General features: G+C 61.0%; 48 protein-coding genes and 1 pseudogene. 20 read left to right on the forward strand and 29 right to left on the reverse strand.

Translation table 11 applies throughout. From position 1 onward, the window contains the following. Positions 1-142: 142 nt before the first annotated feature. The 6 genes from accC to gcbA all read right to left on the reverse strand — a co-directional run bounded on the left by accC (position 143) and on the right by gcbA (position 8171). Complete coding sequence (gene accC, locus C8K63_RS29095) at positions 143-1501, reverse strand: acetyl-CoA carboxylase biotin carboxylase subunit (protein WP_108219835.1); 1359 nt, start codon at positions 1499-1501, stop codon at positions 143-145. A gap of 17 nt (positions 1502-1518) precedes the next feature. Beyond that, entirely contained in the window at positions 1519-1980 is a 462-nt protein-coding gene (accB, locus tag C8K63_RS29100) for an acetyl-CoA carboxylase biotin carboxyl carrier protein (RefSeq protein WP_108219836.1), read from the reverse strand. Positions 1981-2004: 24 nt separating this feature from the next. Continuing rightward, positions 2005-2460: a type II 3-dehydroquinate dehydratase gene (gene aroQ, locus C8K63_RS29105; protein ID WP_007971361.1), complete on the reverse strand. Its 456-nt coding sequence runs from the start codon at positions 2458-2460 to the stop codon at positions 2005-2007. Positions 2461-2592: 132 nt separating this feature from the next. Beyond that, the gene (locus tag C8K63_RS29110; protein ID WP_108219837.1) at positions 2593-4338 is read right to left on the reverse strand and encodes a protein-disulfide reductase DsbD; all 1746 of its coding nucleotides are present in this window, start codon (positions 4336-4338) and stop codon (positions 2593-2595) included. A gap of 163 nt (positions 4339-4501) precedes the next feature. Further along, positions 4502-6448, reverse strand: a complete 1947-nt coding sequence (locus tag C8K63_RS29115; protein ID WP_108219838.1) for a methyl-accepting chemotaxis protein — start codon at positions 6446-6448, stop codon at positions 4502-4504. Between the two features lie 52 nt (positions 6449-6500). Next, on the reverse strand, positions 6501-8171 hold the full coding sequence (gene gcbA, locus C8K63_RS29120; protein ID WP_108219839.1) for a diguanylate cyclase GcbA: 1671 nt from the start codon (positions 8169-8171) through the stop codon (positions 6501-6503). A 487-nt stretch (positions 8172-8658) separates the two neighbouring features. Here gcbA and C8K63_RS29125 point away from each other — a divergent pair, with 487 nt between their 5' ends. The 6 genes from C8K63_RS29125 to C8K63_RS29150 all read left to right on the forward strand — a co-directional run bounded on the left by C8K63_RS29125 (position 8659) and on the right by C8K63_RS29150 (position 15440). Continuing rightward, positions 8659-9726, forward strand: coding sequence for a DUF2333 family protein (locus C8K63_RS29125; protein ID WP_108219840.1), 1068 nt, complete (start codon positions 8659-8661; stop codon positions 9724-9726). 3 nt (positions 9727-9729) lie between these two features. Then, positions 9730-10287 (forward strand): NUDIX hydrolase, encoded by a 558-nt coding sequence (locus C8K63_RS29130; RefSeq protein WP_108219841.1) that lies wholly within the window; start codon positions 9730-9732, stop codon positions 10285-10287. A 300-nt stretch (positions 10288-10587) separates the two neighbouring features. Continuing rightward, positions 10588-10959, forward strand: coding sequence for a translation initiation factor Sui1 (locus C8K63_RS29135; RefSeq protein ID WP_008053936.1), 372 nt, complete (start codon positions 10588-10590; stop codon positions 10957-10959). Between the two features lie 218 nt (positions 10960-11177). After that, positions 11178-13091: an arginine decarboxylase gene (speA, locus tag C8K63_RS29140; protein WP_108219842.1), complete on the forward strand. Its 1914-nt coding sequence runs from the start codon at positions 11178-11180 to the stop codon at positions 13089-13091. 232 nt (positions 13092-13323) lie between these two features. Continuing rightward, positions 13324-14643, forward strand: a complete 1320-nt coding sequence (locus C8K63_RS29145; protein WP_108219843.1) for a type VI secretion system Vgr family protein — start codon at positions 13324-13326, stop codon at positions 14641-14643. Further along, complete coding sequence (locus tag C8K63_RS29150; RefSeq protein WP_108219844.1) at positions 14640-15440, forward strand: DUF4123 domain-containing protein; 801 nt, start codon at positions 14640-14642, stop codon at positions 15438-15440. Before C8K63_RS29145 ends, C8K63_RS29150 begins: the two co-directional genes overlap by 4 nt. Positions 15441-15451: 11 nt before the next feature. On the opposite strand, the gene C8K63_RS29155 is transcribed toward C8K63_RS29150, so the two are convergent. Together C8K63_RS29155 and C8K63_RS29160 are read right to left on the reverse strand one after the other, a co-directional pair. Beyond that, positions 15452-16801 carry an MATE family efflux transporter gene (locus C8K63_RS29155; protein ID WP_108219845.1) on the reverse strand — a complete coding sequence of 450 codons (1350 nt, stop codon included), beginning with the start codon at positions 16799-16801 and terminating at the stop codon, positions 15452-15454. Positions 16802-16955: 154 nt separating this feature from the next. Next, positions 16956-17249 carry a hypothetical protein gene (locus C8K63_RS29160; RefSeq protein ID WP_108219846.1) on the reverse strand — a complete coding sequence of 98 codons (294 nt, stop codon included), beginning with the start codon at positions 17247-17249 and terminating at the stop codon, positions 16956-16958. 157 nt (positions 17250-17406) lie between these two features. On the opposite strand from C8K63_RS29160, the gene C8K63_RS29165 reads away from it, so the two are divergent. From C8K63_RS29165 to C8K63_RS29185, 5 genes are all read left to right on the forward strand, one after another. After that, positions 17407-17709 carry a MazG-like family protein gene (locus tag C8K63_RS29165; RefSeq protein ID WP_085727452.1) on the forward strand — a complete coding sequence of 101 codons (303 nt, stop codon included), beginning with the start codon at positions 17407-17409 and terminating at the stop codon, positions 17707-17709. Beyond that, positions 17709-18458 (forward strand): methyltransferase domain-containing protein, encoded by a 750-nt coding sequence (locus C8K63_RS29170; protein ID WP_108219847.1) that lies wholly within the window; start codon positions 17709-17711, stop codon positions 18456-18458. The genes C8K63_RS29165 and C8K63_RS29170 overlap by 1 nt, the downstream gene beginning before the upstream one ends. A gap of 12 nt (positions 18459-18470) precedes the next feature. Continuing rightward, positions 18471-19079 (forward strand): DUF4136 domain-containing protein, encoded by a 609-nt coding sequence (locus tag C8K63_RS29175; RefSeq protein WP_108219848.1) that lies wholly within the window; start codon positions 18471-18473, stop codon positions 19077-19079. A gap of 55 nt (positions 19080-19134) precedes the next feature. Beyond that, the gene (locus C8K63_RS29180) at positions 19135-19698 is read left to right on the forward strand and encodes a DUF4136 domain-containing protein (RefSeq protein ID WP_108219849.1); all 564 of its coding nucleotides are present in this window, start codon (positions 19135-19137) and stop codon (positions 19696-19698) included. Positions 19699-20135: 437 nt separating this feature from the next. Next, positions 20136-20486: a DUF6124 family protein gene (locus tag C8K63_RS29185; RefSeq protein ID WP_108219850.1), complete on the forward strand. Its 351-nt coding sequence runs from the start codon at positions 20136-20138 to the stop codon at positions 20484-20486. Positions 20487-20553: 67 nt separating this feature from the next. Here the strand turns inward: C8K63_RS29185 and C8K63_RS29190 are convergent, their stop codons facing one another. Together C8K63_RS29190 and C8K63_RS29195 are read right to left on the reverse strand one after the other, a co-directional pair. Next, on the reverse strand, positions 20554-21408 hold the full coding sequence (locus C8K63_RS29190) for a MaoC/PaaZ C-terminal domain-containing protein (RefSeq protein ID WP_108219851.1): 855 nt from the start codon (positions 21406-21408) through the stop codon (positions 20554-20556). Positions 21409-21410: 2 nt separating this feature from the next. Further along, positions 21411-22763, reverse strand: coding sequence for a 3-oxoacyl-ACP reductase (locus C8K63_RS29195; protein ID WP_108219852.1), 1353 nt, complete (start codon positions 22761-22763; stop codon positions 21411-21413). A 217-nt stretch (positions 22764-22980) separates the two neighbouring features. On the opposite strand from C8K63_RS29195, the gene C8K63_RS29205 reads away from it, so the two are divergent. Then, entirely contained in the window at positions 22981-24258 is a 1278-nt protein-coding gene (locus tag C8K63_RS29205; RefSeq protein WP_108219853.1) for an acetyl-CoA C-acetyltransferase, read from the forward strand. A 138-nt stretch (positions 24259-24396) separates the two neighbouring features. Here C8K63_RS29205 and C8K63_RS31325 read toward each other — a convergent pair whose 3' ends face one another. Together C8K63_RS31325 and C8K63_RS31330 are read right to left on the reverse strand one after the other, a co-directional pair. Beyond that, positions 24397-25164, reverse strand: a complete 768-nt coding sequence (locus tag C8K63_RS31325) for a methyl-accepting chemotaxis protein (protein WP_371920820.1) — start codon at positions 25162-25164, stop codon at positions 24397-24399. Positions 25165-25254: 90 nt separating this feature from the next. Beyond that, positions 25255-26445: pseudogene (locus C8K63_RS31330) on the reverse strand (cache domain-containing protein); the annotation flags it as partial. A 344-nt stretch (positions 26446-26789) separates the two neighbouring features. On the opposite strand from C8K63_RS31330, the gene C8K63_RS29215 reads away from it, so the two are divergent. Further along, entirely contained in the window at positions 26790-27683 is an 894-nt protein-coding gene (locus tag C8K63_RS29215; RefSeq protein ID WP_108219855.1) for a PA4780 family RIO1-like protein kinase, read from the forward strand. A 145-nt stretch (positions 27684-27828) separates the two neighbouring features. Here the strand turns inward: C8K63_RS29215 and cueR are convergent, their stop codons facing one another. From cueR to C8K63_RS29230, 3 genes are all read right to left on the reverse strand, one after another. Beyond that, entirely contained in the window at positions 27829-28242 is a 414-nt protein-coding gene (cueR, locus tag C8K63_RS29220) for a Cu(I)-responsive transcriptional regulator (RefSeq protein ID WP_108219856.1), read from the reverse strand. Continuing rightward, the gene (locus C8K63_RS29225) at positions 28239-30632 is read right to left on the reverse strand and encodes a heavy metal translocating P-type ATPase (protein WP_108219857.1); all 2394 of its coding nucleotides are present in this window, start codon (positions 30630-30632) and stop codon (positions 28239-28241) included. The genes cueR and C8K63_RS29225 overlap by 4 nt, the downstream gene beginning before the upstream one ends. Before the next feature lie 87 nt (positions 30633-30719). Then, on the reverse strand, positions 30720-31103 hold the full coding sequence (locus C8K63_RS29230) for a hypothetical protein (RefSeq protein WP_108219858.1): 384 nt from the start codon (positions 31101-31103) through the stop codon (positions 30720-30722). Positions 31104-31251: 148 nt separating this feature from the next. Between C8K63_RS29230 and C8K63_RS29235 the strand changes: the two genes are divergently transcribed. Next, on the forward strand, positions 31252-31449 hold the full coding sequence (locus tag C8K63_RS29235) for a heavy-metal-associated domain-containing protein (RefSeq protein ID WP_108219859.1): 198 nt from the start codon (positions 31252-31254) through the stop codon (positions 31447-31449). A gap of 90 nt (positions 31450-31539) precedes the next feature. Further along, positions 31540-32736 carry a multidrug effflux MFS transporter gene (locus C8K63_RS29240; protein ID WP_108219860.1) on the forward strand — a complete coding sequence of 399 codons (1197 nt, stop codon included), beginning with the start codon at positions 31540-31542 and terminating at the stop codon, positions 32734-32736. A gap of 8 nt (positions 32737-32744) precedes the next feature. On the opposite strand, the gene C8K63_RS30565 is transcribed toward C8K63_RS29240, so the two are convergent. Beyond that, positions 32745-32918, reverse strand: coding sequence for a hypothetical protein (locus C8K63_RS30565; RefSeq protein WP_177413263.1), 174 nt, complete (start codon positions 32916-32918; stop codon positions 32745-32747). A 252-nt stretch (positions 32919-33170) separates the two neighbouring features. Then, positions 33171-34184, reverse strand: a complete 1014-nt coding sequence (locus C8K63_RS29245) for a zinc-binding alcohol dehydrogenase family protein (protein WP_108219861.1) — start codon at positions 34182-34184, stop codon at positions 33171-33173. Positions 34185-34308: 124 nt separating this feature from the next. On the opposite strand from C8K63_RS29245, the gene C8K63_RS29250 reads away from it, so the two are divergent. After that, positions 34309-35238, forward strand: a complete 930-nt coding sequence (locus C8K63_RS29250) for a LysR family transcriptional regulator (RefSeq protein WP_108219862.1) — start codon at positions 34309-34311, stop codon at positions 35236-35238. A 315-nt stretch (positions 35239-35553) separates the two neighbouring features. Continuing rightward, entirely contained in the window at positions 35554-36288 is a 735-nt protein-coding gene (locus C8K63_RS29255) for a helix-turn-helix transcriptional regulator (RefSeq protein ID WP_108219863.1), read from the forward strand. A gap of 123 nt (positions 36289-36411) precedes the next feature. On the opposite strand, the gene C8K63_RS29260 is transcribed toward C8K63_RS29255, so the two are convergent. The 6 genes from C8K63_RS29260 to C8K63_RS30570 form a co-directional block, all read right to left on the reverse strand. Continuing rightward, complete coding sequence (locus tag C8K63_RS29260; RefSeq protein WP_108219864.1) at positions 36412-37365, reverse strand: adenosine deaminase; 954 nt, start codon at positions 37363-37365, stop codon at positions 36412-36414. An 82-nt stretch (positions 37366-37447) separates the two neighbouring features. Then, complete coding sequence (locus C8K63_RS29265) at positions 37448-38413, reverse strand: isopenicillin N synthase family oxygenase (protein ID WP_108219865.1); 966 nt, start codon at positions 38411-38413, stop codon at positions 37448-37450. Between the two features lie 144 nt (positions 38414-38557). After that, positions 38558-39640 (reverse strand): BMP family ABC transporter substrate-binding protein, encoded by a 1083-nt coding sequence (locus C8K63_RS29270; protein WP_108219866.1) that lies wholly within the window; start codon positions 39638-39640, stop codon positions 38558-38560. Positions 39641-39968: 328 nt separating this feature from the next. Continuing rightward, entirely contained in the window at positions 39969-41327 is a 1359-nt protein-coding gene (locus tag C8K63_RS29280) for an 8-oxoguanine deaminase (RefSeq protein WP_108219867.1), read from the reverse strand. A 249-nt stretch (positions 41328-41576) separates the two neighbouring features. Beyond that, positions 41577-42266 (reverse strand): SDR family oxidoreductase, encoded by a 690-nt coding sequence (locus C8K63_RS29285; RefSeq protein ID WP_108219868.1) that lies wholly within the window; start codon positions 42264-42266, stop codon positions 41577-41579. Between the two features lie 19 nt (positions 42267-42285). After that, positions 42286-42444 carry a hypothetical protein gene (locus C8K63_RS30570; protein WP_177413264.1) on the reverse strand — a complete coding sequence of 53 codons (159 nt, stop codon included), beginning with the start codon at positions 42442-42444 and terminating at the stop codon, positions 42286-42288. Between the two features lie 79 nt (positions 42445-42523). On the opposite strand from C8K63_RS30570, the gene C8K63_RS29290 reads away from it, so the two are divergent. Continuing rightward, positions 42524-42973 carry a hypothetical protein gene (locus C8K63_RS29290; protein WP_108219869.1) on the forward strand — a complete coding sequence of 150 codons (450 nt, stop codon included), beginning with the start codon at positions 42524-42526 and terminating at the stop codon, positions 42971-42973. 39 nt (positions 42974-43012) lie between these two features. Here the strand turns inward: C8K63_RS29290 and C8K63_RS29295 are convergent, their stop codons facing one another. The 6 genes from C8K63_RS29295 to C8K63_RS29320 all read right to left on the reverse strand — a co-directional run bounded on the left by C8K63_RS29295 (position 43013) and on the right by C8K63_RS29320 (position 49571). After that, positions 43013-43939 carry an ABC transporter permease gene (locus tag C8K63_RS29295; protein WP_108219870.1) on the reverse strand — a complete coding sequence of 309 codons (927 nt, stop codon included), beginning with the start codon at positions 43937-43939 and terminating at the stop codon, positions 43013-43015. Next, entirely contained in the window at positions 43939-45045 is a 1107-nt protein-coding gene (locus tag C8K63_RS29300) for an ABC transporter permease (RefSeq protein WP_108219871.1), read from the reverse strand. The genes C8K63_RS29295 and C8K63_RS29300 overlap by 1 nt, the downstream gene beginning before the upstream one ends. A gap of 11 nt (positions 45046-45056) precedes the next feature. Continuing rightward, a complete protein-coding gene (locus C8K63_RS29305) occupies positions 45057-46622 on the reverse strand; it encodes an ABC transporter ATP-binding protein (protein WP_108219872.1) in 1566 nt (521 codons plus the stop codon). A 547-nt stretch (positions 46623-47169) separates the two neighbouring features. After that, on the reverse strand, positions 47170-47754 hold the full coding sequence (locus tag C8K63_RS29310; RefSeq protein WP_108219873.1) for a YigZ family protein: 585 nt from the start codon (positions 47752-47754) through the stop codon (positions 47170-47172). Positions 47755-47772: 18 nt separating this feature from the next. Next, complete coding sequence (locus C8K63_RS29315) at positions 47773-48423, reverse strand: TetR/AcrR family transcriptional regulator (RefSeq protein ID WP_008050321.1); 651 nt, start codon at positions 48421-48423, stop codon at positions 47773-47775. A gap of 227 nt (positions 48424-48650) precedes the next feature. Further along, positions 48651-49571: a LysR family transcriptional regulator gene (locus C8K63_RS29320; protein ID WP_007971880.1), complete on the reverse strand. Its 921-nt coding sequence runs from the start codon at positions 49569-49571 to the stop codon at positions 48651-48653. A 153-nt stretch (positions 49572-49724) separates the two neighbouring features. Between C8K63_RS29320 and C8K63_RS29325 the strand changes: the two genes are divergently transcribed. Together C8K63_RS29325 and C8K63_RS29330 are read left to right on the forward strand one after the other, a co-directional pair. Continuing rightward, positions 49725-51074, forward strand: coding sequence for an aspartate aminotransferase family protein (locus C8K63_RS29325; RefSeq protein ID WP_108219874.1), 1350 nt, complete (start codon positions 49725-49727; stop codon positions 51072-51074). Between the two features lie 177 nt (positions 51075-51251). Continuing rightward, positions 51252-52745, forward strand: coding sequence for a CoA-acylating methylmalonate-semialdehyde dehydrogenase (locus tag C8K63_RS29330; protein ID WP_108219875.1), 1494 nt, complete (start codon positions 51252-51254; stop codon positions 52743-52745). The last annotated feature ends 297 nt before the right edge of the window (positions 52746-53042 follow it).

Raw genomic sequence — 53042 nt, forward strand, 5'->3', positions numbered from 1 at the left:
AATGACGGTCTCTGCCCCGCGCACGCTCTTCAACTCTAGCTCCCTCAGTTTGCTGCGCGACAGCGCGGCGTCGAAGACGAGGCGGCCCCTCCTACAAAACAACAAAGCCGCCCGAAGGCGGCTTTGTTGATCGGGTCGAAGCTTAGTGCTTCTCGCCAGCCAGCTTGTGCTCGAGGTAGTGAATGTTCACGCCCCCTTTGCAGAAGCCTTCATCGCGGGTCAGGTCGCGGTGCAGCGGGATGTTGGTCTTGATCCCGTCGACCACGATTTCGTCCAGCGCATTGCGCATGCGTGCCATGGCTTCATCACGGGTTGCGCCGTAGGTGATCAGCTTGCCGATCAACGAGTCGTAGTTCGGCGGAACGGCATAGCCACTGTACAGGTGCGAGTCGACACGAACGCCGTTGCCGCCTGGAGCGTGGAAATGCTTGACCGTGCCCGGGCTCGGCATGAAGGTTTTCGGGTCTTCGGCGTTGATCCGGCATTCCAGTGCGTGACCGCGGATGACCACGTCATTCTGGGTGAACGACAGCTTGTTGCCGGCGGCGATGCTGAGCATCTCCTTGACGATGTCGATGCCGGTGACCATTTCCGAAACCGGGTGCTCTACCTGGACACGAGTGTTCATCTCGATGAAGTAGAAGTGGCCGTTTTCGTACAGGAACTCGAAAGTGCCTGCGCCACGGTAGCCGATATCGATGCACGCCCTGACGCAGCGTGCGAGTACTTCCTCGCGTGCGTTCTCGTCGATGCCCGGTGCCGGTGCTTCTTCGAGAACCTTCTGGTGACGACGTTGCAGCGAGCAGTCGCGGTCGCCCAGATGGATAGCGTGGCCCTGGCCATCGGAAAGTACCTGGACTTCCACGTGACGTGGGTTGGTCAGGAATTTTTCCAGATAGACCATCGGGTTGCCGAACGCCGCGCCTGCTTCGGAGCGGGTCAGTTTCGCCGAGGCAATCAGGTCTTCTTCTTTGTGCACAACGCGCATGCCGCGACCACCGCCGCCGCCAGCGGCCTTGATGATCACCGGGTAACCGACTTCGCGACCGATGCGCAGAGCGGTTTCTTCGTCTTCCGGCAGCGGGCCGTCAGAACCTGGAACAGTCGGTACGCCGGCAGCGATCATGGCGTGCTTGGCCGATACCTTGTCGCCCATCAGGCGAATGGTTTCGGCTTTCGGGCCAATGAACGCGAAGCCGGATTTCTCGACCTGTTCGGCGAAGTCGGCGTTTTCCGCAAGGAAGCCGTAGCCCGGGTGAATGGCGGTGGCACCAGTCACTTCGGCCGCGGCGATGATTGCCGGAATGTGCAGGTAGGAGTGGGCGGCCGATGCCGGACCGATGCAGACGGATTCGTCTGCCAGGCCCAGGTGCATCAGTTCCTTGTCAGCCTTGGAGTAAACGGCGACGGTCTTGATGCCCATTTCTTTGCAGGCGCGCAGGATCCGCAGGGCGATCTCACCGCGGTTGGCGATCAGAACTTTTTCCAACTTCGCAGTCATCAAAGGCTCTCCGCGGTTCAAACGATGGTGAACAGCGGTTGGTCGTACTCAACCGGCTGGCCGTCTTCGACGAGGATGGATTCGATCACACCGCTGGTTTCAGCTTCGATGTGGTTCATCATCTTCATGGCTTCAACGATGCACAGGGTGTCACCTTTCTTCACGGTCTGGCCGACTTCCACGAAGGACGGCGAGCTTGGCGAAGACTTGCGATAGAAAGTACCGACCATCGGCGAACGGGCAACGGTGCCGTTCAGTGCGGGCGCGGCGGCAGCAACCGGTGCGGCAGCGGCAGCCGGAGCAGCGGCGACAGGCGCGGCAGCCGGAGCATGCATTGGAGCCGGCGCATAGTACTGCTGAGCCGGGGTCTTGCTATGACGGCTGATGCGTACGGACTCTTCGCCTTCCTTGATCTCGAGCTCGTCGATGCCGGACTCTTCCAGCAATTCGATCAGTTTCTTAACTTTACGGATATCCATGAATCATCAACTCCCAAGGGTCGGTCAGGGGCGGTTAACTTGTTGTTCAAGCTGTTCCAGGGCGGCCTCCAGGGCCAGTCGATAACCGCTGGCGCCAAGGCCGCAGATCACTCCCACCGCTACATCGGAGAAGTAAGAGTGATGGCGGAAAGGTTCGCGTTTGTGCACGTTAGACAAATGCACTTCGATGAATGGGATGCTCACCGCCAGCAGCGCGTCACGTAATGCGACACTTGTATGTGTAAAAGCTGCTGGGTTGATCAGAATGAAGTCCACGCCTTCGCTGCGGGCAGCGTGAATGCGGTCGATCAATTCGTACTCGGCATTGCTTTGCAGGTGCAGCAAATGGTGACCGGCTTCGCGGGCACGGCGTTCCAGGTCCTGGTTGATCTGCGCCAGCGTCGTGGCGCCGTAGGTGCCCGGTTCGCGGGTGCCGAGCAAGTTCAGGTTGGGTCCGTGCAGAACGAGTAACGTCGCCATCGGCGGTTCCTATGTTATCTGTGAGCAATGGTCAGAACCCGGCGACTATGCCGCAAAGCCTTTGTGACTGTCCAGTTCTCTGCAATAGCCAGCACAATGACCGATGTTTGCGCGAAATATATGACTGCTCGATTAAATTGGGTCATTCGCCCGGGTAACGCGCTCGGCGAAGTCTTTGGCGTTGATCTCGCCGATCACCCGCACATCGGCACGTTCGACGCCATCCTTGCCGAAAAACATCAGGGCCGGTGGGCCGAACAATTGATAACGGTCGAGCAGGGTGCGCTGTTCGGCGTTGCTGGCGGTGATATCGAAGCGGATCAGCCGGTAACCCTTGAGGCGTTCGACGACGACTGGGTCGACCAGCACCTCATGTTCGATGACTTTGCAGCTGATGCACCAGTCGGCATACCAGTCGAGCAGCAGCGGTGTACCGGACGACCGGGCCTCGGCGAGCGTGCGGTCCAGATCGGCGGAAGTGCTGACGGTTTGCCAGGCGCTGGTGCCTTGCACAGGCTGGTTGCTCTCGACGACGCGCGGCTGGCCAATCGGGTTGAACGGGTCGGTCTGGCCGCTGAGCGCGCCGTACCAGCAGGCCAGGGCGTAAAACACCAGGAACATTGCGAGCAACTGTACGAGGCGCTCGCGCGGCGGTTTGTAGACGAATTCCAGCGCGCCCATGAACAGCCCGACGCCACCGGCCAGCAGACCGATCAACAGCAAGGTGACCTGGCCGGGCAAGACGCGGCTGAGCAGGCCGATCGCCAGTCCCAGCAATAACACACCGATCGCGTTTTTCACGTAGACCAGCCACGGCCCGCTTTTCGGCAGCCAGGCTGCGCCACCGGTGGCCACCAGCAACAGTGGTGCGCCCATGCCGAGACCGAGCATGAACAGTTTCAAGCCGCCGCCCAGCGCATCGCCACTGGCGCTGATGTACAGCAGTGCGCCGGCCAAGGGCGCCGAAACACAGGGTGAAACCAGCAAGCTGGAGACCACGCCCAACACCGCAGCCCCCCACAGTGAACCGCCTTTGGTGCGACCGGCGATGCGGTCCAGGCGACTGCTGATGGCGTGCGGCAATTTGAGTTCGAAGACGCCGAACATCGCCAGTGCGAACAGCGCAAAAAACATCGCGAAGGGTACCAGCACCCAGGCCGATTGCAGCCGCGCCTGCAGATTGAGCTGGGCACCGAACAGCCCCATCAGCGCACCGAGCAGGGCAAAGCAGGCGGCCATCGGCAGCACATAGGCCAGTGACAGATTGAAACCGCGCCAGCCGCCGACCTGACCGCGCAGCACCACACCGGACAGGATCGGCAGCATGGGCAGCACGCATGGCGTGAAAGTCAGGCCCAGACCCGCGAGGAAAAACAATACCAGTTCGCGCCAGCTCCATGGATAAACCGTCGCTGGAGCGCCGCTGCCGTCGATGCTCAGTCGCTCGGTTTCCGGCGGATAGCACAGGCCTTTGTCGGCGCAACCCTGATAGGTCACGGCCAGAGTGAAGGCACGTTGGTCGGTGCGCGGCAACTCGACGTCGAGAATGCCGTGGTAGACCTCGACATCGCCGAAGTATTCATCGTGTTTTTTCTGGCCGTCGGGCAGTTTCGCCGCGCCGAGGACAACATCGGCGGGATCGGCGCGAAACTGAAAACGGTGCCGGTAGAGGTAATAACCTTCGGTGGCGACGAAGCGCAGTTTGATCGATTGCGGCGTGCTTTCTACCAGACTCAGTTGAAAGGCTTCGCGCACCGGCAGGAAGTCGGCGCTGTTGTTGATCGAGCCCAGGCTTGAGCTGGGCCGGTTCTCCAGCAGACCAGTGGCGCTGGCCGGCAGGGCGAACACTAATAACAGCAGGCAAAGCAAACGGCGCATGACAATCTCGCGTATCGGAATTGGGGGGATGATAGCGGACGGCGGCGGGGCGTGCAGAGCGACAGTTTTGTGGTGGATTGCCTGACGCTATCGCGAGCAGGCTCGCTCCTACAGGGGAATGCATTTCAAGTGTAGGAGCGAGCCTGCTCGCGATGGCTATCTGTCAGACGCGGAAGGCCTGAACGGCTGTATGCAGTCGACCTCCCAGCACCAGAAGATTTTCTCCCTGCTCACGCCCTTCGCCGATACGCAACAAGTTATCCCCACCCAGCTGGTGAATCCGCTCGCTGTGGTCACGGATCTCACTGACAGCACCGCTCTGCTGGGCAGTGACATCAGCAATTCGTATCGCCGTGTCGGAAATGGTCTGGATCGCCCCGACGATTTTATCCAGCGCGCCGTCAGCGGCCTGGGCCTGGCTGGCCGTGGCTTCGGCATGTTCGACCTGGGCGCGCATGCCTTCCACCGATTGCCGTGCGGCGGTTTGCAGCCCTGCGATCAGCGTCTGGATTTGCGCCGTGGCCCCGGCGGTACGTTGCGCCAGTGAGCGCACCTCTTCGGCCACCACGGCAAAGCCTCGGCCCATTTCCCCGGCCCGGGCCGCCTCGATGGCGGCGTTCAAGGCCAGCAGGTTGGTCTGGTCGGCAATCGAGCGAATCACCGTCAACACGCCGCCGATGGTGGCCGACTCTTCGGCCAGGTGTTCAATCATTTGTGCATTGCCTTGCACTTCATCCACCAGCGCATGCAGGCCGGTGAGGCTCAGGCCGATGACTTTCTGTCCATGCTCCACGGCGAGGCCAGCGTGGCGGCTGGCGTCGGCGGCCTGGCTGGCATCGCCGGCGACTTGTTGGATGGTCGCTTCCAGCTCACTGAGGGAATCGCGGATCAGCGCCGTGTCGCCGGCCTGATGCTCGGCGCCGCTGTGCAGGTCGTTGCTCAGGTCAGCCAGGGTGCGGCTGCTGCCGGCCACCTGTTCGGCGTTGCGGCGAATGGTCCCCACCAGGTCCACCAGATAGGCGCGCAAGCGGTTGAGCGACGCTTCAATGTCATGCAGTTCGCGGTTGGTGTTGCCCAGTTGAATGTCGCGGCTGAAGTCGCCTTCGGCCCAGGTCGACAGGGCCGGGGCGAGGTTGGTCAGGGTCCGGGCCAGTTTGCGCTGCAGGGTGTCTATCAGCAGTGCGATCAGCAGAATCAAGCCGATCATCACGCCTTGCATCAGCCGCACTTCACCCTGGATCTGCCCGTGCTGGGCGCGCACCACCGGTTCCAGCCTGGCAATGGTCTGTTGCACGTCGGCGATTTTCACGTGAGTCGCAGCGCTGAGGTCGGCGCGTCTCTGGATTTGATCGCGAGTGCGTGTGAGCTCGGCCGGATAGCGGGTGAGCAGGCTGTTGAGTTCGCGCTTGATGCCAACGCCAGCATCTTCGGCGACGGTTTTTTCCTTGTTCTCAAGGCCCATCATCGAGGCGAAATCATCGGTGTTCGACTCGCTGCTGGTGGTCACGCCCAGCAAGGGCAAGGCGTCCAGTTTTTCGGCCTGGGTGCGGATGTTGGCCACTTCACGTTCGACGTCGGCGGCCAGTTCGCTGCGGCCGCTGCTGACCAGTTTGTCCCGCGCGAGGGACAACTTACCCAGGTGCTGCGATGCGCTGAGCAGTGGCGTCAGGTAGGCCGTATTGCCACTGGCGTACTGGCTGAGCTGATCGAGACTGGCACCCAGTTCACGCTCGGCTTGCAGCAGCAAAGCCTGCGGATCGCCGGCCAGTTTGCCGGCGGCCAGCAGGTCGGTTTTGCTGAACGCTTCAAGGGTCGACAGGCTGGGGCGCAATGTCTCGGCCAAGGCCGGTGGCAATTCGCCGAGTTCTTTTTGCAGGTTGTCGATGCCTTGGGCGGCACTGCTCAGGCGCAATGCATCGCCGCTGGCGAGGTAATCCTCGACACTGCGGGCGACTTCATTCTGAAATTGCTGCGACAGGCCCAGGTAGCGCTCCATTAATAGATACGGACGCTCAAGGGCTTTCTGCGACCACCACAGCGTAGCGCCGAGGGCCATGCACACGGCCACCAGAAGGAGGGTATTGAGATTGGTCAGCAGCTTCAGGCGCATTACGGACTACCAACGGCAGAAATGGTAAGTGCCTGAAGTTATTGCGTTTCTGTTACAGGGTTATGACTGTATCGGTCGATTCCGATAAAAAAGTGGCACTTTGCTTTGATGTGCGAGCGGCCTGTATTCGATTGCGTCCGCCATGTTTGGCGCGATACAGCGCATCATCTGCCTGACTGGCCATCATCAGGCTGTCGGAGTTTTCGCATAACTCCACCAACCCGGCGCTGAAGGTGCACCACAGATCCTGAGGTTGTGCGGGGTAGTGAATCTCGGCAAAGCGCTGTCGGATTTCATCGAGCACGTTGTAGGCCGCTTCGATATCGGTGTCCGGCATGACAATGGCGAACTCTTCACCACCGTAGCGGCCAATGAAGTCGGTTTTGCGCAGGCGTTGCTTGAGAAACAGCGCCAGGCTCTTGATCACCCGGTCGCCCATGGGGTGGCCGTGGCTGTCATTGACCCGTTTGAAATGGTCGATGTCGAGCATGGCAAAGCTCAGCGGCTTGCTTTCGCGGCGGGCGCGGAACGAGCAGTCTTCGAGCAATTGCAGGATATGCGTGTGGTTGTACAGACCGGTGAGACTGTCGCGGACCATTCGTGCCTTGAGGTTGCGTGCCCGTGCCGCGCGGTTACGCACGGTAGTGATCAGGTGCCGGGGCTTGATCGGTTTGGTCAGGAAGTCATCGCCGCCTTCGCTCATGGCGTCGAGCTGTTTGTCCAGGTCGTCTTCGGCCGACAGGTAAATGATCGGCACGCTGACGTAACGGTCGTTATGGCGGATCACCTTGGCCAGTTCCGTGCCGGTGCAGGCCGGCATGTACATGTCGAGGATGATCAGGTCCGGCTGGAAATCCGCCAGTTCGGCCATGGCCTGGATCGGCTCGATCAACGTCCGGGTGACGATCCCTGCACTGTTGAGCAGGCGCTCGGTGTGCAGGGCCTGGGCGCGGGAGTCGTCGATGATCAGCACTTTATAAGGCTCGTATTGGGCAACGCAGGTCAGGACTTCGATTTTCTCCAGCAGGCTCGACGCTTCGAGGGTGCCGGTAAGGAACTCCTGACCACCGGCACGCACGGCGGCGAGGCGGGTCGGGGTGTCGGTTTCGTGCAGGCTGAAAAACAGCAGCGGCAAGCGATGGTCCAGGCCTTCCTGGGCTTCGGCGGCCAGTTTCAGACCGACACCGGCGCCACTGAAATCCACGTCCATGACAATCGCCGCTGGCAAGCGCTCGACCATCGATGAGCGAAACGCATCTACGCTGTCCAGGGACTGGGCACTGAGCCCGAAGAATTCCAGTTGTTTGGCCAGGCGCTCGGCGCGGCCGTGATCCTGCAGCATCACATAGACGGGCTTGCGCAGCGGTGGCAGGAAGGTCTGATCGAGTTGGTCGCCATGGCGCAGGCCAGTACGCGACAGGCGCTGCATCAAGCGATTGAGGTCGGTGATCAGGCCGCTGCTCAGGCGTCCGCGATTAGCGTCGACCGCCTCCAGGGACTGACCGATGTGGCGTGCCAATTGCGTGTGTTCCGGTTGTTCGAAGCGCTCGGCGAAACGCAACAGGCGCAGATTGGCCTCGCTCAATTGCGAAAGGTCGGCGGTGGACCACTCACTGCGTTGCAGGCGCTGCCATATCTCAAGAATCTGACGAGCCTGATGAATTACCCGCTGGGCAAAGTGGTGCTTGAGGCGCTCGCGGCTGGGGTCTTCTGGCTCGGTCATATCCTGACTACTAGTTAGGGTGCACACTGAGGTCGACTGGTGGCTCTATGCTAGCACCACTTTTCCATTACATGAGTGCTGTACGTCAATAATCTGCAATGTGGCTTCATTCAGTTTGTGACCGATCGGTCTGATGTCGGGCTGTCTAGTCGTCGTGTGCGGAGGTGAAGTGCCGTGAATCAGGGCACTTGACGGGCGCAGGGCGGCAATTGGCGGGTGACAGGCCATTGGCCATTTACGGCTGTCTGAGCAGTGCGGACCGGTCCGTTTTTATTGGCTTCAGGGAGTCAGGGATTCCCTTGGGACGTGTCATCCAAACCATTAGGAGGATTTCGACGGCAACACCTTCATCGGGTGGGCAGGAACTCTTTTCATCCGCAAGACCGGTAATTTTCCGCATCGGTGCGATGGCGGGTGCCGGGCCAAGGCACGTTGTTGTATGGTTGTGGTCGAACCGTTGACCTCAAGAGCTTGAAAGGAAATCGCCATGCTGGACTGGAAGAACCGCACAGGCAGTGCGCCTGAACGTGCCGCTGAACCGAAGTCGGAGACCCGCAGTTATCTGGGCGGTCTGTTGTTCAGCCGGGCGCTGGCCACTTTGCTGGGCATCTACCTGTTGGTGGCGAGTGTCCTGGGCTGGTACTGGAGCCAGGAGCCGGCGCTGTTCCCGGTCCAGCAGACCGCTCAACTGGCGGCCGAGAAAGAAGGCAAGCAGATGGTCGTCGGCTACACCACGGTGGAAACCCTGAAGACCGTCGCCGGCACCTTGCTGACCAAACCGGGCGGCTATATTTCCAACGACCGATTCCCGCCAGGCCTGTGGATGGACAACATGCCGAGCTGGGAATACGGCGTGCTGGTGCAGGTCCGCGACCTGAGCCGGGCAATGCGTAAAGACTTCGCCCGTTCGCAGTCGCAGTCCGCCGAAGACGCCGACCTGGCCAAGGCCGAGCCGCGTTTCAACTTCGACAACAAGAGCTGGGTGCTGCCGTCCAGCGAGTCCGAATATCAGGAAGGCATCAACTCCCTGAGCCGCTATCAGGCGCGCCTGTCCGATCCGAACCAGAAGAGCGCGCTGTTCTATGCCCGCGCCGATAACCTGAACAACTGGCTGGGTGATGTCGGCACCCGTCTGGGTTCGCTGTCGCAACGACTGTCGGCCAGTGTGGGCCGGGTCAAGCTCAACACCGCGTTGAAAACCGAGGTGGTAGCACCGGGTGTGGCGCCGCAGGTCGATGAAGAAATCGTTGAAACCCCATGGTTGCAAATCGACAATGTGTTCTACGAAGCCCGTGGCCAGGCCTGGGCGTTGTCGCATTTGCTGCGCGCCATCGAAGTCGACTTCGCCGACGTACTGGCAAAGAAGAACGCCACGGTCAGCGTGCGCCAGATCATTCGTGAACTGGAGGCGTCGCAGGAGCCGGTGTGGAGCCCGATGATCCTCAACGGCAGTGGCTTCGGCGTACTGGCCAACCACTCGCTGGTCATGGCCAACTACATTTCCCGGGCCAACGCCGCGGTGATCGATTTGCGTCAATTGCTCAATCAGGGCTGAGTCATGGTCGATAACGCCAGAGAAGCCGCGCACCGCGCGGCGTCCGATGCTGAACAGATCGCCTGGGTCGACGAGCAGGACAACCTGCTCGGCGCCCTGGTCCGTTCCGACTTGCGCGAGCGTGGGCTGATCGGGCGTGGCACCTACATCATGTTGTTCAATTCCGCTGGCGAGTTGTGCGTGCATCGCCGCACGCTGAGCAAGGCGATCTATCCCGGTTACTGGGACGTTGCGGCAGGCGGCATGGTGCTCGCCAGTGAAACCTACGCCGAGTCGGCGGCCCGGGAGCTGGAGGAAGAACTGGGAGTGAGTGGCGTGGAACTGACCGCTCATGACCACTTTTTCTTCGAGGACACCGGCAATCGCCTGTGGTGTTCGGCGTTCTCGGCGGTGTGGGACGGCCCGTTGATCCTGCAACCGGAAGAGGTGCTGGAAGCGCGCTTTATTCCCATTGATCAGGTCATGCTGGAAATCGGGCAAAAGCCTTATTGCCCGGACTCTCTGGCCGCGTTGAAGCGCTATTTGCGCTCACGCCGGATCAACGTCGCAAAACAGCTATAAATTGGCGCCGATTGGCTCTTAGCAATCGGCGTTTTTGCCGTTACACTGCGCGACTTTTCAAACTGAACCGGTATTGCTGGTTATTGCTGTAGGAGCGAGCTTGCTCGCGATGAACTCAAAGACGATGCGTTCATTCTGGATGCCCGCGTTATCGTTGACGTCCATCGCGAGCAAGCTCGCTCCTACAGTGAAGTGAATGTTGTACCGTTTCAGTAGCGCTGCCCCTGCCTGAGTGGGGCTTCGCGGTCGATAGCCTTCCCAAGTGCTGCGACCAGTCTTTGTCCTCGAAGAGGATTGCCGGTGGCCAAAAAAGCCGCATCCTTCGCCGCCCTGGGCGGCCTGGTATTTTCCACCGACGCAGGTCGTCATTGCCCGGAATGCAGTAAACCGGTGGACGCCTGCATCTGCAAACAGACCGTTATCCCTGCCGGCGACGGCATCGCACGCGTGCGTCGCGAAAGCAAGGGCCGTGGCGGCAAGACGGTGACCACCATCACCGGCGTGCCGTTAGCTGAAGACGCGCTCAAGGACCTCGCCACGACGTTGAAGAAACGTTGCGGTACCGGTGGGGCGCTGAAAGACGGTGTCATCGAAATCCAGGGCGATCATGTCGAGCTACTCTTGGCAGAACTGATCAAGCTCGGTTTCAAAGCGAAGAAGTCCGGCGGCTAGCAGCCTCTGTGAAAACCACCCACGGCTTGATCCAGTCCCGATTCATTCTGGTCTGGCGTCGTCTCCATGGTTTTCACAGAGCCTGTTCATGACCGGTTTCTAAACTCACTGCGGTCAGCGAGGTCTACCCCCTCGTTGACGAACCGTCATTTTCATACTTTAGACTGCGCCGGCCTGAACCCAGGCGACGCTCTATGACTTCTTTATAGGGGACTTCGATGTCCGTACGACGCACACGCAAAGACGATGGCAGCCAATGGACAGTTGCGGACAGCCGCAGTGTTTACGGGATTCGCCATTGGGGGGCCGGGTATTTCGCGATCAATGACGCCGGTCGCGTCGAAGTTCGTCCGAACGGCCCGACCAGTTCGCCTATCGACCTGTTCGAGCAAGTCGACCAACTGCGCAAAAGCGGTTTGTCCTTGCCATTGCTGGTGCGTTTCCCCGACATCCTGCAAGACCGCGTGCGTCAGCTGACCGGTGCGTTCGACGCCAACATCGAGCGCCTGGAATATCAGAGCAAGTACACCGCGCTGTACCCGATCAAGGTTAACCAGCAGGAAGCGGTGATCGAAAACATCATTGCTACCCAGAACGTTTCCATCGGTCTGGAAGCCGGTTCCAAGCCGGAACTGCTGGCGGTACTGGCATTGGCGCCGAAGGGCGGCACCATCGTCTGCAATGGTTACAAGGACCGCGAGTTCATCCGTCTGGCGCTGATGGGCCAGAAGCTCGGCCACAACGTGTTCATCGTGATCGAGAAAGAATCCGAAGTCGGTCTGGTGATCGAAGAAGCGGCGGCGCTCAAGGTCAAGCCGCAGGTCGGCTTGCGCGTGCGTCTGTCGTCCCTGGCGTCGAGCAAGTGGGCAGACACCGGCGGCGAGAAATCCAAGTTCGGCCTGTCGGCCGCGCAGCTGCTGTCGGTGGTCGAGCGTTTCCGCGCTGCCGGTCTGGATCAGGGCATTCGCCTGCTGCACTTTCACATGGGCTCGCAGATCGCCAACCTCGCTGACTACCAGCACGGCTTCAAGGAAGCGATCCGTTATTACGGCGAGTTGCGCAACCTGGGCCTGCCGGTGGATCACATCGACGTCGGCGGCGGTCTGGGCGTGGACTACGACGGCACGCACTCGCGTAACGCCAGTTCGATCAACTACGACATGGACGATTACGCCGGCGTCGTGGTCGGGATGCTCAAGGAATTCTGCGACGCGCAGAGCCTGCCGCACCCGAACATCTTCTCCGAAAGCGGCCGCTCCCTGACCGCCCACCACGCCATGCTGGTGGTGCAGGTGACCGACGTCGAGAAACACAACGACGATGTGCCGAAGATCGATAACAAGGAAGAGCTGCCGGAAACCGTTCAGTGGCTGGTTGACCTGCTAGGCCCGACCGACATCGAAATGGTCACCGAGACCTACTGGCGCGCCACGCACTACATGAGCGACGTGGCCACTCAATACGCCGATGGCAAGCTGACCCTGGCGCAAAAAGCCCTGGCCGAGCAATGCTACTTCGCCGTTTGCCGCCGCCTGCACAACTCGTTGAAGGCTCGTCAGCGTTCCCACCGTCAGGTGCTCGACGAACTCAACGACAAGCTGGCTGACAAGTACATCTGCAACTTCTCGGTATTCCAGAGCCTGCCGGATACCTGGGCCATCGGCCAGGTCCTGCCGATCCTGCCGCTGCACCGTCTCGACGAAGAGCCGCTGCGCCGTGCCGTGCTGCAAGACCTGACCTGCGACTCCGACGGCAAGATCAAGCAGTACGTCGACGAGCAGAGCATCGAGACCAGCTTGCCGGTGCACGGTCTGAATGACGGTGAAGACTATCTGCTGGGGATCTTCCTGGTGGGCGCCTACCAGGAAATTCTTGGCGACATGCACAACCTGTTCGGTGACACCGATTCGGTGAACATCTACCAGAACGCCGACGGTAGCGTGTACCACGCCGGTATCGAAACCCACGACACCATCGAAGACATGCTGCGTTACGTGCACTTGTCGCCGGAGGAACTGATGACTCACTACCGCGACAAGTGTGCCAGTGCCCGCATCAGCGCCACCGAGCGCACGCAGTTCCTCGATGCCTTGCGTCTGGGGCTGACCCGTTCGTCTTACCTGTCTTCCTGAGGTAAGCGCCACGCTCATCAGGTTGTCTGAAAATTTTCCGTTTGCCGCGGAAATTTCAGATGACCTGGTGCGGCAATTCTCCTATTCCAGGCGAAATTTCCCGCGTCCTCGGCCACCCAAAGCATTTGGTCTCCTTTTCGCGTAGGTTATTTCCTAATTTGTATTTCGGCACTCTACTCGGCCATGTCTCTCAGCGAGAATCCCCGGCCGCCCCTCCTGTAGAGAAACGCCGATGTTCAATCCAGTCAGCGAACCGTCATTTCGTCTGGATGTAGCAGGTCTGCCCGACTCCTTTGAGGTCCTGGCCTTTACCGGTAAAGAGGCCATCAGCGAGCCGTTCGTGTTCGACCTGGAACTGCTGATCGATGACCCGGTACTTGACCTTGCCAGTTTGCTGTACCGCCCGGCCTCGTTGCATTTCGGACCAGCTGGAAACTGCGTGCATGGACAATTGCATGAACTCGTCCAGCGTGATCATGCCTCGGGACCCCGGCTCTGCCAGGTGCGTCTGGGGCCAAAACTGGCTTGTCTGGCCCAGCGCTTCAGCCAACGAATTTTCAGCGCCCTTTCAGTGCCGCAAATCCTCGACCGGGTGCTCAAGGAACACGGCATTACCGGCAAGGATCGACGTCTGGCGCTGAGCGGCGAATACCCGCCCCGGGATTTCTGCACGCAATATCGAGAGTCGGATCTGCAGTTTCTCCAGCGACTGTGCGCCCAGGAACGGCTGCACTACCACTTCGAACACCGGGCCCGCGGGCACTGTGTGGTGTTTGGGGATGATCATCAGCATTTTCCAACCGGCGAACCTGCGGTATTGCGCAGCGAGGGCGATTGGCCGGCGGTGCGGCAGTTCGAACGTCAGCACTGCGGTGGGACCGCGGCGCAGAGTGCCGAATGCCGGACAGACCTGATGACCTTGCGCAGCGGTTGGCTGATGCCGCTGTCCGGTCATCCGGTTGCCGAATGCAATCGCCTCTGGTTGCTGACCCACATTGAGCATTGGGGCGGTCAGGATACGGCGACGCCTTACCACAATCAGGCCCGTGCCCTGCAGTGGCCGACACCCTTCGCGCCGCCCTGTGTGACGGTCAAACCACAAATGCATAGCCTGCAACGGGCGTGGGTCGTCGAGGTCGACGAACCAGGCCCAGACCCGGCAAGGCCGGTACCGGTGCAGTTCGACTGGCTTTATCAGGGCGAAGGGGCTGCGCCCAGCCATTGCTGGTTACCCCTGTCCAGGCAACTGCAGGCATCGACGTTCTTGCCATTGCGGGAAGGGACTGAGCTGGTCGTGGGATTTGTCGAGGGCGATCCCGATCAACCGCAGATAATCGGGCTGCTGCATGCGCCGGCAACGGTCGAAGTGACGGCCCCTGATACCCCCCAGCCTGGCTGCGCCCCTGATGAGGGCCTGGAGCAATGGTTGCGGTCGGGAGAGCCATTGCTGGTGTTGTGCCTGCTGCCCGGCGGTGGCAGTTTCAACCATTGCGCACAGGCGTTGTGCACCTGTCGTCTGGCGACGCAGCTTGGCCAGAGCTCTGGAGCATGATCGCCACACGCACGCCCGAGGCACCCCCGCAGTGGCTGTTGCTGGATGTGCCGGGCACGCCGCAGGCGGGTGTCACACTTCGGCAGATGTTTGCACAAGCCCGGTGCTTCGGGTTGTTCGAGGGTACGGAGTGGCATGCGCTGCATGAGCAGGGACCGGTCCTGGTCGATCTGCGCACCTGCCCGGCACTGGCCGATTTATGCATAGTCGACGGACAACGCTGGCCCGGATTGCTGATGGTCAGCGAGGCCAGCGCTGCGTCGTTGCTGGCGCATTTGCGGCGCATGCTCACGGTCACGCTTGGCCTGCACCGGGCCCTTTTGAGCTACTACAACCCGATCACGGCGAGCTATTTCTTCGATGCCTGCGATGCCGTTGAACTGAGTCGCTGGCTCGGGCCCATCAACCAGTTGCGCTGGTTCGGTGGCAGCTGGGCCGACCGCGCGATGGGCTGTGAGGGCTGGCAGCGCTTGTCCAACCCGGGGCTGGCGGTCAGCCCGTTGGCAGTTGAGGAGAACCTCAGCGCCGGGCAACAGGAAAAGCTGCAAACCTGCCTGCTCGAGCAGCAGGCCTGGCGGTGGAGCCAATCCACCGGTGCCGATTTCTCCCGCCTGTGGGCCCATGTGCAAGAAGGGGTGGCGTTGGGTTTCAGTGAGCGCCCGGTGCTTGATGGCTGGATATGGCTGCGCTTGCAGTATCCCGACGCCGTGCCCGTGCAGCCGTTGCCGGGGCGGACTCAACAGGAACGCCTCGATAGCCTGCGTCACTTGTGGCAGGACGATCCACCCTGGTCATGAGGTCGCCCCGTTCAGTGAGTGCTGCCGGCGAACCAGCCATCGTGACGGCGCAGGCGCCAGGCGATTGCGCCAAGGGTCAGACTGCGCAGCAGCATGAACACCAGAAAGGTTATCCACAGGCCATGGTTGCCCCCGCCTTGCAGCGCCCAGCCGAAAGGCAGCACCAGCGCCACGGTCAGCAGCATGCCGTTGCGCATTTCCCGGGCGCGGGTGGCGCCGATGAACAGGCCGTCGAGCAGGTAACTCCAGACGGCAATCAGCGGCAGTACGGCGAGATAGGGCAGGTAGATGAAAGCGGTGTCGCGCACACTTTGAATGTCGGTCTGCATCTCGATGAACAGATGCCCGGCGAACAGAAACAGCGCGGCAAAGCCCAGGCTCGCCAGCAACGACCAGCCGCCGGCCACCACCAATGAACGGCGCAGGGCATCGCGATTGCGGGCGCCAAGCGCATGTCCGCACAGGGCTTCGACGGCGTGGGCCAGGCCATCGAGGGCATGGGCGGTCAGCAGCAAGCCATTGAGCAGCAGGGCATTGGCAGCGACCGTGGCATCGCCCAGCCGCGCGCCTTGCACCGTGATCAGGAAAAACACCGATTGCAGCGCCAGGCTGCGGATGAAGATGTCGCGGTTGACCGCCAGCAATGGCCGCCAACTCTGCCACAGTGCCAATGCCGCCCAGACGATATGCCCGGGGTAGGCGCGCAGGGCTTTGCGGGTCATCAGCAAACCGATCAGTGCCCCCGTCCATTCGGCAATTACCGAAGCCCGGGCCGCACCAACCACGCCCCATTCCAGGCCGAGGACGAACCACAGGTTCAGGGCAATGTTGACCAGGTTGGTGCTCAGCAAAATCGCCAGCGGCGCCCGGGCATTCTGGGTGCCGAGAAACCAGCCGACCAGTGCATAGCTGGCGAGCGCCGCCGGCAGGCCAAACAGGCGGGTGTGGAAGAACTCTCGGGTCAGTTGATCGAGCTCAGCCGACGGTTGCATGAAGTGCAACGCGATCCCGCTCAATGGCACGCCCACCGCACCCAACACCACGGCCAGGCCGATGGCGAGCAGCAGGCCTTGTAATAGAATCTGCCGCAAAGCCGCACCATCCCCGCGTCCGGCCGCCTGGGCGGCGAACCCGGTGGAGCCCATGCGCAGAAAACCCATGGCCCAGGCAAGGAAGGTGTACAGGCTGGCCCCGACCGCGACGGCGCCAAGTTGATGGGCATGGGGCAGGTGACCGATGACGGTGCTGTCGACCAGGGCCACCAGCGGGACGGAAATGTTTGAAAGAATCATTGGTGCGGCGAGTGCCCAGACCCGGCGATGGGTAGGGCGGTCGCGCCAGTCGGCGGTCAGGTTGGACATGCAGGCTCCTTGGGAGCAGGCATTGTAGCGGCACATTCCAGATATGCCGCGCTCCAATGTAAGAGCTGGCTTGCCAGCGAAGGCGTCCGCAAGTGCGATGCAATATTGGAGGACGCCTTCGCCGCCAAGCCGGCTCCTACAGGAATTGATGGTGTCAGTGGATGATCCAGCTGAGCAACCAAAGCCCCAGCACCAGCCAGATGATCCCCATGATGAACGACGCATTGAGAAAAGCGCGGATCGCCGACCACAGCAGTATCAGACCGAGGATCAAGGTCACGATGCTGATGACCGAGGTATCCATGCCCAGTGCCTGGGACAGGCCTTCGACAAAATTGCTGCTGGCGTTGCCCAAGAGATTGAACAGCCCGCTGAGGGCATCAACGATGAAGCGGATGATCGAGCCGAGTACCTGGCCGAGCCATTCGGAAAAACCTTCTACCTGCATGGAGTGAACGTCCTGATTAAAGAGAATTGAGTCTTGGGCTGTCGATCATGCTGCCGAGTCCCCACAAGCATAGAGGGTTGCACAGGTGAGCATGCAACTTCTGCCCCTTGCCTTCACCTGTGATCCCCCCGAAGCTATACGCCTTCAGGAGAGCCCGATGAACCTTGTTGAACTGACCGAACGCCTGCACGCCATCCGTGACCGCAATGACTGGCGGCAATTTCACAGCCCGAAAAACCTGGCCATGGCCGCGAGCGTGGAAATGTCCGAGCTGGTGGAGATTTTCCAGTGGCTGACCGAAGACCAGTCACGCCAGTTGCCGGCGGACAAACTTGCCCACGCCGGGCAGGAAGTCGGTGACATTGTGCTTTATCTGTTGCTGTTGTGCAGTGAGCTGGGCCTGGACATGGATGCCGTGGTGCGCAGCAAACTGGCGGACAGCGAACGGAGGTTCAGCTGATGAGCGACCGTCATTTCGATCAACTGGCGACCCGTTTCGCCGAAAAAATCTACGGCGGTGCCAAAGGTGCGATCCGTCTGGCGGTGTTGCAGGCCGATCTGGCCGAAACCTTGCCCGACCGGCCGTTGCGCGTTCTGGACATCGGCGCCGGCCTTGGCCATATGTCGTTGTGGCTGGCCCAGCGCGGCCATCAGGTGACCCTCGCCGAGCCGGCCGAACCGATGCTCGAAGGCGCCCGCCAGCGTTTTGCCGAAGCCGGGCAGAGCGCCACGTTCATTCAGGCACCCTGGCAGGAACTGCTCGGGCAGCTCACCGAGCCCTACGACCTGGTGCTATGCCACGCCGTACTGGAATGGCTGGCCGAACCCCACGCCATCCTGCCGGTGCTGCATCAGCTGACCAAGGCGGACGGCTGGCTGTCCCTGGCGTTCTACAACCGCGACGCGCTGATTTATCGCAACTTGCTCAAGGGCCATTTCCGCAAGATGCGCAAGAACGACATGGCCGGCGAAAAGCAGAGCCTGACCCCGCAGCAGCCCCTTGATCCGCGCGAGCTGGCGACGCAACTTGAAGGCTTATGGAAGGTCGAAATACAGAGTGGCGTGCGAGTTTTTCACGATTACATGCCGGTGGAATTCCAGGCCCGCGCCGAGCTCGTGGACCTGTTGGAAATGGAGCTGGCCCACCGCCGTCATCCAAGCTTTGCCGGGCTTGGGCGTTACTTGCACTGGATCTGTCGGCCTGTCTGATCGGAGCACGAAATGAAAAATCATTCAGGTGTACTGGTGCTCTGCCTGGGGCTGGCTGCCTGTCAGGGCAGCAACCCCTATGTAGCCACCTCAACCCCTTTGCCACCGGCACCGCCCCAGGCTGCCAATACGTTCGATCGCAGCGCCTACCCGGCGCCGTCCCGTGACTATGGCAAGTACCGCAGTTGGGCCTGGCTCAACGGCCATCTGCCACCGGGCACCGCGTGGGCGGACTCGGCGCAGGTTGCCGAAGCGGTCAGCAATGCGCTGGATCAGCGGGGTTTGCGCCCGTTGCATGACAATCGTCCGGCGGACCTGTTTGTCAGCGCCGACCTTCGCCTGGAAACCCGCTTGCGTCAGGTTCAGGACGACTATTACGGCGGCGGTTATGGCGGCTACAACGGCTACCGCCCTGGATATGGCGGATACGCTACCGTGCCGATCATCCGTACCTATCGGGAACAGGTCGTGGTCGTGCAGGTGGACATGTTTGACGCCAAAAGCGGTCAACCGATATGGAGTTCCAGCGCTGAAACCGGCAACCGGGGCAGCGAAAGCGAGCGCGCCGATGCGATACGGGAGGCTGTGGAAAAGGCTATGTCGGCGTATCCTCCTAGTTAGCTTCTTGTAGATAAGAAGCATTCCACAGGATCATGTCTTCTACCGGAGAATTATCATGTTCCGCCGTTTTGTTTTACTGGCAGTGGCCGCGCTGCTCAGTGCCTGCGCCGCCAACCAGGTCAATCATGACTTCGACGCCAGCCGCGACTTTGCTGCCTATCGCAACTGGACCTGGAAAGAACCCGCCCTGCAATACCGTCCCGATGATCCGCGGATCAAGAGCGACCTGACCGAACAGCGCATCCGTCAGGCGGTTGCCGATCAACTGGATCAGCGCGGTCTGCGTCCGGCCGCTGCAGGCGCCAAGGGCGATTTGAATGTGCAGGCCTACCTGATTGTCGAAGAACGGCAGCAACAGGTGACCACCAATTACGGCGGCGGCTGGGGTTACCCATGGCATGGCTACTACGGCGCACCGATGTACAACGAAACCCGCAATGTCAGCTACAAAGTGGCGACCATCCAGATCGATCTGCTCGATGGCAAGGACGGCAAACTGGTGTGGCGTGGCAGTGACGAACAGATACTCAGCCGCACGCCGAACCCGACGGATCGTCGCGATGCCATCTGGCAAACGGTCACGCGGATATTGGCCAACTATCCACCGCACGCGTCCTAGAATCAGCCGGCCTCTCAACCCCTGTGCTCCCCGCAGGGGTTTTTTTATGCTCGACTCTGGCGAGTTGTATCCCCCGACCCAACTGTGGGAGCGAGCTTGCTCGCGATGGCGGCCTGTCAGCCGACCAATCCTGTGTAGTTTTCCTCAAGTCCCGAGGAAACCTCCGACACGTTTTTCAGGTTGCCCGTCGGAAGCACGATCTCTAGCCTTTGTCTGTCGCTGCAAAATCAGTGATCGGGTTTGGTCGCCCGGGTTTAGAATGGCGCACAGTGCCGCGCGAGCGGCATTTTTGTGCTTGCTTAATGGCGAGCTGTGCGTGGGAGGGCCTAGGCCCTGCCGGGTTTCCATTCCCTGGTCGACCAACCTGCGTACGGTTCGCCACCCTTCTGCTTGGTCGCAGTGATGGCGAACTCCAAATTCAAGAATGGAGCTTCACCATGATCAAACCCACCCCAAATCCCCCCGAAACCGACGACGTTTCCCCATACCATTCCCCCCACTCAAACAAACTCCACGAAGCCGCCGACCGCGCCCTCGATCACTACCTCAATCCACCTAAGCAGCCTGCCATTCACAAACCCAGCACGATGTTCGTCATTGCCCCGGATATCGATACCGAAACCCTGCTGGCCCACGCCTGTGAATCACTGGCGTCGGCGAGTGTGATGGCGAGTGATTTTGCGGGGTTTCTGGAGGGCTCGCAGCGCAACACTCTGCTGGGGATTGCGCAGGTGATCATGCTGGGTGAACTGGCTGTAAATAGGGCCTTGGATAATCTCGATCCGTAAGACTGACCACGGAGCTTCTGTGGCGAGGGAGCAAGCTCCCGAGCCACAGACATCGGCTATATCAGGATCAGGCAACCGGCCGCCAGTGCCCGACCATATGCTCCAGATCCCCGGCACCCACCAATTGCAGATCCCCGCTCGGTCCCGGCGCGCTGGCCAGCAACGTCACCTCACCGGGCAACCGTACCGGCTTCTTGAACTGCACCGCGATCTCGACATTCGCCGCTGGCAGATGCCCGGCCAGCGCAGCCAGCGTGCGCGCCTTGTTCCACAGACCATGGGCGATGGCGGTCGGGAAACCGAAGAGTCGGGCGCTGGCCGCGCTCAGGTGGATCGGGTTGTAGTCGCCGGACACCTTGGCGTATTGCCGGCCGATGTCCGAGGGCGCTTTCCAGTGCTCGATTTCGCTCAAGTCCTGGCTGGTTGTCAGAGGTTCTTCGAGCGGTTCACCCTCGAGTTTGACGCCGCGACAGAGCATCCGGCTTTGCGCTTCCCACAACGGCCCCAACTGATCGTCGAGGGTGGTGAGCAAATCGAACGTCGCGCCTTTGGCGTGGGGTTGCAGGTTCTGTACTTGTACGCTGACGCGCACCCGATTCACCCCGCCCATGGGGCGCAGCACACGAATGCGATTGCTCAGGTGTATCAGGCCCAGCAGCGGGAACGGGAAGTCCCTGGTCGTGAGCAATTGCATCTGCAAGGCAAACCCGAGGATGTGCGGGTAGGTCGGTGGCAGCAGGCCGTTGTCGGCGAAACCACAGACCTCGCGATAAGCCGCCAGGCGCTTGGGATCGACTTCGACCCAGCAATGCAAACCCGAATCGGGCAGGCGGCTGCCCGTGATTTTTCGCCGTGTCGCCGCTCGTGCGTACGACCCCGGAAGGCTCGGTTCGCGATTGAGTGTGTGCCAGTCGGTGATCATCCTTAAGCCCCCAGAGCGCTTTGCCCACACACGCGCAACGCTTGCCCGGTGAACGCGCCGGTGCCCGGTTGCGCGAGCCAGGCCACGGCTTCGGCGACGTCTTGTGGCAAGCCGCCCTGGCCAAGCGAACTCATGCGCCGTCCGGCTTCGCGCAGGCTGAAGGGAATGTGCGCGGTCATTTGCGTTTCGATGAAGCCCGGCGCCACGGCGTTGATGCTGATACCGCGCTCGGTGAGCAGTGGCGCCCACGCTTGCGCCAGGCCAATGAGCCCGGCCTTGCTCGCCGCGTAATTGGTTTGCCCGCGATTGCCGGCGATGCCGCTGATGGACGCCAACAGGATCACCCGGCCGTTGTCGTGCAGGGTGCCGCTGTCGAGCAGGGCTTTGGTCAGCACTTGCGGCGCATTGAAGTTGACTGCCAGCACGGCGTCCCAGTATTCGGGGGTCATGTTGGCCAGGGTTTTGTCACGGGTGATGCCGGCGTTGTGCACCACGATGTCAAGGCCATCGGGCAACTGTTCGATCAACTGCGCGGCGGCGTCTTCGGCGCAGATGTCGAGGGTGATGCTGCGCCCACCGAGGCGCGCGGCGAGGGCATCGAGATCGGTTTTGGCCGGGGGCACGTCGAGCAGGATGACGTCGGCACCATCACGGGCCAGGGTTTCCGCGATGGCGGCACCAATGCCCCGCGCCGCGCCGGTGACCAGTGCCTTGCACCCGGCGAGCGGGCGTGTCCAGTCGGTGACTGGCGTCGAGCACGGATTCAAGCGAATGACCTGCCCGGACACGAACGCGCTTTTGGGTGAGAGGAAAAACCGCAGCGGGCCTTCCAGTTGCGCCTCGGCCCCTTCGCCGACGTAGATCAATTGCAGGGTGCCACCGCTGCGTAATTCCTTGGCCAGGGAACGGCTGAAACCCTCCAGGGCACGCTGCGCACTGGCGGCGAACGGGTCGCGCAAGGTTTGCGGATCGCGTCCGAGAATCACCAGGTGGGCACAGTGTTCGAGGTTCTTCATCAGCGGCTGGAAAAACTCGCGCAGTTGCTTGAGTTGATCGGTGTGCAGCAGGTCACTGGCATCGAACACCACTGCCTTGAGTTTCGGTCCATGGCCGGGAATCCAGGCCGTGGCCATCGAAGGTTCGGTGCCGTAGCTGTAGATCGCGTCGGTCAGGCGGTTGGCAAAGGCGCTGACGTGTTCGGCCAATGGCCCGCCGCCGATCAACAACGCACCTTCCACGGGCCGCAGTCGGCCTGCTTGCCAGCGCTCCAGTCTGGTCGGCACCGGCAACCCCAGGGCGCCGACCAGACGATGGCCGATGGATGAGTTGGCAAAGTCGATATAGCGGTCAGACATGGAACGCGCTCCGAAAGCTGGGGATCAAAGTGTGGACCACGAGCGGCGATCAGTCGTTCGATCCACGAGATAAGGCCTACGCTTGGTCATTGTAGGAGCTGCCGAAGGCTGCGATCTTTTGATCTTGATTCCAAAAAGCCAAGTCAACAGATCGCAGCCTTCGGCAGCTCCTACAGGGGGGGAGTTTCAAATTTGGCAATTTCATCAGGAGCTTTTCATGACCCAACTGCGCCGCGTCGCGATCATCGGCGGTAACCGGATTCCCTTCGCCCGCTCCAATGGCCCCTACGCCACGGCCAGTAACCAGGTGATGCTCACCGCCGCCCTCGAAGGCCTGATCGAACGTTACAACCTGCATGGCCTGCGCATCGGCGAAGTGGTCGCCGGGGCCGTGCTCAAGTTATCGCGGGACATGAACCTTGCACGCGAGTGCGTACTGGGTTCGCGACTGTCGCCCGCCACCCCGGCCTATGACATCCAGCAGGCTTGCGGCACCGGGCTGGAAGCGGCGTTGCTGGTGGCGAACAAGATTGCCCTGGGCCAGATCGACTGCGGCATTGCCGGTGGTGTGGACACCACCTCGGATGCGCCGATCAGCGTCAGCGAAGGGCTGCGCAAAATCCTCCTGCAAGCCAATCGCGCGAAAACCACCGGCGACAAACTGAAAACCTTCCTGCAATTGCGACCCAAACATCTGATCCCCGAGTTCCCGCGCAACGGCGAGCCGCGCACCGGGTTGTCCATGGGGCAGCATTGCGAGTTGATGGCCCAGACCTGGAACATCCCTCGCGAAGCCCAGGATCAATTGGCGCTTGAGAGCCATCAGAAGCTGGCCGCGTCCTACGCCGAAGGCTGGCACAACGACCTGATGACACCGTTCCTGGGCCTGACCCGCGACAACAATCTGCGCCCGGACTCCACGCTGGAAAAGCTCGTCGCGCTCAAGCCAGCCTATGAGAAAAGTGCCAGGGGCACCCTGACCGCGGGCAACTCCACGCCGCTGACTGATGGCGCGTCACTGGTGCTGCTGGGCAGCGAAGAATGGGCCAAGGCACGCGGGTTACCGATTCTTGCCTACTGGCGCGACGGCGAGGCGGCTGCAGTGGATTTCGTCAACGGTGCCGAAGGGTTGTTGATGGCGCCGGTCTACGCCGTGCCACGTTTGCTGGCGCGCAATGGCCTGAGCTTGCAGGATTTCGACTACTACGAAATCCACGAAGCCTTCGCAGCGCAAGTGCTGTGCACGTTGAAGGCCTGGGAAGATCCGCAATATTGCAAAACCCGTCTCGGCCTCGATGCGCCGTTGGGCTCGATTGACCGCCGCCGACTCAACGTCAAGGGCAGTTCACTGGCGGCGGGGCACCCGTTTGCCGCCACCGGCGGGCGCATCGTCGCCAACCTGGCGAAGTTGCTGGATGCGGCGGGCAAGGGGCGGGGATTGATTTCGATTTGTGCGGCGGGCGGGCAGGGCGTGACCGCAATCATCGAACGCTAGGCAAAAACAACTGTAGGAGCGAGCCTGCTCCGGGCGGCGTTCCGACGATGGCGGCATATCAGTCAACATGGATGTTGAAGCTGATGGCCTCATCGCGAGCAGGCTCGCTCCTACAGGGTTTAGTGGTGATTTTGCGAATCAGGTACGGAACCTGCGCACCAACCCGTCCAGCTCATTGGACAACCCGGCCAGGCTCTGGGAATCCAGGCGCGCCGAGTTGGCCAGTTCCGCCACCAACTGCGCATCGCCGTGGATCTGGCTGATGTGCCGGTTGATGTCTTCGGCCACCTGATGCTGTTGTTCCGCCGCCGTGGCGATCTGGGTGTTCATGTCGCGGATCACGTCCACCGACTCGCGGATCTGCCCGAAGCTGCTGCGCGCCTCACCGATGCGCGTCACCGATTGCTGGGACACTTCCAGGCTGGCGTGCATCTGCTGGGTCACCTGGCTGGTGCGTTTGGCCAGGTTGCCCAGCAGGCCGTCGATTTCCGCCGTGGAGTCGGCCGTGCGCTTGGCCAGGGCTCGCACTTCGTCAGCCACCACGGCAAAACCGCGACCTTGCTCACCGGCCCGGGCCGCTTCGATCGCGGCGTTCAGCGCCAGCAGGTTGGTCTGTTCAGCGATCGAGCGGATGGTCCCCAGGATCGACTGAATGTCGTTGCTGTCGCGTTCGAGCTGTTGCATCGACTGGGCCGACTGTTCGATTTCCTGGCTCAGGCGATCAACGCTGTTCACCGCCGCATCGATCTGCTGCTGACCTTCGCGCGCCTGGCGCTGGCCACTGTCGGCAGACTCCGCCGCCTGGCTGCAAGAGCGCGCGACTTCGTTGGCGGTGGCGACCATTTCGTGGAACGCCGTGGAGACCATGTCCACCGCTTCACGCTGGCGTCCGGCGGCTTCGGCCATGTCGCTGGAGACCTGGGTCGAGCTCTTCGATGTGTCGAGGATCTTGCCCGCTGCACCGCCGATGTTCTGGATCAGGTTGCGAATCGCGGTCAGGAACTGGTTGAACCAGTTGGCCAGTTGCGCGGTTTCATCGTTGCCACGGATTTGCAGGTTCTGGGTCAGGTCGCCTTCGCCCTGGGCGATGCCTTCAAGGCCACTGGCCACGCTGCGGATCGGGCGCACGATGAGGCTGGCAAAACTGGCGCCGACGATGGCGAAGATGACGGCCAGGACGGCGGCGATGATGGCGATCAACCAGGTCAACTGGGTCGCGGAACTCATCACATCGTCCTGTTTGATCAGGCCGATGAAGGTCCAGCCCAGTTGCTCCGATGGCCAGACGTTGGCCATGTAGTGCTCACCGTTGAGCTCCACTTCCACCAGGCCCTTGCCGGCCTTGGCCAGTTGCGCGTAGCCGTCGCCAAGGCTGTTCAGGGGTTTGAAGTTGTGTTCCGGTTGTTTCGGATCCACCAGGACCATGCCGGTGTTTTCCATCAGCATCAGGTAGCCGGTTTCACCGAGCTTGATCTGCTTGACGATTTCGGTGAGCTGCTTGAGCGTCACGTCGATGCTGACCACACCGCCGTTGGTGCCCAATTTGTTGTCGATGGTGCGCACGGTGCTGACGTAGGTCGCGTCGTCCTGGGCCCAGTAATAGGCCTCGGTGCGCAACGGTTTGCCCGGTTTGGCCTGGGCCGCCTTGTACCAGGGGCGCTGTCGCGGATCGTAATTGTTCAACTTCGGATCATCCGGCCACGACACGTAGCCGCCCGCCGCCGTGCCGAGGATGGCATAAGCGTAGGCCGGGTGGCTGTTGCCCAGGTCCTGAAGCAGGGCGAAGACTTTCTTGTCCGCCTCGCCCTGAGGGGCGCTCTCGGCGTTGGCAGCCATGTAAGTCTTGAGGCTGTCGTCGGAGTTTCGGATCAGCGGCTGCTTGGCCAGGTAATCGACGTTTTGGCTGATGCCGTCAAAGAACAATTGCATGGCGTTGCTGACCTGACGAATCTCGCGGGCACTGCCGTCGACGAATTCGTCCCTGGCATCACTGCGCAGGTTCAGCACAACGAGGGTGGCGACCAGCACCACGGGCAGGCAGGCGATGATTGCAAACGCCCAGGTCAACTTCTGTTTGATGTTCATCCGCGCTCCAGATTTTCTTGTAGGCCCACGCAGTGCAGATGACTCGCGGTTTATTGGCAGGCGTAAACGTTCTTGGTCAACCCGGGTCCTTGAGTGCGGCATCGCTATTATTGGGGGAGCGATTGTCGGACAAATCACTTTGTCACTAAGGACTTCGGCTGTTGTCGGAGGAAATTGAGGCTCGATGGGAAAAATCCTACGGAAGGTATGAACTGTGGTGTCAGTTTCTGTCGCAATTGCCCTCAATACCCTTGCACAACAAGTGACGCAGGCTCGGCTATGATCTGGAGCGACCCGTGGCGGTCGTCGGTTTTTCCTGATGAAATCGGCACATTGTGTGCTTCTGCAATGCTCATAAGTCGGCAACCCCTCCCCCCCGTGAGTGGATTGCCGTATAACGAATGACTTTCGCGTGTTTGGTAATAAAGGACCCACAATAAAAGCTGATGAAGACTCCAAAACGCATTGAACCCCTGATCGAGGACGGTCTGGTCGACGAGGTGCTGCGCCCACTCATGAGTGGTAAAGAAGCAGCTGTTTATGTGGTGCGCTGCGGCAACGAGTTGCGTTGCGCGAAGGTTTACAAGGAGGCGAATAAACGCAGTTTCCGTCAGGCGGCCGAGTATCAGGAAGGCCGCAAGGTGCGCAACAGCCGTCAGGCCCGGGCGATGGCCAAAGGCTCGAAGTTTGGCCGCAAAGAAACCGAAGACGCTTGGCAGAACGCCGAAGTGGCGGCGCTGTTCCGCCTGGCCAATGCCGGTGTGCGGGTGCCCAAGCCGTACGACTTCCTCGAAGGCGTGCTGCTGATGGAGTTGGTGGCCGACGAGTATGGTGATGCCGCGCCGCGTCTGAACGATGTGGTGCTGGAGCCGGACCAGGCCCGCGAGTATCACGCGTATCTGATTTCCCAGATCGTGCTGATGCTGTGTACCGGTCTGGTGCACGGCGACCTGTCCGAGTTCAACGTGTTGCTGACGCCGACCGGTCCGGTGATCATCGATCTGCCGCAAGCGGTGGATGCGGCGGGCAACAACCACGCGTTCAGCATGCTGGAGCGCGACGTGGGCAACATGGCGTCCTACTTCGGGCGGTTTGCTCCGGAGTTGAAGAAAACCAAGTACGCCAAGGAAATGTGGGCCTTGTACGAGGCCGGCACCTTGCACCCGGCCAGTGTCCTGACCGGCGAGTTCGCCGACACGGAAGAGCTGGCCGACGTGGGCGGAATCATGCGCGAGATCGAGGCCGCGCGCCTGGATGAAGAGCGCAAGCAAGCCGTACGCGCGGCGGACGATGCTCCGCCGGGCAAGACCGAAGAACCGCCTCCACCCTGGATGCAGTGATCGGATAAAAAACCGGCTTCGGCCGGTTTTTTTGTGCACAACACAAATCCAATGTGGGAGCGAGCCTGCTCGCGAAGACGTCGGTACATCCGACATCAAGGTGACAGATACACCGCTTTCGCGAGCAGGCTCGCTCCCACAGTGATCAGGCTTGAGTCGGGGTGACACAACACCCCGACTCCAGATTCTTCAGAATCGGGCAATCCGGCCGATGATCGCCCTGACAGTGCTCAACCAGGTCCTGCAAGGTGTCGCGCAACTGGCCGAGTTCACGGATCTTCTGGTTCAACTCATCGATGTGCTGGCGGGCCAACGCTTTCACATCGGCGCTGGCGCGCTGGCGGTCTTGCCAGAGGGTCAGCAACTTGCCGACTTCTTCCAGGGAAAACCCCAGGTCCCGCGAGCGCTTGATGAACGCCAACGTGTGCAGGTCGTCATCGCCGTATACCCGGTAGCCGCTGTCGGTGCGATGGGCTGCCTTGAGCAGGCCGATGGATTCGTAATAACGGATCATCTTTGCGCTCAGGCCGCTATGGCGGGCCGCTTGGCCGATGTTCATCGGTTGTCCTCCAGGTCCTTGGGTTTCCAGGTTTTCAACAGTAGCGCATTGCTCACCACGCTGACGCTCGACAATGCCATGGCCGCACCGGCCAGCACCGGGTTGAGGAGGCCGAATGCCGCCAATGGAATGCCGATCAGGTTATAGACGAACGCCCAGAACAGGTTCTGGCGAATCTTGGCGTAGGTCTTGCGGCTGATCTCCAATGCGGCCGGCACCATTCGCGGATCGCCGCGCATCAGGGTGATGCCGGCCGCGTGCATGGCGACGTCGGTGCCGCCCCCCATGGCGATGCCGATGTCGGCGGCGGCCAGTGCCGGGGCGTCGTTGATGCCGTCGCCGACCATCGCCACCACGCGGGTTTGTTTCAGTGCGGCGACCGTGGCGGCTTTGTCTGCCGGCAGCACTTCGGCATGCACATCGTGGATGCCCAGGGCCTCGGCCACTACGTTGGCGCTGCCGCGATTGTCGCCGGTCAGCAGGTGGCTGCTGATGTTTCGTGCGCTCAGTTGTTGCACTGCTTGCAGTGCGCCGGGCTTGAGAGTGTCACCGAAGGCGAACAGGCCCAGCACCTGTGATTCGGGGGATTGTTCGATCAGCCAGGACAAGGTCCGGCCTTCTTTTTCCCACGCGATCGCCGAGTCGGCCAATGGCCCGGCATTCAAGCCGCTGTCCTCCAGCAGGCGCCGATTGCCCAGCGCCAGGCGACGCCCTTCGAAGCTGCCGGCGATGCCACGGCCGGTCAGGGACCGGCTGTCGCTGACATCGGCCACTTTCAAGTGGCGTTCGGCACAGGCATCCAGAACAGCCTTGGCCAGCGGATGCTCACTGCCGCGTTGCAGGGCGCCGGCCAGTTGCAGCAGGCTCGCCTCATTCCCGTCGACGGCACTCAGATGAGCAATGCGCGGTGCGCCGGAGGTCAGGGTGCCGGTCTTGTCGAATACCACCGCGCTGACTTCATGGGCTCGCTCCAGTGCTTCGGCGTCCTTGATCAGAATCCCGTAGCGCGCCGCCACGCCGGTGCCGGCCATGATCGCCGTTGGCGTGGCCAGGCCCAGGGCGCACGGGCAGGCGATCACCAGCACCGCCACGGCATTGATCAGCGCGGTTTCCATTGGCGCGCCGTACAGCCACCAGCCGATCAGGGTCGCCAGGGCAATCAGCAGCACAGTGGGCACGAACACCTGGCTGACTTTATCCACGAGTTTCTGGATCGGCGCTTTTGCGGCCTGGGCGTCTTCCACCAGACGGATGATCCGCGCCAGCACGGTTTCTGCACCGAGGGCCTGGGTACGCACCAGCAACCGGCCTTCGCCATTGATCGCGCCACCGGTGACTTTGTCGCCGGGCTGCTTGGGCACCGGCAGGCTCTCGCCGCTGATCAGCGCTTCGTCGGCATGGCTCTGGCCTTCAACCACTACGCCGTCCACCGGGAAACGTTCGCCGGGTTTGACCATCACCAAGTCATCGAGGCGCAGGGCGCTGATGGCGACGTCTTGCTCGTGGCCATCGATCACCCGAATCGCCCGTTCCGGGCGCAAGGCTTCGAGGGCACGGATGGCGCTGGCGGTCTGGCGCTTGGCGCGGCTTTCCAGGTACTTGCCCAGCAGCACCAGGGCGATCACCACCGCCGAGGCTTCGAAATACAGGTGCGGCATGCGCCCGGCGGCGGTGGCCCATTCGTACAGGCTCAAGCCATACCCGGCGCTGGTGCCCAGGGCCACCAGCAGGTCCATGTTGCCGGCCCCGGCGCGCACGGCTTTCCACGCGGCGACGTAAAACCGTGCACCGAAGATGAATTGCACCGGCGTGGCCAAGGCGAACTGCGCCCAGGCCGGGAGCATCCAGTGCACGCCGAAGGGCTGTAGCAGCATTGGCAATACCAGCGGCAAGGCGAGGGCGATGGCGATGATCAAGGCCAGGCGTTCGCGATGCAGGCGTTGTTGCTGATTGTCGGTTGGCGGGTGTTCGGCTTCCCAGACGCTGGCGCTGTAGCCAGCCTTGGTCACTGCGGCGATCAAGGATTGCGGATCGATCTGGCCGAGCAGTTCAAGGTGGGCGCGTTCGTTGGCCAGGTTGACGCTGACGCTTTTCACTCCGGCAACCTTGCCCAGCGCACGCTCGACCCGACCGACGCAGGACGCACAGGTCATACCGTCGATGCTCAGTTCCAGGCTGTGCTGCGGCACGCTGTAGCCGGCCTTGACCACGGCATCCATCAAGGCCGGCAAGCTGTCGCTGGGTGCCTGCACCCGCGCCTGTTCAGTGGCAAGGTTGACGCTGACGGCACTGGCGCCAATGACTTTGCTCAAGGCGCGCTCGACACGCCCGGCGCAACTGGCGCAGGTCATGCCGGCAATCGGCAGGTCGAACGTGGTGGATTCGGACATCGGTCGCACTCCCTGTAGTAGATGACCACAGGATCAACCTTGCCATGCTGGCAAGGTCAAGTGCCATGTTTCAGATCAAGTCGCCGATCAATAACCGAGACCGGCCCGTTTCAGGTACATCCCTTCCTGCGTCATCGCGATCCGGTACTTGAGCACATCCCCGGCCTTGAGCTGGATGTCCTGCGACCCCGGCGCGAGCATGCCCGGATTGCAACCCGGGACCTGGCCCGGCAGCAGTTTGAGGCGCAGTGAGACGATGCCCGGCGGCAGGTTGAACGAGGTGCTCTGCTCCTGAAACAGCCGCGCCGCCAATTGATCCTGGATGTACACACCGATTTCGCAACTGGTCGCGACTTCCAGGCGCTCGCGGGAAATGATCAGCACGCCATAATCCTGACCGGCAGCGTTGACCGAGGGCACGGTGGCGAAAAGGCTGAGAAAGCCAAACAGGCTGAAAGCTGACCAGCGCATGGCTGAATCTCCTGAGTTCGAGTCATTGATGGACGCAGCTTGGCCGAGCGCTGCGCCGATTGCCAGCCCGGCAGCCAGCTTCAGAACTTGACCTTGCCACGGTGGCAAGCTCGAAACTCGGTTCAAACCTCGGAAAAGGAGTCATCCCATGCAAGTGTTCAACGTTGAAGGCATGTCTTGTGGTCACTGCGTCAAGGCCATCACGCAGGCGGTCCAGGCCAAAGACCCGGCGGCCAGTGTGCGGGTCGATCTGGCGGCCAGGGAAGTCGGAGTCGAAAGTGCGCTGACCGCCGAGCAAGTGATCGCGGCGATCAGCGAAGAGGGTTACGGCGTCAAACTGGCCTGAATTTGATAGTTAGCGAGCTACTGGAATGTTCAAGGCGTCCATGCACGGCTAGACTGTCGGGCTGCCGACTTCTGCCCCACTGGATGCCTGATGAACTTGCGTACCATTCTGATTCTCGGCGCCTTGAGCGCTTTCGGTCCGCTGGCGATCGACTTCTATCTGCCAGCCTTCCCGGCCATGGCTCTGGCTTTCGGGACGGACGAAAATCACGTTCAGATGACGTTGGCGGCGTACTTCCTCGGCTTGTCCATCGGTCAGTTGGCCTATGGTCCGGTGGCGGATCGTTTCGGGCGACGCATTCCGTTGCTCACCGGTGTCGGCCTGTTCACCGTTGCCTCCGTGGCGTGCGCCTATGCGCCGAATCTGGAATGGCTGATCGGCGCGCGTTTCATCCAGGCGTTGGGCGGCTGCGCGGGGATGGTGATTTCCCGGGCGGTGGTCAGCGACAAGTGTGATGCGGTGGGTTCGGCGAAAGTCTTTTCGCAGTTGATGCTGGTGATGGGGCTTGCTCCCATCCTCGCGCCATTGCTGGGTGGGTTGTTGGTCAACACCACAGGGTGGCAGTCGATCTTCCTGGCCTTGACCGGTTTCAGTGCGCTGGCGGGGCTGGCGGTTGCGACGGGATTGCCGGAAAGCTTGCCGGCCCACATACCGCGTCAACCGCTGTCGGGTGCGCTGCGTCAGTACGGGCGGTTGCTGGCCGACCCGGTGTTCCTCGGCCATGCCTTGACCGGCGGTATCGCCATCGCCGGGATGTTTGCCTACATCGCCGGTTCACCCTTCATCATCATCAAGCTCTACGGCGTTCCGGCCGAGCATTTTGGCTGGCTGTTCGGCACCAATGCGGCGGGCTTCATTCTGGTGGCACAGGTTAATGCGCGGTTGCTGGCCAAGCGTGGTCCGGCCTTCTTGCTGGTGCGTGCGGTGTGGGTATATCTGGCGGCCGGTTTGACCCTGCTCGCTGTCAGCTCTCTGCACCCGGCACACCTGTGGCCGCTGCTGATTCCATTGTTCATCTGTATCGCCAGCCTCGGTTGCATCAGTCCCAACGCCGCGGCCTGTGCGATGAGCGGGCAGGGTGGGCGGGCCGGCAGTGCATCGGCGCTGCTCGGTTGCCTGCAATTCAGCGTGGCTGCCGGTGCCTCTGCGCTGGTGGGCGTGCTGCACGACGGCAGCGCCGTGCCGATGGCCATGGTCATCAGCCTGTGTGGAATTCTGGTGGTGAGTGCGGCGTTGCTCACCCGGCGTTTGCAAAATGCCCGGGCGCTGGCGCAAGCCCAGGTTTGAGGCCGGAATCAGCCGGCTGCGCGCTGCGGGTGGAAGACGGGAATGGGGTGAGGGGCCTGGATGCGGGCTTCAAGGGTTCGCGTGAAAGCGCGAGCTTCTGCTTCGCTGCGGAACGTCACAGCATGTTGGTCCAAGCGAACTTGCCACTGGGACTTTGCCAGTTCTTTTATCAGGATCTTCATAGCCGAACTCCTCTTGTAAAAGATGTCTCGTAAAGATGTCTCGTAAAAGACGTTACGCAAAAGACTGCCTCGCAGGAGTTTCGATTGTAGTCCCGAATTCGAGCACCATTGTGACAAGGATCAACTGTCGGACTGACGGTTTGTAACTAAAAAAACATGACTTTGCGAGGGCGCCCGCAGGGATTGTCGGCGGCCGGAACTACCCGGTCGCCGAAGGTAAACACGAAATCAGCGATGGTTCTTTTCAGCGCCTCAGAACCCTTCCAGCACGATCTTGCCCTTGGCCTTGCCGCTCTCCAGCAGGGCATGGGCACGGCGCAAATTGGCCGCATTGATCGTGCCGAAGTGTTCGCCCACCGTGGTTTTCAGGGTCCCGGCATCGATCAGCCAAGCGACGCGATTGAGCAGGTTGTGCTGCTCGATCATGTCCGGGGTTTCAAACAGCGAACGGGTGTACATGAACTCCCAGTGAAGAGACAGGCTCTTGCGCTTGAGCTTGGTCACGTCCAGCACCTTGGGGTCATCGATCAGCGCCAGCTTGCCCTGGGGCGCCAATGCCTCGACCAGTTGGTCCAGGTGCTGGTCGGTCTGGGTCAGGCTGGCGACGTGGGTGACCTGATCCACGCCGGCACGCTTGAGTGCTTCGCAGAGTGGCTGGCTGTGGTCGATCACCAGATCGGCACCCAGTTCCTTCACCCAGCTTTGGGTCTGCGCACGCGAAGCGCTGCCGATGACTTTCAGGGCCGTCAGTTGGTGAGCGAGCTGCGTAAGCATCGAGCCCACGCCACCCGCCGCGCCGACGATCAACAGGCTCTGGCCTTCATCGGTTTTGCCTTCGCGTATTTGCAGGCGTTCGAACAGCAGTTCCCACGCCGTGATCGCGGTGAGCGGCAGGGCAGCGGCTTCGGCGAATCCCAGGGTCTTTGGCATGTGGCCGACGATGCGCTCGTCCACCACATGCAACTCGCTGTTGCCGCCCGCACGCGCGATGGAGCCGGCGTAAAACACCTTGTCGCCGGCCTGGAACAGCGTCACCTCACTGCCCACCGCCTTGACCACACCGGCCACATCCCAACCCAGCACCTTGGCCGCGCCACCTTCGGGCTGGACGTTCTGGCGCACCTTGGTGTCCACCGGGTTGACCGAGATGGCTTTGACTTCCACCAGCAAATCGCGGGGGCCGGCGACCGGTTCCGGTAGTTCGATGTCTTGCAGAGCCTTGTCGTCACTGATCGGCAACGAGGCGTAGTAGGCAATGGCTTTCATGAGCGGCTCCGGAACACTGATAAAGAAGAGATTCGATGGGGGAAATGATTGGCTATTTCTCCTGAAGATAAAACCGGCTAAAAGAGCAGTCTCTTTCAATATTTTTTTGATAATCGGTGCTCTGATGCTGCGTTTCGATGACTTGCAGTTGTTTGTCCGGGCGGCGGACCTGGGCAGTCTGTCCGCCGCCGCGCGAGGCATGGACATGTCGGCGGCGGTGGCCAGTGCGGCGCTCAAACGCATCGAACAACAGCTCGGCGCCCGCTTGTTGGCCCGTTCGACCCGCAGCCTGCGCCTGACCGTCGAAGGCGAGGGCTTTCTCGAATACGCCCGCGCGGCCCTGAGCAATCTCGACGAGGGCCGGCGATTGCTGGCCAGTGGTCAAGACCAGGTCAGCGGAGTTCTGCAACTGTCGGCACCATCGGACTTTGGCCGCCATCTGCTGCTGCCCTGGCTCGATGAGTTTCAACGCGAACATCCGAAACTGACCGTGCGCCTGCTGCTGGGGGATCGCATCGCCGACCTGTTTCGCCAACCGGTAGACATTGCCCTGCGCTACGGTGAACCGGAGGACTCCAGCCTGGTGGCGCTGCCCATCGCCCCGCAGAACCGCCGGGTGTTGTGCGCCGCTCCCGGCTATCTGGCCCGTCATGGCGAGCCGCGGCATCTTGAGCAACTGGCACAGCACAATTGCCTGTTGTACATGCTCGGCAGCCGGGTCCACGACCACTGGAGTTTTCACGACGGCAAACGCGAAGTCAGCCTGACCGTCAGCGGCGATCGTTTCAGTGACGATGCCGATGTCGTGCGCCTTTGGGCCGTGGCGGGCGCCGGGATCGCGTACAAGTCCTGGCTGGATGTCGCCGCCGATGTACTGGCCGGTCGCTTGAAGGTGCTGATGCCGGAGCTGCTCTGTGAACGCGCACCGCTGAATCTGTTGTGCGCCCATCGCGCGCAATTGAGTAAGCCGGTGAATCTCTTGCGTGAAATGCTTGTCAGCCGATGTGAACTTTTGAGCAGTCAATTTCCGGGTTTTTCGGATATCGATCATTAGTCGCACGAAAAAAGAGAAATTTCTCTCAGGAACGATCACCACCTATGCCGGGCGGAGGACAGGATCCCGCGACCAACCCGCATATACTAGCGCCCTCATCATGTAGGTAGCGTCGATCCCCCAATGGCGGACCAACGTTCGAGTCGGTCCGGCTGACGGTCATCCTTCTGGCCTTCGCAGCGTCGGCCAGGCAGCGCAAATGGGTGAGCAAGGCGTCGCCGGGTTTATGACAGTCTCCACGGATTGGCCGACGACACATTACTGCTCAAGATGTTTCCGGGCAGTAAACGAAACGATTCAACAGGGAGTGAATACATGGAACATGCACCTTGCATCAGCCAGATCGCCACATTGCTGGCTGACCCAAAGCGCAGCGCAATGATGTGGGCCTTGATGGACGGTTCGGCGCGAACAACCGAAGAGTTGGCATTGCTGGCCGGCCTGTCACCGTCTTCGGCCAGCGCACACCTGGGACGTTTGTCCGCTGGAGGTCTGTTGAGGGTTGAAAGCCGCGGCCGCAAACGCTTCTTCCGCCTGGCCGCGCCCGAGGTCGGGGCGGCAATCGAGGCACTGGCCAGCGCGACCTTCGCCAGCGCACCCCAGGATATTGCGCAGGTATTCAAACGCAATGCGCCTCTCGTCAAACCCCAGGCGGTGCGTTCGTCATTGCTGAGTGCCCGACTGTGCGACGATCACTTGGGGGGCACCCTGTCGGCCGATCTGTATCAGCGACTGCTGGAGGCAGGCTGGATCGAACAGTTTGATCAGCGGGTCACGGTCACGCTCAAGGGCGCGACGGGGTTGGCGGCACGGGGAGTGTTCATCCAGGCGCTGGCCCATCACCACGGCAGGGTTGCCTGCGCATGCCCTGACTGGAGCGAAAGACGCCCGCACATGGGCGGCTCGCTGGGCGCGGCATTGTTGCAGCTGTTCATGCAGTCGGGGTGGCTGAGCCTGCCCAACGATTCCCGAGCCTTGCAGGTGACGGCTTCCGGGCAACGCGAAATTCATCGCTTCGCCCAGGAAGCCGAACTGGAAATGGCGCTTTAAACCTTACCCCAATCTGTAGGAGCTGGCTTGCCAGCGAAGCCGTTGCCACATTCAACATTTTTGGTGAATGGGAGGGCGCTTTCGCTGGCAAGCCAGCTCCTACAGTTGGATTTGCGGTGCTGCCTAGGGTTTCACCAATCGCGCATCGAGGCTGTTCTGCGCCAGGCGTTTGGCCTGATCCTGAGTCATGCCCAGGTGGGTGTGCAGCGCATGGAAGTTCTCGGTGACATAACCACCGAAGTACGCCGGGTCATCGGAGTTCACGGTCACTTTCACGCCGCGCTCCAGCATGTCGAGAATGTTGTGCTGTGACATGTGATCGAACACGCAAAGCTTGGTGTTCGACAACGGGCATACGGTCAGCGGGATCTGCTCGTCGATGATTCGCTGCATCAGGCGCTCGTCTTCGATGGCGCGCACGCCATGGTCGATGCGCTGGATTTTCAGCAGGTCGATGGCTTCCCAGATGTACTCGGGCGGGCCTTCTTCACCGGCGTGGGCGACGGTCAGGAAGCCTTCGTGACGGGCGCGGTCGAACACGCGCTGGAACTTGCTCGGCGGGTGGCCCATCTCGGAGCTGTCCAGGCCCACGGCGACGAACGCTTCGCGGAACGGCAGCGCCTGGTCGAGGGTTTTCTGCGCTTGGTCTTCGCTCAGGTGGCGCAGGAAACTCAGGATCAAACCACTGGTGATACCCAGTTGCTGCTCGCCATCCTTCAGCGCGGCGGCGATGCCGTTGAGTACCACTTCGAAAGGGATGCCACGGTCGGTGTGGGTCTGCGGATCGAAGAACGGTTCAGTGTGAATCACGTTCTGTTCTTTGCAGCGCAGCAGGTATGCCCAGGTCAGGTCATAGAAGTCCTGGGACGTGCGCAGCACATCGGCACCCCGGTAATACAGGTCAAGGAACTCCTGCAGGTTGTTGAAGGCATACGCCTTGCGCAAGGTTTCGACGTCGTTCCATGGCAGGGCAATCTTGTTGCGCTCGGCCAGGGCGAACAACAGTTCGGGTTCCAGCGAGCCTTCCAGGTGCAGGTGCAATTCTGCCTTGGGCAGGGCGTTCAGCCAGTCATACATGATTCTTTTCTCATCAGGTGCAATGGTCGCCATTCTACAGAGGGTTGCCGCAACAATTGGTAAAACCTGACCAGGCGGTTCATCACACCGCTTCCGGTTCCCGTCGATAAGCGTAGGTATCGGCGAAGCGCGAGAGCAGGAACTCGGCACAGGTGGTGGCCGGGTATTTCGCCGGGTGCTGTTCATCCCGACAACCGGGCAGGCATTCGATGCGGGTATCCGGGTGCGGCTCGGCGAAGAACGGCATCGAATAACGATCCACGCCGAGCGGGCTGATCACCCGGTGCGGCGTCGACAGATAGCGGTCGTTGCTCCAGCGCGCCATCATGTCTCCGAGGTTGACCACGAACGTACCTTCGATGGGCGGTGCGTCGATCCACTCACCCTTGACGCTGCGTACCTGCAAGCCTGCGGCGGCATCCTGATAAAGCAGGGTGATGCAACCGTAGTCGGTGTGGGTGCCGGCTCCTTGCTGCTCGGCGGAGCTGGCAGTGTGGCGCGGCGGGTAATGAATCATCCGCAGCACGCTGACCGGATCATTGAAGCGTGTGTCGAAGAAATCGCGCTCAATCCCCAGCGCCAGGGTCATCGCCCGCAACAGCGTTTGTGCGAGGGCTTGCATGTCGACGTAGTGTCGCTCCATCAGCGCTTCCCAGCCGGGCATGGACGGATGGCGATTGGGACCGCGCAAGGGTTTTTCCGCCAGTACGTCAGGGTGCTCGGCCGGCAGGTGCAGGCCCATGTCGAAGGTTTCCTTGAGGTCGCCGGGTTTACTCGGGTCGAGCTGCTCAGTGGCGATGGCGCCGTAGCCGCGATGGTGACGGGTCTGGGTGATGTCGATCTTGAGTTTTTCGGCGGTGGGTTGGGCGAAGAAGCGTTTGGCACTGTCGAGCAGTTGATCGATTCGCGCAGCGCTGATCGGGTGGCCCTTGATGTAGAAGAAACCCCATTCGCGGCAGGCGAGGTCGATTTGTCCGGCCACGGCTGACCAGGCGGATGGGTCGTCGCTGTAGAGCGGGGTGATGTCGATGATCGGAAGGCTGGTCATACGCAATCCTTGAACGCGATGAAGATCACATGTGGGAGCGAGCCTGCTCGCGAATGCGGTGGGTCAGCCAGCATCAATGTTGAGTGTACAGACGCCTTCGCGAGCAGGCTCGCTCCCACAGGGTTTTGTGTTCTGGCTGAAGAATTACTTCGGCATCTCGGCCTTCATGCCTTCCACGTAGTAATTCATCGAAGCCAGTTGCGCCGTGGTCGCGCTCGCGCCCGCGGGGATTTTCTCGACCCCGGCCTGATCCTTGATCGGCCCGGTGAACAGTTGCAACGCACCGCTCTTGATATCGGCGATGAGCTGCTCGGCTTCGCTCTTCACCGTCGCCGGCACCAGGTCGCTGATCGGCAGCTCAACGGTGCCTTCTTTCAAACCGCCCCAGTAGTCCCGGGATTTCCAGTCATGGTCGATCACGCTTTGGGTTGCCTGAATGTAGTGCGGGCCCCAGTCGTTGACGATGGAGGTCAGCACCGCTTTCGGTCCGAAGTGCGCCATGTCCGAAGCGTAGCCCACGGCATACACGCCGCGACGTTCGGCGGCCTGGATCGGCGCGGGGCTGTCGGTGTGCTGGAACACCACGTCCACGCCCTGGTCGATCAGCGCGTTGGCGGCATCCGCTTCCTTGCCCGGATCGAACCATGAGTTGACCCACACCACCTTGATCTCGGTGCCGGGGTTGTACTTGTTCAATGCCAGCTGGATGGCGTTGATGTCGCGGATCACTTCCGGGATCGGGAACGAGGCGACGTAGCCGACTTTTTTGGTCTTGGTCATCTTCGCCGCGAGGAAGCCGCCGACGTAGCGGCCCTCGTAAGTGCGCGCCAGGTAAGTGCCGAGGTTGTTGCCCTGCTTGTAGCCGGTGGCGTGTTCGAAGGTCACCATGGGAAACTGTTTGGCGACTTTCACGGTCGGGTTCATGTAGCCGAAAGAGGTGGTGAAGATCAGGTCGTATTTGTCCTTGGCCATGTTGCGGATCACTCGCTCGGCGTCGGCGCCTTCGGCGACGTTTTCCACGTAGTTGGTGGTGATCTGCGCACCGAATTTTTCTGCGAGTTCCTTGCGCCCCTGTTCATGCTGATACGTCCAGCCGTGGTCACCGATCGGACCTATATAGACGAAGCCGACTTTCAGCGGTTCGTTGGCACTGACGGTCAGACCGGCGCTCAGACCGATGGCCGCCGCAACGGCGCAAAGCAGCTTCTTCAACGGGCGGTTGTGCATGAATTGGAACTCCATTTTGTTGTGAGGTTGGCTGGGCTCTCGGGCTTGCACAGGGCAATGCAAATTGCTGACCAATAAGACAACAAAACGTGAATCCGCGGTGATGCCATCGCGAGCTGGCTCGCGATGGGTCTTTGAAGTCCGATAAAAGTGCATGTCCTTGCACGGCTGCCATCCACTGGTGCATCAATCCAGAAGGCGATGACCCTCCACAAAACCAATGTGGGAGCGAGCTTGCTCGCGATAGCGGTGTGTCATTCACAAAATATGTCGACTGACATGCCGCCATCGCGAGCAAGCTCGCTCCCACAGTTTTGATCTGGGTGTATCAGACCCCTGCAATCAACTGCCGCGCGGCCTGGCTGTGATCGGCAATCAACCCCTTCAGATCCAGCCCTTCGACCTGCCCGTCAATCACCCGCCACTTGCCGCCGATCATCACCCGGTCCGCGCGATCGGCGCCGCACAGCAGCAGTGCCGAGACCGGATCATGGCTGCCGGAGAAGCGCAGTTCATCCAGCTTGAACAGGGCCAGGTCGGCCTGCTTGCCCACGGCCAGTTCACCGATATCGGTACGCCCCAACAGACTGGCCGAACCTTTGGTCGCCCAGCCGAGCACGCGCTCAGGGGTGATCTTCTCGGCGCCGTAGCGCAAGCGCTGGATGTACAGGGCCTGACGCGCTTCGAGCATCATGTTCGAGGCATCGTTGGATGCCGAGCCGTCCACGCCCAAACCCAGCAAGGCACCGGCATCGGTCAGCTCGATGCTCGGGCAGATGCCCGAGGCCAGGCGCATGTTCGAACTCGGGCAATGGCAAATACCGGTGCCGGCGCCACCGAGACGGGCGATTTCATCCGGGTTGAAATGGATGCCATGGGCCAGCCAGGTACGCGGGCCGAGCCAGCCTACGCTGTCCAGATAATCCACGGTGCGCAGGCCGAAGCGTTGCAGGCAGAAGTCTTCTTCGTCGAGGGTTTCCGCCAGGTGGGTGTGCAGGCGCACGTCGAGTTTGTTCGCCAGTTCGGCGCTGGCCGACATGATTTCCGGCGTCACCGAGAACGGTGAGCACGGAGCCAGGGCGATCTGGATTTGCGCGCCGTCACCGCGTTCGTGGTACTCGGCGATCAGCCGCTGGCTATCGGCGAGAATCACTTCACCTTCCTGCACGGTCTGTTGCGGCGGCAGGCCACCGTCCTTTTCTCCGAGGCTCATGGAACCACGGGTGAGCATGGCGCGCATGCCCAGTTCGCGGACGCTCTCGACTTGCACGTCGATCGCGTTTTCCAGGCCTTCCGGGAACAGGTAGTGATGGTCGGCGGCGGTGGTGCAACCGGACAGCAGCAATTCGGCCAGGGCGACCTTGGTGGCGAGGGCGAGTTTTTCCGGAGTCAGACGTGCCCAGACCGGGTACAGGGTTTTCAGCCATGGAAACAGAGGCTGATTGACCACCGGCGCCCAGGCGCGGGTCAGGGTTTGATAGAAGTGGTGATGGGTGTTGATCAGGCCCGGCAGGATCACATGCTCGCGGGCATCGAACACTTCGTTGCACGGTGCGGACGGTTGTTGACCGGCGCCGAGCACTTCGACGATCAAACCGTCTTGCAGCACCAGACCGCCACGGGCATCGAGACCGTTGGCCGTGAAAATGGCGAGGGGATTTTTTAACCAGGTACGGATCGCAGCCATGTTGGCCGGCTCCTCTGAAAGTTGGGTTCAGGGTTGCCAGCTCAGTGTTGCCCTGTCTGCTGATCCAGGGTCGCCGGGGAGGCGAGGTGCGAAGTGTCGATCAAAACGCCGTTATGGGCAAGCCCGGCCCGACAGGCAGGTGCAAAACCCTCTGTAGGAGCGAGCTTGCTCGCGATGGTGTGTCAGTCGACGTTGATATAGCTGATACACCATCGCTGGCAAGCCAGCTCCTACAGTGGGCGGCGGTGATTACCAGGGAATGGTTTCGCCCCGGTAATTGATGAAATGATGCCCGCCCTTGCCGACATACGCATTCACCTGATCGACCAGGCCACGGGTGCTGGTTTCCACGTCGATGTCCGCGTCTTCACCGCCCATATCGGTTTTCACCCAGCCCGGGTGCAGTGACAGCACGGTGAGCCCTGTTTCACCCAATTGAGTGACGAAGCTGTTGGTCATGGAATTCAGTGCCGCCTTACTGGCCTTGTACAGTGCCAGTTCCGGCGCATCGGGCATGGTCACGCTGCCCAGCACTGAGCTCATGAATGCCAGCACGCCGGTGTCCGGGCGGATCTGGTCGACAAAGCGCTGGGCCAGGTTGATCGGCGCCACGGCGTTGGTGAAGAACAGTTGACCGACTTCGGCCATTGTCGCGCCACCGTTCGGTGTCTGGACTTCCGGCCCCTTGACCCCGGCATTGACGAACAACAGGTCAAACACATCCCCCTTGAGTTGTTGGCTCAGGGCGGACACCGCCTGTTGATCGTCCATGTCGAGCTTTTCGATCCGCACATTGCCCAGGGCCTGCAAGGCTTCGGCTTTTTGCGGATCGCGCACGGTGGCGGTGACTTGCCAGCCGTCGGCCAGCAGGGTTTTCGCCAGCCCGAGGCCAAGCCCCCGGGAGGCGCCGATGATGAGTGCGGTTTTTGCCTTGGACATGATTGGCTTCCTTGAAAATTCAGGATCGTGGATTCAATGGACACTGTTGCCCGAGCCGTTGTTGCAACTCGTCGCGCAGCGCGCCGAGTTCGGCCATGCGGGCTTCGATCAGTTTGAGTTTGTCTTGCAGCAGTTGCGTGACGGCGCTGGCCTGGGCTGATTCACCGATGCGCATCATGACGTCTCGAGGGGGCTTGACCCTGGAGCATACTCCAGGCTTTAGCCTTGTTGCTCCCTGAATTGATGGAGCAATGTCGATGTGGACTACAACGCAATATCGCCGGTTGGTGCAAGGCAGCGCCTGGTATGACCTGATCGTGATGCTCGCGTTTGTCACGCCGTGGAGTTTTGCGGCGTTGCATGGGGTTTTGACGGGCGTGAGTCAGGCGTTGAGTTTGCCCGGTGAGCTGCCACCGTTCGAACCGGCGCACATGTTGATGGCGAATCTGCTGGGGTCGATTGTCTGCGTATGGTCGGTGCTGCGGATTCGTGATCCGCAGCAGGTTTATGGGCGGTATGACGCCGTGGGCAGATTCCTGTTCTCGGCCTGGCAGGCCTATGCCCTGATCCATGGCGCGAGTTCGCTGCTGGTGGTTTTTCTGGTGTTTGAATTGGCGTGGGGCGTGGCTCAGGTGTTGCCTGTGCGGACGCCATCGCGAGCAGGGTTTGCGTCAGACACAATAATTGCTCAAGACGCGAATATGTAGGAGCGAGCCTGCTCGCGATGGCGTCCGCCCAAACAACCATTAATGCCCAGCCCGCCACGGCTGCCCCAACGACACCGGCGCATACAACCGTGTGCGCACTGCATCCCGGGACAGCAGTACCAACACCACAATGGTCGCGACATACGGCAGCATCGCCAGCAGGCTGGACGCAATTGCCAGCCCCAACCCCTGCGCCACCAGGTGCAGGATGCTGGCGAGCCCGAACAGGTACGCGCCGAGCAGCAGGCGCCACACCCGCCAACTGGCGAACACCACCAGCGCCAGGGCAATCCAGCCGCGCCCGGCGCTCATGTTCTCCGCCCACATCGGCGTGTACGCCAGGGACAGATAAGCCCCGGCCAACCCTGCCATTGCGCCGCCGAACAACACCGCCAACGTGCGTACAACCAAAACCGGCAAGCCCATGGCGCTGGCGGCGTCGGGATTTTCGCCGACCGCTTGAATGATCAACCCGATGCGGCTTTTCAGAATCACCCAGGCCACCAGTGCGAACAACGCGAACGACAGATACACCAACAGGTCCTGGGCAAACAGCATCCGCCCGATCAGCGGGATCTCGCTCAAATATGGAATCGCCACCGGCTCGAACCCCGCCAGCGGCTTGCCGACCCACGCCGCACCGACGAAGGTCGACAGGCCCACGCCGAAAATCGTCAGGGCCAGCCCGGTGGCCACCTGATTGGCATTGAACACCAGCGCCACGAGGGCAAACAGCGACGACAGCAACATCCCGGCGAGCATCGCCAGCAACACGCCGAGCCACAGATTGCCGGTGCTGAACGCGACGATGAAACCGATCACCGCGCCAAACAGCATCAAGCCTTCCTGGCCGAGGTTGAGGACGCCGCTTTTCTCGCAGATCAGTTCCCCCAGCGCCACCAGCAGCAACGGCGTACCGCAGCGGACCATGGCGTAGAAAATATTGCTCAGCAGATCGATATCCATCACAGCGCTCCTGCTTGTACGGCGGTGGCTTGGGTGCGACGGGTCCGGCGCAGGTTCAAGCGCGGTCGGTAGAGAATCAGCACATCACTGGCCAGCAGGAAAAACAGCATCATGCCCTGGAACAATTGGGTGATCGCTTGCGGCAGGTTCAGGCTCATTTGTGCGCTTTCGCCGCCGATGTACAGCAGCGCCATCAACAGGCTGGAGAACAGGATGCCGACAGGATTCAGGCGGCCGAGAAACGCCACGGTGATCGCCGCATAGCCGTAGCCCGGCGAGACCTGCGGCACCAGCTGGCCAATGGGGCCGGTGACTTCGCACACCCCGGCCAGCCCCGCCAGGCTACCGCTGATCAACAGCGCGAGCCAGATCAGGCGCTTCTCGCGAAAGCCGACAAAACCGGCGGCACGCTTGTCCAGCCCGAGCACCTTGATCTGGAAACCGACAAAGCTTTTCTGCAACAACACCCAGACCACCACCAACGCGAGCAGGGCGAAATACACCCCGGCATGAACCCGGCCATCCGCCATCAACAGCGGCATGCGGCTGGCGTCACCGAACATCGCTGACTCAGGGAAGTTGAACCCGGCGGGATCCTTCAAAGGGCCGTGAACGCAGAACAGCAGCAGGTTCAGTGCGATGTAGTTGAGCATGATGCTGGTCAGGATCTCATTGGCGTTGAAGCGCGTGCGCAACCACGCCGTAAGGCCGGCCCACGCGGCCCCCGCCAGGGTGCCTGTGAGCAGGATCAGCACCAGTGCCCAGCGGCTTTGCAGATCGATGATGTTCACCGCCAGCGCACTGCCGGCCAACGCGCCGAGCAGCAGTTGACCTTCGGCACCGATGTTCCAGATACGTGCCTGATACGCGACGGCCAGGCCCAGGGCGCAGAGCAGAATCGGCAGGGCTTTGACCAACAGTTCAGAGACGCCGTACAGGTCGCTGACCGGTGCGATAAGCAGCGTGTGCAAGGTCAGCAACGGATCGTGCCCGAGCGCGATAAACAACAAGGATCCACAGCCTAGGGTCAGGACCGCCGCCAGCAACGGCGAGCACCACAGCATCAGGCGCGATTGCTGGCCACGGGGTTCAAGGGAAAGCAGCATGTGACACTCCGTTAGCGCGTGGCGGATGCGAGTGATTGAGGGGCACCGAACTGGCCGGCCATCCAGCCGCCGACATCGCTCAGGCGGGTGTCGACGGTGGCGTGGAGCGCCGACAGTCGACCGCCGCACAAGGCGCCGAGGCGGTCGCTGATCTGGAACAGTTCGTCAAGGTCTTCGGAGATCACCAGGATTGCCGCGCCAGCATCGCGCAAAGCAATCAAGGCGCGATGAATGGTGGCGGCGGCACCGACATCCACACCCCAGGTTGGATGCGCGGCCACCAGCAGTTTCGGTTGTTGGAGGATTTCCCGGCCGAGGATGAATTTCTGCAAGTTACCGCCGGACAGGCTGCGGGCCGGTGTCTGGCTATCGGGTGTCTTGACGCCGAAACGGTGGATGATTTCCTCGGCCAGTGCTTCGACTTTGCCGCGCTGAATCAGACCGTGACTCACCAATCCTTGCTGAAAAGCGCTCAGCAGCGCGTTATCCGCCAGGCTCAACTCTGGCACCGCACCATGTCCCAGGCGTTCGGCAGGGACAAATGCCAGGCCAAGTTGGCGGCGTATATCGGGGCGCAAATGGGCGACGGGCTCCTTGCCAAAACGGATCGTCGCGCTGACGTTGCGAGGCAGCAGCTCTTCGCCGCTGAGCAAGGCCAGCAACTCATCCTGGCCATTGCCGGCGACACCGGCGATGCCGACAATTTCACCGCCGCGCACTTCAAGGTCGATGTCCTTGAGCGAGCAGCCGAACGGGTCCGGGTTGTGCCAGGACAAGCCACGGACATCAAGGAACGCATCACCACCAGTAACCTTCGGATAGTCTGCGATCAACTCCGCCGCTTCACCGACCATCAACCGCGCCAACTGCTGATCCGTACACTCCGCCGGCAGACAGTGCCCGGCCACCCGTCCGCCGCGCAATACCGTCGCGCTATGGCACAACGCACGCACTTCCCCAAGCTTGTGGCTGATGAACAAAATGCTGCAGCCTTCGGCGGCGAGCCGGCGCAGGGTGACGAACAAGTCGTCGGCCTCTTGCGGTGTCAGCACCGAAGTCGGTTCATCGAGAATCAACAGGCGGATGTCCTGCATCAGGCAGCGAATGATTTCCACCCGTTGCCGTTCACCGATCGACAGGCTGTGGACAAGTCGCTCAGGTTCCAGCGCCATGCCGTAGCGCCGGGACACTTCGCGAATCTTCGGCTCAAGCTGTTTGGGTGTGCCTGCCGCCGCACCCATGGCCAGGGCGATGTTCTGCGCCACGCTCAGGGTTTCGAACAGTGAGAAATGCTGGAACACCATGCCGATTCCCAAATCCCGGGCCTGCGCCGGGTTGCGCAGGCTCACCCGCTGACCTTGCCAGATCACTTCGCCGGAATCGGCGTGGGTGACGCCGTAGATGATCTTCATCAAGGTGCTTTTGCCCGCACCGTTTTCGCCGAGCAGGGCATGGATCTCGCCAGGGGCAATGGTCAGGTCGATGGCGTCGTTGGCCAGGCAACCGGGGTAGCGTTTTGTGATTCTGCGCAGTTGCAGGCGCGGAATCGGATCAGGGGTTGGAGAACGATTGGGCATGACAGGCTCGGTGCTGTTGGGCTTGAGCCTGTGGATAAAGCAATTTTCTGGCCATATGGTCAGGAAAACGTCGAAGTCCTGCGAGCAGAGGCGTTGAGTACGCGGCTTTCAAATGTGCCACGCAGAGTCCGGCACCACATGGGGGCAATGGTGCAAATCAAGCCCCGATTTTGCTCGTGCGGTTTTGCTCAAAAAATGAGCAACCGACTACAAGCCATACCGTGCAGGGTGCCGAGACGGCCATGAACGGGTTATCCACAGATTGCTCCACAGTATTTGTGCGCAAGCTCAAAGCACGGGCATAAGCACTGAGTGGCTTTCTTCTAATGGCGATAAACCGTTGTAACTGGTTGTTTTTATTTGAATTTGATGGGCTTGATGGCAAATAGGACGAAAATTGAGCAAAGTCCGCAAAGCCGTATGACACAACGGTTACAGCCGTATGTGCTCAGGTTATCCACAGCCGGGTGCACAGCAGATGTGGGCAAATATGGAATAAGTGAAAAAGCGGCGTGCCCCAAAAGATTGCAGCTTGTGCTGAAGCTTTTTAGCGCTGCTGCAACAAAATACGTCCGCGACTCAAATCGGCCAGTTGTGACTGCAAGGTGTCGATCTGCGCATCACCTACGGCCAACTGCAACTCGACACCATTGGCGGTGAAGCTTTCATCCACAACCAATCCACCTGCCTCAGCCACTCGTAGCTTGACCAGGGTCAACTCGGCAAATCCGCAAGCGCAACGCAGCGGCACCCGGCTGATCAGCTCAATCTTTGGCGCCGCTTGCAGGCACTTGTTTGCACCACCGCCATAGGCCCGGGCGAGCCCACCGGTGCCCAGTTGGATGCCGCCATACCAGCGAATCACCAGCACCGCGACCTGATCGCAATCCTGCGCTTCGATCGCCGCCAGAATCGGCCGGCCGGCTGTACCGCCGGGCTCGCCATCATCACTGCTGCGATACTGATCGCCGAGCTTCCACGCCCAGCAGTTGTGCGATGCATTCAAGTCACTGTGCTGTTCAATGAACGCTTGGGCCTCGGCCGGGGTGGAGACTGGCGCGGCGAAGGTAATGAAGCGGCTCTTGCGAATCTCTTCGCGGTATTCGCAAAAACCGCTGAGGGTAAAAGGCATACGTACCTGAATGGCTACTTAAATGGCAGGTTTCAGGCCGCAGCCCTTGAGAATGATGCGGATCAGGTTGTCCCCGGCGTCTTCCATGTCCTGTTTAGTCAACCGGGTGCGCCCGGTGACGCGGCAGATCTGCGTGGCGAAATCGGCGTAATGCTGGGTGCTGCCCCACAACAGGAAGATCAGGTGCACCGGATCGACCGGGTCCATTTTACCGGCGTCGATCCAGGCCTGGAACACGCCCGCACGGCCCTGAAACCAGGCGCGATAATCCTGGTTGAAGTACTCGGTCAGGCATTCACCGCCGCTGATGACTTCCATGGCGAAAATCCGCGAGGCTTGTGGCTGGCGTCGGGAGAACTCCATTTTCGCGCGGATGTAGCGGGTCAATGCTTCGCTCGGATCGTCTTCGGCGGTGAGGGTGTTGAAGGTGCTGTCCCACAACTCGATGATGTTGCTCAGCACCGCCACGTACAAACCGAGCTTGTTGGTGAAGTAGTAATGCAGGTTTGCCTTGGGCAGCCCGGCATTCTGGGCGATGGTGTTCATGCTCGTGCCTTTATACCCGTGACGGGCGAACTCGTCTTCGGCGGCTTTGATGATGGTCTCTTCGTTTTTCTGACGAATGCGGCTGACGGGTTTTGCGCCGTGGGCTGGGACTTCAAAGGTCATAGGCATTTCCGAGAAGATGGGTGGGTGCGGCCAGTGCGTTGATAGCGTACCCGCAGGCTACAGACAAGTCTTTGGGGCAAAACCAATCATTGTAGGAGCTGGCTTGTCGGGTCGCCGCATCGCAGCGAAGGCGGCCGGTCAGCCAACATCAATGCTGAATGCACCGGCCTCTTCGTCGGAACGCCGCCCGGGGCAAGCCCGCTCCTACAGTTCTGATATCCGACGAATCAGCGTGTAGCGGCCAGGCTTTCGAGAAAGCTCTCCAGCACCAGATGCGGGCGGCGCCCTTTACGAGTGACCGACGCCAGGCTGAGATCATAGAAGCGCGTTTTCGCTTTCAATGCGCGCAATCGGCCCTGCTGCACCCAAAGGCTCGCGTAGTGATCCGGCAGGTAACCGATATAGCGCCCGGTCAGGATCAGGAACGCCATGCCTTCGCGGTCCGAGGCACTGGCGGTGCAATTGAGCGCTTGATAATGGGCCTGGATCTCCGCGGGCAATCGGAAGGTGGGCGCGATGGCGTCCTGACTGTTCAGGCGTTCGTCGTCCAGTTGCTTGTCGTCGACATAAAACAATGGATGGCCGACCGCGCAGTACAACAGCGAGCGCTCGCTATACAGCGGTTGATATTCCAGCCCGGAAAGAGCGCTGGCCTGCGGCACTACGCCGACGTGCAGACGGCCGTCGAGCACACCTTGTTCGACTTCATTGGGCGCGATCATGCGGATCTGGATCTGCACGTCCGGACCGCGCTCTTTCAATTGTGCGAGGGCATGGGTGATACGCATGTGGGGCAGGGTGACCAGGTTGTCCGTCAAACCGATGATCAATTCGCCGCGCAAGTGCTGGTGCAGGCCATTGACCTCGGTACGGAAGCTTTCCAGCGCACTTAACAGCTGCAACGCCGATTGATAGACCTCGCGGCCTTCTTCTGTCAGGGAAAACCCGGCACGTCCCCGTTGGCACAGGCGCAGGCCGAGACGTTGCTCCAGATCGCTCATCTGCTGGCTGATCGCCGAGCGCCCGATGCCCAGCACGGTTTCCGCCGCGGAGAAGCCGCCACATTCGACCACGCTGCGAAAGATCCTCAGCAGGCGAATATCAAAGTCGCTGACCTGGGCCAGCGGATCGGGACGGCGAGTGCTCATGCTGGTTACTCAAAAGTTTAGTAATTGGCTGACTGAACATTAGAAAAGTTGCATTTCACCGACTTTATCCTCGTGGCAATTTAGCTGCAACAACGGTTTTCAATCGCCGGTTTTACATTCCTATGCCGCTTATCGCCTTGCGAGGTTACGCTCATGAACTTGTCTGAAAACGCCCCGACTTCTCTGGCCAGCCAGCTCAAGCTCGATGCCCACTGGATGCCGTACACCGCCAACCGCAACTTCCAGCGCGACCCTCGGCTGATCGTTGGCGCCGAAGGCAGCTGGCTGATCGACGACAAGGGTCGCAAGGTGTATGACTCGTTGTCCGGTCTGTGGACCTGTGGCGCCGGGCACACCCGCAAGGAAATCCAGGAAGCGGTTGCCAGGCAACTGGGTACTCTCGATTATTCGCCAGGCTTCCAGTACGGCCATCCGCTTTCCTTCCAGCTGGCTGAAAAAATCACCGACCTGACCCCGGGCAACCTGAACCACGTGTTCTTCACCGACTCGGGCTCCGAGTGCGCTGACACTGCCGTGAAGATGGTGCGCGCTTACTGGCGCCTGAAAGGTCAGTCGACCAAGACCAAAATGATCGGCCGTGCCCGTGGCTACCACGGCGTGAACATCGCCGGCACCAGCCTCGGTGGCGTGAACGGCAACCGCAAGCTGTTCGGTCAGGCGATGATGGACGTCGATCACCTGCCGCACACATTGCTGGCCAGCAATGCTTACTCCCGTGGCATGCCGGAGCAGGGTGGTATCGCCCTGGCTGATGAACTGTTGAAACTGATCGAACTGCACGATGCGTCGAACATCGCGGCGGTCTTCGTCGAGCCATTGGCCGGTTCCGCTGGCGTGCTGGTTCCACCACAGGGCTACCTCAAGCGTCTGCGTGAAATCTGCGACCAGCACAATATCCTGCTGGTGTTCGACGAAGTGATCACCGGTTTCGGCCGTACCGGCACCATGTTCGGCGCCACCACCTTCGGCGTGACCCCGGACCTGATGTGCATCGCCAAGCAAGTCACCAACGGTGCGATCCCGATGGGCGCGGTGATTGCCAGCTCCGAGATCTACCAGACCTTCATGAATCAGCCGACGCCTGAATACGCGGTTGAATTCCCCCATGGCTACACCTATTCCGCGCACCCGGTGGCTTGCGCCGCGGGCCTGGCAGCACTCGACCTGCTGCAAAAGGAAAACCTGGTGCAGAGCGTGGCTGAAGTCGCACCGCATTTCGAAAATGCGCTGCACGGCCTCAAAGGCACCAAGAACATCATCGACATCCGCAACTTCGGCCTGGCCGGCGCGATCCAGATCGCCCCACGTGACGGCGACGGGATCGTGCGTCCGTTCGAAGCCGGCATGGCGCTGTGGAAAGCCGGGTTCTACGTGCGCTTCGGCGGCGACACCCTGCAGTTCGGCCCAACCTTCAACAGCAAGCCGCAGGACCTGGATCGTCTGTTCGACGCGGTCGGCGAAGTACTGAGCAAGATCGACTGATTTGACAAAACACCTGTAGGAGCGAGCTTGCTTGCGATGGACGTTAACGATGATGCGGGCTGCCTGGATGAACGCGGCGCCCTCACTATCTTCGCGAGCAAGCTCGCTCCTACAAAAGCTATCTATGTAGCAGGCACCCGTTGAAGGGCGCCTGTGGACAATTTTTCAGGAGCTTCCATGAGCGTTATTCCGCATTTGATCAATGGCGAACTGGTGACCGAGAACGGTCGCGCGGTTGATGTGTTCAACCCGTCTACCGGTCAGGCTATCCACAAGCTGCCACTGGCGACCCGCGAAACCATCCAGAGCGCCATCGACGCGGCCAAGGCTGCATTCCCGGCCTGGCGCAACACGCCACCGGCCAAGCGTGCCCAAGTGATGTTCCGCTTCAAGCAACTGCTGGAGCAGAACGAAGCTCGCATTTCGCAATTGATCAGCGAAGAGCACGGCAAGACCCTGGAAGATGCGACCGGTGAACTGAAGCGCGGCATCGAGAACGTAGAGTTCGCTTGCGCGGCTCCGGAAATCCTCAAGGGCGAGTACAGCCGTAACGTCGGCCCGAACATCGATGCCTGGTCTGACTTCCAGCCGCTGGGCGTGGTTGCCGGTATCACGCCGTTCAACTTCCCGGCCATGGTGCCGTTGTGGATGTACCCGCTGGCGATCGTCTGCGGCAACTGCTTCATCCTCAAACCGTCCGAGCGTGACCCGAGCTCGACGCTGCTGATCGCCCAGTTGCTGCTGGAGGCTGGCCTGCCGAAAGGCGTACTGAGCGTGGTGCATGGTGACAAGACTGCGGTGGACGCATTGATCGAAGCGCCGGAAGTCAAAGCGCTGAGCTTCGTCGGTTCGACGCCAATTGCCGAATACATCTATAGCGAAGGCACCAAGCGCGGTAAACGCGTCCAGGCCCTGGGCGGTGCGAAGAACCATGCCGTGCTGATGCCGGATGCGGATCTGGATAACGCTGTCAGCGCACTGATGGGCGCGGCATACGGTTCTTGCGGCGAGCGTTGCATGGCGATCTCGGTAGCGGTGTGTGTGGGTGATCAGGTGGCCGATGCACTGGTGGCCAAACTGGTTCCGCAAATCAAGGCACTGAAAATCGGTGCCGGCACTTCTTGCGGTCTGGACATGGGGCCTCTGGTCACTGGCCAGGCCCGCGACAAAGTCAGCGGTTATGTAGAAGACGGCGTAGCCGCCGGTGCGACGCTGGTAGTGGATGGCCGTGGCCTGACCGTGGCTGGCCACGAGGAAGGCTTCTTCCTGGGTGGCTGCCTGTTCGACAACGTCACGCCAGAGATGCGTATCTATAAAGAAGAGATCTTCGGGCCGGTACTTTGCGTTGTTCGGGTCAACAGCCTGGAAGAAGCCATGCAACTGATCAACGATCACGAATATGGCAACGGGACCTGCATCTTCACCCGTGACGGCGAAGCAGCTCGGTTGTTCTGCGACGAGATCGAAGTCGGCATGGTCGGTGTCAACGTACCGCTGCCGGTGCCGGTGGCTTATCACAGCTTTGGCGGCTGGAAGCGTTCGCTGTTCGGCGACCTGCACGCCTACGGCCCGGATGGCGTGCGTTTCTATACCCGCCGCAAAGCCATCACCCAGCGCTGGCCGCAGCGTGCGAGCCATGAAGCTTCGCAGTTCGCCTTCCCTAGCTTGTAAGTAGAAGGGCGCAGAAGGCCGACCCATTGGGTCGGCCTTTTTGTTTTCGGGGCATTTTTGCCCTATATGACAGAATTGTGAAAATAGCTGTTGACGGCAGATTCCAGGTGTCTATAATTCGCCCCACTTCCGGCGCAGTCGAAACGGAAAACTCCTTGGTAAACAAAGAGTTACGCAGTTTTCGGCAGCAGGTCGCTTCAGGTCATCGAAGCCAAAAGGGAGTTGAAAAAGAGGTGTTGACAGCAGCGTGTAACGCTGTAGAATTCGCCTCCCGCTGACGAGAGATCTGAAGCGCAA

Origin of the sequence: Pseudomonas sp. GV085 (assembly GCF_003050925.1) — a bacterium.
Lineage (GTDB): Bacteria > Pseudomonadota > Gammaproteobacteria > Pseudomonadales > Pseudomonadaceae > Aquipseudomonas.

Coding starts and splice junctions, on each gene's coding strand:
- C8K63_RS29255 (WP_108219863.1), top strand. CDS start 35,554: ATGGAACATGCACCTTGCATCAGCCAGATCGCCACATTGCTGGCTGAC.
- C8K63_RS29230 (WP_108219858.1), bottom strand. CDS start 31,103: ATGCGCTGGTCAGCTTTCAGCCTGTTTGGCTTTCTCAGCCTTTTCGCC.
- C8K63_RS29160 (WP_108219846.1), bottom strand. CDS start 17,249: ATGCAGGTAGAAGGTTTTTCCGAATGGCTCGGCCAGGTACTCGGCTCG.
- C8K63_RS29190 (WP_108219851.1), bottom strand. CDS start 21,408: ATGATCACCGACTGGCACACACTCAATCGCGAACCGAGCCTTCCGGGG.
- accB (WP_108219836.1), bottom strand. CDS start 1,980: ATGGATATCCGTAAAGTTAAGAAACTGATCGAATTGCTGGAAGAGTCC.
- gcbA (WP_108219839.1), bottom strand. CDS start 8,171: ATGACCGAGCCAGAAGACCCCAGCCGCGAGCGCCTCAAGCACCACTTT.
- C8K63_RS30565 (WP_177413263.1), bottom strand. CDS start 32,918: ATGAAGATCCTGATAAAAGAACTGGCAAAGTCCCAGTGGCAAGTTCGC.
- C8K63_RS29315 (WP_008050321.1), bottom strand. CDS start 48,423: ATGACCTTTGAAGTCCCAGCCCACGGCGCAAAACCCGTCAGCCGCATT.
- C8K63_RS29235 (WP_108219859.1), top strand. CDS start 31,252: ATGCAAGTGTTCAACGTTGAAGGCATGTCTTGTGGTCACTGCGTCAAG.
- speA (WP_108219842.1), top strand. CDS start 11,178: ATGTCCGTACGACGCACACGCAAAGACGATGGCAGCCAATGGACAGTT.
- C8K63_RS29125 (WP_108219840.1), top strand. CDS start 8,659: ATGCTGGACTGGAAGAACCGCACAGGCAGTGCGCCTGAACGTGCCGCT.
- C8K63_RS29295 (WP_108219870.1), bottom strand. CDS start 43,939: ATGGATATCGATCTGCTGAGCAATATTTTCTACGCCATGGTCCGCTGC.
- C8K63_RS29150 (WP_108219844.1), top strand. CDS start 14,640: ATGATCGCCACACGCACGCCCGAGGCACCCCCGCAGTGGCTGTTGCTG.
- C8K63_RS29130 (WP_108219841.1), top strand. CDS start 9,730: ATGGTCGATAACGCCAGAGAAGCCGCGCACCGCGCGGCGTCCGATGCT.
- C8K63_RS29330 (WP_108219875.1), top strand. CDS start 51,252: ATGAGCGTTATTCCGCATTTGATCAATGGCGAACTGGTGACCGAGAAC.
- C8K63_RS29310 (WP_108219873.1), bottom strand. CDS start 47,754: ATGCCTTTTACCCTCAGCGGTTTTTGCGAATACCGCGAAGAGATTCGC.
- C8K63_RS29110 (WP_108219837.1), bottom strand. CDS start 4,338: ATGCGCCGTTTGCTTTGCCTGCTGTTATTAGTGTTCGCCCTGCCGGCC.
- C8K63_RS29270 (WP_108219866.1), bottom strand. CDS start 39,640: ATGCACAACCGCCCGTTGAAGAAGCTGCTTTGCGCCGTTGCGGCGGCC.
- C8K63_RS29260 (WP_108219864.1), bottom strand. CDS start 37,365: ATGTATGACTGGCTGAACGCCCTGCCCAAGGCAGAATTGCACCTGCAC.
- C8K63_RS29285 (WP_108219868.1), bottom strand. CDS start 42,266: ATGTCCAAGGCAAAAACCGCACTCATCATCGGCGCCTCCCGGGGGCTT.
- C8K63_RS29145 (WP_108219843.1), top strand. CDS start 13,324: ATGTTCAATCCAGTCAGCGAACCGTCATTTCGTCTGGATGTAGCAGGT.
- accC (WP_108219835.1), bottom strand. CDS start 1,501: ATGACTGCGAAGTTGGAAAAAGTTCTGATCGCCAACCGCGGTGAGATC.
- C8K63_RS29195 (WP_108219852.1), bottom strand. CDS start 22,763: ATGTCTGACCGCTATATCGACTTTGCCAACTCATCCATCGGCCATCGT.
- C8K63_RS29320 (WP_007971880.1), bottom strand. CDS start 49,571: ATGAGCACTCGCCGTCCCGATCCGCTGGCCCAGGTCAGCGACTTTGAT.
- C8K63_RS29165 (WP_085727452.1), top strand. CDS start 17,407: ATGAACCTTGTTGAACTGACCGAACGCCTGCACGCCATCCGTGACCGC.
- C8K63_RS29215 (WP_108219855.1), top strand. CDS start 26,790: ATGAAGACTCCAAAACGCATTGAACCCCTGATCGAGGACGGTCTGGTC.
- C8K63_RS29250 (WP_108219862.1), top strand. CDS start 34,309: ATGCTGCGTTTCGATGACTTGCAGTTGTTTGTCCGGGCGGCGGACCTG.
- C8K63_RS29175 (WP_108219848.1), top strand. CDS start 18,471: ATGAAAAATCATTCAGGTGTACTGGTGCTCTGCCTGGGGCTGGCTGCC.
- C8K63_RS29305 (WP_108219872.1), bottom strand. CDS start 46,622: ATGCCCAATCGTTCTCCAACCCCTGATCCGATTCCGCGCCTGCAACTG.
- aroQ (WP_007971361.1), bottom strand. CDS start 2,460: ATGGCGACGTTACTCGTTCTGCACGGACCCAACCTGAACTTGCTCGGC.
- C8K63_RS29155 (WP_108219845.1), bottom strand. CDS start 16,801: ATGTCCAACCTGACCGCCGACTGGCGCGACCGCCCTACCCATCGCCGG.
- C8K63_RS29245 (WP_108219861.1), bottom strand. CDS start 34,184: ATGAAAGCCATTGCCTACTACGCCTCGTTGCCGATCAGTGACGACAAG.
- C8K63_RS29280 (WP_108219867.1), bottom strand. CDS start 41,327: ATGGCTGCGATCCGTACCTGGTTAAAAAATCCCCTCGCCATTTTCACG.
- C8K63_RS29185 (WP_108219850.1), top strand. CDS start 20,136: ATGATCAAACCCACCCCAAATCCCCCCGAAACCGACGACGTTTCCCCA.
- C8K63_RS29290 (WP_108219869.1), top strand. CDS start 42,524: ATGTGGACTACAACGCAATATCGCCGGTTGGTGCAAGGCAGCGCCTGG.
- C8K63_RS29115 (WP_108219838.1), bottom strand. CDS start 6,448: ATGCGCCTGAAGCTGCTGACCAATCTCAATACCCTCCTTCTGGTGGCC.
- C8K63_RS29205 (WP_108219853.1), top strand. CDS start 22,981: ATGACCCAACTGCGCCGCGTCGCGATCATCGGCGGTAACCGGATTCCC.
- C8K63_RS29300 (WP_108219871.1), bottom strand. CDS start 45,045: ATGCTGCTTTCCCTTGAACCCCGTGGCCAGCAATCGCGCCTGATGCTG.
- C8K63_RS29180 (WP_108219849.1), top strand. CDS start 19,135: ATGTTCCGCCGTTTTGTTTTACTGGCAGTGGCCGCGCTGCTCAGTGCC.
- C8K63_RS29225 (WP_108219857.1), bottom strand. CDS start 30,632: ATGTCCGAATCCACCACGTTCGACCTGCCGATTGCCGGCATGACCTGC.
- C8K63_RS29240 (WP_108219860.1), top strand. CDS start 31,540: ATGAACTTGCGTACCATTCTGATTCTCGGCGCCTTGAGCGCTTTCGGT.
- C8K63_RS29170 (WP_108219847.1), top strand. CDS start 17,709: ATGAGCGACCGTCATTTCGATCAACTGGCGACCCGTTTCGCCGAAAAA.
- C8K63_RS31325 (WP_371920820.1), bottom strand. CDS start 25,164: ATGGCCGAAGCCGCCGGACGCCAGCGTGAAGCGGTGGACATGGTCTCC.
- C8K63_RS29325 (WP_108219874.1), top strand. CDS start 49,725: ATGAACTTGTCTGAAAACGCCCCGACTTCTCTGGCCAGCCAGCTCAAG.
- C8K63_RS30570 (WP_177413264.1), bottom strand. CDS start 42,444: ATGATGCGCATCGGTGAATCAGCCCAGGCCAGCGCCGTCACGCAACTG.
- C8K63_RS29265 (WP_108219865.1), bottom strand. CDS start 38,413: ATGACCAGCCTTCCGATCATCGACATCACCCCGCTCTACAGCGACGAC.
- cueR (WP_108219856.1), bottom strand. CDS start 28,242: ATGAACATCGGCCAAGCGGCCCGCCATAGCGGCCTGAGCGCAAAGATG.